Source organism: Mesorhizobium delmotii (assembly GCF_900149755.1).
Taxonomy (GTDB): domain Bacteria; phylum Pseudomonadota; class Alphaproteobacteria; order Rhizobiales; family Rhizobiaceae; genus Mesorhizobium; species Mesorhizobium delmotii.
Window position 1 is genome coordinate 335,361 of sequence record NZ_FUIG01000103.1, and the last position, 55,414, is coordinate 390,774.

General features: G+C 63.7%; 59 protein-coding genes (1 of these 59 running past the window's edge). 20 read left to right on the forward strand and 39 right to left on the reverse strand.

Annotated features, from left to right (window positions below; all coding sequences use genetic code 11):
- The 5 genes from gntR to BQ8482_RS37235 form a co-directional block, all read right to left on the reverse strand.
- Window positions 1-634 carry the 5' portion of an HTH-type transcriptional regulator GntR gene (gene gntR, locus BQ8482_RS37215; protein ID WP_123152035.1) on the reverse strand. The gene continues 395 nt to the left of window position 1, outside the view, so only the first 634 of its 1,029 coding nucleotides appear in the window; it begins with the start codon at window positions 632-634; the stop codon falls past the left edge of the window.
- 235 nt (window positions 635-869) lie between these two features.
- Window positions 870-1,091 (reverse strand): hypothetical protein, encoded by a 222-nt coding sequence (locus BQ8482_RS37220; RefSeq protein ID WP_027154326.1) that lies wholly within the window; start codon window positions 1,089-1,091, stop codon window positions 870-872.
- Between the two features lie 121 nt (window positions 1,092-1,212).
- Window positions 1,213-1,623, reverse strand: coding sequence for an SRPBCC family protein (locus BQ8482_RS37225; protein WP_123152036.1), 411 nt, complete (start codon window positions 1,621-1,623; stop codon window positions 1,213-1,215).
- On the reverse strand, window positions 1,620-1,943 hold the full coding sequence (locus BQ8482_RS37230) for an ArsR/SmtB family transcription factor (RefSeq protein ID WP_123152116.1): 324 nt from the start codon (window positions 1,941-1,943) through the stop codon (window positions 1,620-1,622). The genes BQ8482_RS37225 and BQ8482_RS37230 overlap by 4 nt, the downstream gene beginning before the upstream one ends.
- 155 nt (window positions 1,944-2,098) lie before the next feature.
- Window positions 2,099-3,271: an MFS transporter gene (locus BQ8482_RS37235; protein WP_123152117.1), complete on the reverse strand. Its 1,173-nt coding sequence runs from the start codon at window positions 3,269-3,271 to the stop codon at window positions 2,099-2,101.
- Between the two features lie 237 nt (window positions 3,272-3,508).
- On the opposite strand from BQ8482_RS37235, the gene BQ8482_RS37240 reads away from it, so the two are divergent.
- Window positions 3,509-3,796, forward strand: coding sequence for a DUF3175 domain-containing protein (locus tag BQ8482_RS37240; protein WP_123152037.1), 288 nt, complete (start codon window positions 3,509-3,511; stop codon window positions 3,794-3,796).
- Between the two features lie 10 nt (window positions 3,797-3,806).
- Here BQ8482_RS37240 and BQ8482_RS37245 read toward each other — a convergent pair whose 3' ends face one another.
- Both BQ8482_RS37245 and BQ8482_RS37250 read right to left on the reverse strand, forming a co-directional pair.
- Window positions 3,807-4,583 (reverse strand): FadR/GntR family transcriptional regulator, encoded by a 777-nt coding sequence (locus BQ8482_RS37245; protein WP_123152038.1) that lies wholly within the window; start codon window positions 4,581-4,583, stop codon window positions 3,807-3,809.
- 102 nt (window positions 4,584-4,685) lie between these two features.
- Window positions 4,686-5,582 (reverse strand): NAD-dependent epimerase/dehydratase family protein, encoded by an 897-nt coding sequence (locus BQ8482_RS37250; protein ID WP_123152039.1) that lies wholly within the window; start codon window positions 5,580-5,582, stop codon window positions 4,686-4,688.
- Window positions 5,583-5,737: 155 nt separating this feature from the next.
- Between BQ8482_RS37250 and BQ8482_RS37255 the strand changes: the two genes are divergently transcribed.
- Window positions 5,738-6,670: an NAD(P)-dependent oxidoreductase gene (locus BQ8482_RS37255; protein ID WP_123152040.1), complete on the forward strand. Its 933-nt coding sequence runs from the start codon at window positions 5,738-5,740 to the stop codon at window positions 6,668-6,670.
- 357 nt (window positions 6,671-7,027) lie between these two features.
- On the opposite strand, the gene BQ8482_RS37260 is transcribed toward BQ8482_RS37255, so the two are convergent.
- The 4 genes from BQ8482_RS37260 to BQ8482_RS37275 form a co-directional block, all read right to left on the reverse strand.
- Window positions 7,028-9,490, reverse strand: a complete 2,463-nt coding sequence (locus BQ8482_RS37260) for a PAS-domain containing protein (RefSeq protein WP_123152041.1) — start codon at window positions 9,488-9,490, stop codon at window positions 7,028-7,030.
- Window positions 9,491-9,571: 81 nt separating this feature from the next.
- Entirely contained in the window at window positions 9,572-10,666 is a 1,095-nt protein-coding gene (locus tag BQ8482_RS37265) for a branched-chain amino acid ABC transporter substrate-binding protein (RefSeq protein ID WP_123152042.1), read from the reverse strand.
- Window positions 10,667-11,033: 367 nt separating this feature from the next.
- Window positions 11,034-11,849 (reverse strand): FadR/GntR family transcriptional regulator, encoded by an 816-nt coding sequence (locus BQ8482_RS37270; RefSeq protein ID WP_123152043.1) that lies wholly within the window; start codon window positions 11,847-11,849, stop codon window positions 11,034-11,036.
- A gap of 134 nt (window positions 11,850-11,983) precedes the next feature.
- Window positions 11,984-12,973: a sugar-binding protein gene (locus tag BQ8482_RS37275; RefSeq protein WP_123152044.1), complete on the reverse strand. Its 990-nt coding sequence runs from the start codon at window positions 12,971-12,973 to the stop codon at window positions 11,984-11,986.
- 425 nt (window positions 12,974-13,398) lie between these two features.
- Here BQ8482_RS37275 and BQ8482_RS37280 point away from each other — a divergent pair, with 425 nt between their 5' ends.
- From BQ8482_RS37280 to BQ8482_RS37330, 11 genes are all read left to right on the forward strand, one after another.
- A complete protein-coding gene (locus tag BQ8482_RS37280) occupies window positions 13,399-14,139 on the forward strand; it encodes an ATP-binding cassette domain-containing protein (RefSeq protein WP_123152118.1) in 741 nt (246 codons plus the stop codon).
- Between the two features lie 40 nt (window positions 14,140-14,179).
- Complete coding sequence (locus BQ8482_RS37285) at window positions 14,180-15,178, forward strand: ABC transporter permease (protein ID WP_123152045.1); 999 nt, start codon at window positions 14,180-14,182, stop codon at window positions 15,176-15,178.
- A gap of 175 nt (window positions 15,179-15,353) precedes the next feature.
- Window positions 15,354-16,181: an AraC family transcriptional regulator gene (locus tag BQ8482_RS37290; RefSeq protein WP_123152046.1), complete on the forward strand. Its 828-nt coding sequence runs from the start codon at window positions 15,354-15,356 to the stop codon at window positions 16,179-16,181.
- A gap of 102 nt (window positions 16,182-16,283) precedes the next feature.
- Window positions 16,284-16,727, forward strand: a complete 444-nt coding sequence (locus tag BQ8482_RS37295; protein ID WP_123152047.1) for an SRPBCC family protein — start codon at window positions 16,284-16,286, stop codon at window positions 16,725-16,727.
- Window positions 16,728-16,743: 16 nt separating this feature from the next.
- Complete coding sequence (locus BQ8482_RS37300) at window positions 16,744-17,538, forward strand: FAD binding domain-containing protein (protein ID WP_123152048.1); 795 nt, start codon at window positions 16,744-16,746, stop codon at window positions 17,536-17,538.
- A 50-nt stretch (window positions 17,539-17,588) separates the two neighbouring features.
- Window positions 17,589-18,071, forward strand: a complete 483-nt coding sequence (locus tag BQ8482_RS37305; RefSeq protein WP_123152049.1) for a (2Fe-2S)-binding protein — start codon at window positions 17,589-17,591, stop codon at window positions 18,069-18,071.
- Window positions 18,072-18,085: 14 nt separating this feature from the next.
- Window positions 18,086-19,453: a xanthine dehydrogenase family protein molybdopterin-binding subunit gene (locus BQ8482_RS40235; RefSeq protein ID WP_123152050.1), complete on the forward strand. Its 1,368-nt coding sequence runs from the start codon at window positions 18,086-18,088 to the stop codon at window positions 19,451-19,453.
- Window position 19,454: 1 nt separating this feature from the next.
- Window positions 19,455-20,465 carry a xanthine dehydrogenase family protein molybdopterin-binding subunit gene (locus BQ8482_RS40240; RefSeq protein WP_123152051.1) on the forward strand — a complete coding sequence of 337 codons (1,011 nt, stop codon included), beginning with the start codon at window positions 19,455-19,457 and terminating at the stop codon, window positions 20,463-20,465.
- 9 nt (window positions 20,466-20,474) lie between these two features.
- Window positions 20,475-21,356, forward strand: coding sequence for an AAA family ATPase (locus tag BQ8482_RS37320; RefSeq protein ID WP_123152119.1), 882 nt, complete (start codon window positions 20,475-20,477; stop codon window positions 21,354-21,356).
- 53 nt (window positions 21,357-21,409) lie between these two features.
- Window positions 21,410-22,486, forward strand: coding sequence for a vWA domain-containing protein (locus BQ8482_RS37325; RefSeq protein WP_208867968.1), 1,077 nt, complete (start codon window positions 21,410-21,412; stop codon window positions 22,484-22,486).
- Complete coding sequence (locus BQ8482_RS37330; protein WP_165848867.1) at window positions 22,486-23,373, forward strand: amidohydrolase family protein; 888 nt, start codon at window positions 22,486-22,488, stop codon at window positions 23,371-23,373. The genes BQ8482_RS37325 and BQ8482_RS37330 overlap by 1 nt, the downstream gene beginning before the upstream one ends.
- A 207-nt stretch (window positions 23,374-23,580) precedes the next feature.
- On the opposite strand, the gene BQ8482_RS37335 is transcribed toward BQ8482_RS37330, so the two are convergent.
- Complete coding sequence (locus BQ8482_RS37335; protein WP_123152054.1) at window positions 23,581-25,023, reverse strand: DHA2 family efflux MFS transporter permease subunit; 1,443 nt, start codon at window positions 25,021-25,023, stop codon at window positions 23,581-23,583.
- A 243-nt stretch (window positions 25,024-25,266) separates the two neighbouring features.
- Between BQ8482_RS37335 and BQ8482_RS37340 the strand changes: the two genes are divergently transcribed.
- Window positions 25,267-26,268 carry an ornithine cyclodeaminase family protein gene (locus BQ8482_RS37340; protein ID WP_123152120.1) on the forward strand — a complete coding sequence of 334 codons (1,002 nt, stop codon included), beginning with the start codon at window positions 25,267-25,269 and terminating at the stop codon, window positions 26,266-26,268.
- On the forward strand, window positions 26,265-27,746 hold the full coding sequence (locus BQ8482_RS37345) for an HAL/PAL/TAL family ammonia-lyase (protein WP_123152055.1): 1,482 nt from the start codon (window positions 26,265-26,267) through the stop codon (window positions 27,744-27,746). Before BQ8482_RS37340 ends, BQ8482_RS37345 begins: the two co-directional genes overlap by 4 nt.
- Before the next feature lie 19 nt (window positions 27,747-27,765).
- On the opposite strand, the gene BQ8482_RS37350 is transcribed toward BQ8482_RS37345, so the two are convergent.
- The 14 genes from BQ8482_RS37350 to BQ8482_RS37415 form a co-directional block, all read right to left on the reverse strand.
- On the reverse strand, window positions 27,766-28,569 hold the full coding sequence (locus BQ8482_RS37350; RefSeq protein ID WP_123152056.1) for a 3-methyl-2-oxobutanoate hydroxymethyltransferase: 804 nt from the start codon (window positions 28,567-28,569) through the stop codon (window positions 27,766-27,768).
- A 96-nt stretch (window positions 28,570-28,665) separates the two neighbouring features.
- Window positions 28,666-28,977, reverse strand: a complete 312-nt coding sequence (locus tag BQ8482_RS37355) for a MocE family 2Fe-2S type ferredoxin (protein ID WP_123152057.1) — start codon at window positions 28,975-28,977, stop codon at window positions 28,666-28,668.
- 52 nt (window positions 28,978-29,029) lie between these two features.
- Complete coding sequence (locus tag BQ8482_RS37360) at window positions 29,030-30,118, reverse strand: fatty acid desaturase family protein (protein WP_123152058.1); 1,089 nt, start codon at window positions 30,116-30,118, stop codon at window positions 29,030-29,032.
- Window positions 30,119-30,209: 91 nt separating this feature from the next.
- Window positions 30,210-31,391 (reverse strand): aldose 1-epimerase family protein, encoded by a 1,182-nt coding sequence (locus BQ8482_RS37365; RefSeq protein ID WP_123152059.1) that lies wholly within the window; start codon window positions 31,389-31,391, stop codon window positions 30,210-30,212.
- A gap of 16 nt (window positions 31,392-31,407) precedes the next feature.
- Window positions 31,408-32,190 (reverse strand): ATP-binding cassette domain-containing protein, encoded by a 783-nt coding sequence (locus BQ8482_RS37370; protein ID WP_165848868.1) that lies wholly within the window; start codon window positions 32,188-32,190, stop codon window positions 31,408-31,410.
- The gene (locus BQ8482_RS37375; protein WP_095493127.1) at window positions 32,187-33,206 is read right to left on the reverse strand and encodes an ABC transporter permease; all 1,020 of its coding nucleotides are present in this window, start codon (window positions 33,204-33,206) and stop codon (window positions 32,187-32,189) included. The genes BQ8482_RS37370 and BQ8482_RS37375 overlap by 4 nt, the downstream gene beginning before the upstream one ends.
- A 46-nt stretch (window positions 33,207-33,252) precedes the next feature.
- Window positions 33,253-34,188, reverse strand: a complete 936-nt coding sequence (locus BQ8482_RS37380; protein ID WP_123152061.1) for a sugar ABC transporter substrate-binding protein — start codon at window positions 34,186-34,188, stop codon at window positions 33,253-33,255.
- 62 nt (window positions 34,189-34,250) lie between these two features.
- Window positions 34,251-35,165 (reverse strand): sugar phosphate isomerase/epimerase family protein, encoded by a 915-nt coding sequence (locus BQ8482_RS37385; RefSeq protein WP_123152062.1) that lies wholly within the window; start codon window positions 35,163-35,165, stop codon window positions 34,251-34,253.
- Between the two features lie 26 nt (window positions 35,166-35,191).
- Window positions 35,192-36,304, reverse strand: coding sequence for a Gfo/Idh/MocA family protein (locus tag BQ8482_RS37390; protein WP_244603138.1), 1,113 nt, complete (start codon window positions 36,302-36,304; stop codon window positions 35,192-35,194).
- 35 nt (window positions 36,305-36,339) lie between these two features.
- Window positions 36,340-37,419, reverse strand: a complete 1,080-nt coding sequence (locus tag BQ8482_RS37395; RefSeq protein WP_123152063.1) for an ABC transporter ATP-binding protein — start codon at window positions 37,417-37,419, stop codon at window positions 36,340-36,342.
- A gap of 4 nt (window positions 37,420-37,423) precedes the next feature.
- On the reverse strand, window positions 37,424-38,509 hold the full coding sequence (locus BQ8482_RS37400; protein WP_123152064.1) for an ABC transporter ATP-binding protein: 1,086 nt from the start codon (window positions 38,507-38,509) through the stop codon (window positions 37,424-37,426).
- Window positions 38,506-39,465 carry a carbohydrate ABC transporter permease gene (locus BQ8482_RS37405; protein ID WP_123152065.1) on the reverse strand — a complete coding sequence of 320 codons (960 nt, stop codon included), beginning with the start codon at window positions 39,463-39,465 and terminating at the stop codon, window positions 38,506-38,508. Before BQ8482_RS37405 ends, BQ8482_RS37400 begins: the two co-directional genes overlap by 4 nt.
- Window positions 39,462-40,322, reverse strand: coding sequence for a carbohydrate ABC transporter permease (locus BQ8482_RS37410; RefSeq protein WP_123152066.1), 861 nt, complete (start codon window positions 40,320-40,322; stop codon window positions 39,462-39,464). Before BQ8482_RS37410 ends, BQ8482_RS37405 begins: the two co-directional genes overlap by 4 nt.
- Before the next feature lie 78 nt (window positions 40,323-40,400).
- The gene (locus BQ8482_RS37415) at window positions 40,401-42,014 is read right to left on the reverse strand and encodes an extracellular solute-binding protein (RefSeq protein ID WP_123152067.1); all 1,614 of its coding nucleotides are present in this window, start codon (window positions 42,012-42,014) and stop codon (window positions 40,401-40,403) included.
- 371 nt (window positions 42,015-42,385) lie between these two features.
- On the opposite strand from BQ8482_RS37415, the gene BQ8482_RS37420 reads away from it, so the two are divergent.
- A complete protein-coding gene (locus BQ8482_RS37420) occupies window positions 42,386-43,417 on the forward strand; it encodes a LacI family DNA-binding transcriptional regulator (protein ID WP_123152068.1) in 1,032 nt (343 codons plus the stop codon).
- 135 nt (window positions 43,418-43,552) lie between these two features.
- Window positions 43,553-43,708 carry an SIP domain-containing protein gene (locus BQ8482_RS37425; protein WP_244603139.1) on the forward strand — a complete coding sequence of 52 codons (156 nt, stop codon included), beginning with the start codon at window positions 43,553-43,555 and terminating at the stop codon, window positions 43,706-43,708.
- On the opposite strand, the gene BQ8482_RS37430 is transcribed toward BQ8482_RS37425, so the two are convergent.
- From BQ8482_RS37430 to BQ8482_RS37470, 9 genes are all read right to left on the reverse strand, one after another.
- Window positions 43,705-44,142 (reverse strand): aconitase X swivel domain-containing protein, encoded by a 438-nt coding sequence (locus tag BQ8482_RS37430; RefSeq protein ID WP_123152069.1) that lies wholly within the window; start codon window positions 44,140-44,142, stop codon window positions 43,705-43,707. The two genes, BQ8482_RS37425 and BQ8482_RS37430, sit on opposite strands and share 4 nt — an antisense overlap.
- Entirely contained in the window at window positions 44,139-45,386 is a 1,248-nt protein-coding gene (locus tag BQ8482_RS37435; RefSeq protein ID WP_123152122.1) for an aconitase X, read from the reverse strand. Before BQ8482_RS37435 ends, BQ8482_RS37430 begins: the two co-directional genes overlap by 4 nt.
- A 100-nt stretch (window positions 45,387-45,486) precedes the next feature.
- Complete coding sequence (locus tag BQ8482_RS37440) at window positions 45,487-46,551, reverse strand: ABC transporter ATP-binding protein (RefSeq protein ID WP_123152070.1); 1,065 nt, start codon at window positions 46,549-46,551, stop codon at window positions 45,487-45,489.
- Entirely contained in the window at window positions 46,551-47,339 is a 789-nt protein-coding gene (locus tag BQ8482_RS37445; RefSeq protein WP_123152071.1) for an ABC transporter permease, read from the reverse strand. The genes BQ8482_RS37440 and BQ8482_RS37445 overlap by 1 nt, the downstream gene beginning before the upstream one ends.
- Window positions 47,339-48,208 (reverse strand): ABC transporter permease, encoded by an 870-nt coding sequence (locus tag BQ8482_RS37450; protein ID WP_123152072.1) that lies wholly within the window; start codon window positions 48,206-48,208, stop codon window positions 47,339-47,341. The genes BQ8482_RS37445 and BQ8482_RS37450 overlap by 1 nt, the downstream gene beginning before the upstream one ends.
- Window positions 48,209-48,249: 41 nt before the next feature.
- Window positions 48,250-49,311 (reverse strand): ABC transporter substrate-binding protein, encoded by a 1,062-nt coding sequence (locus tag BQ8482_RS37455; protein WP_123152073.1) that lies wholly within the window; start codon window positions 49,309-49,311, stop codon window positions 48,250-48,252.
- A 55-nt stretch (window positions 49,312-49,366) separates the two neighbouring features.
- A complete protein-coding gene (locus tag BQ8482_RS37460) occupies window positions 49,367-50,338 on the reverse strand; it encodes a PfkB family carbohydrate kinase (protein WP_123152074.1) in 972 nt (323 codons plus the stop codon).
- A complete protein-coding gene (locus tag BQ8482_RS37465; RefSeq protein ID WP_165848858.1) occupies window positions 50,335-51,369 on the reverse strand; it encodes an ADP-ribosylglycohydrolase family protein in 1,035 nt (344 codons plus the stop codon). Before BQ8482_RS37465 ends, BQ8482_RS37460 begins: the two co-directional genes overlap by 4 nt.
- Window positions 51,370-51,371: 2 nt before the next feature.
- Window positions 51,372-52,097, reverse strand: a complete 726-nt coding sequence (locus tag BQ8482_RS37470) for a GntR family transcriptional regulator (RefSeq protein ID WP_123152075.1) — start codon at window positions 52,095-52,097, stop codon at window positions 51,372-51,374.
- Between the two features lie 241 nt (window positions 52,098-52,338).
- On the opposite strand from BQ8482_RS37470, the gene BQ8482_RS37475 reads away from it, so the two are divergent.
- Window positions 52,339-52,671, forward strand: coding sequence for a hypothetical protein (locus BQ8482_RS37475; protein WP_123152076.1), 333 nt, complete (start codon window positions 52,339-52,341; stop codon window positions 52,669-52,671).
- A 73-nt stretch (window positions 52,672-52,744) separates the two neighbouring features.
- Here the strand turns inward: BQ8482_RS37475 and BQ8482_RS37480 are convergent, their stop codons facing one another.
- The 4 genes from BQ8482_RS37480 to BQ8482_RS37495 all read right to left on the reverse strand — a co-directional run bounded on the left by BQ8482_RS37480 (window position 52,745) and on the right by BQ8482_RS37495 (window position 54,414).
- The gene (locus BQ8482_RS37480; protein ID WP_123152124.1) at window positions 52,745-52,996 is read right to left on the reverse strand and encodes a DUF2934 domain-containing protein; all 252 of its coding nucleotides are present in this window, start codon (window positions 52,994-52,996) and stop codon (window positions 52,745-52,747) included.
- A 122-nt stretch (window positions 52,997-53,118) separates the two neighbouring features.
- Window positions 53,119-53,319 (reverse strand): hypothetical protein, encoded by a 201-nt coding sequence (locus tag BQ8482_RS37485; RefSeq protein WP_123152077.1) that lies wholly within the window; start codon window positions 53,317-53,319, stop codon window positions 53,119-53,121.
- Window positions 53,320-53,418: 99 nt separating this feature from the next.
- Window positions 53,419-53,724: a DUF1236 domain-containing protein gene (locus BQ8482_RS37490; RefSeq protein ID WP_123152125.1), complete on the reverse strand. Its 306-nt coding sequence runs from the start codon at window positions 53,722-53,724 to the stop codon at window positions 53,419-53,421.
- Between the two features lie 357 nt (window positions 53,725-54,081).
- Complete coding sequence (locus BQ8482_RS37495; RefSeq protein ID WP_123152078.1) at window positions 54,082-54,414, reverse strand: hypothetical protein; 333 nt, start codon at window positions 54,412-54,414, stop codon at window positions 54,082-54,084.
- Window positions 54,415-54,640: 226 nt separating this feature from the next.
- Here BQ8482_RS37495 and BQ8482_RS38570 point away from each other — a divergent pair, with 226 nt between their 5' ends.
- Both BQ8482_RS38570 and BQ8482_RS37500 read left to right on the forward strand, forming a co-directional pair.
- Window positions 54,641-54,787 carry a hypothetical protein gene (locus tag BQ8482_RS38570; protein ID WP_165848859.1) on the forward strand — a complete coding sequence of 49 codons (147 nt, stop codon included), beginning with the start codon at window positions 54,641-54,643 and terminating at the stop codon, window positions 54,785-54,787.
- A gap of 253 nt (window positions 54,788-55,040) precedes the next feature.
- Window positions 55,041-55,328, forward strand: coding sequence for a GIY-YIG nuclease family protein (locus tag BQ8482_RS37500; protein WP_123152079.1), 288 nt, complete (start codon window positions 55,041-55,043; stop codon window positions 55,326-55,328).
- The last annotated feature ends 86 nt before the right edge of the window (window positions 55,329-55,414 follow it).

Sequence of the window (55,414 nt, forward strand, 5' to 3'; positions counted from 1 at the left end):
TCGCCGCGCGATAGCCGGCCAGCCGACGCTGCGAGCGTGGGTCCATGCGCGCGCCGATGAAGCCGATGCGGCGATAGCCCGTTTCAATCATGTGCTCCGTCGCCGCCTTGCCGCCGTCGAAATGCGAGAAGCCGACCATCATGTCGACCGGATCGGGCCCGGTCTCCATGACCTGCACCACCGGACAGCCGGCCGTCTCGAGCAGTCTTCGCGACGTTGGCGTCTGGTCGATGCCCGCCACGATCAGCGCCGCCGGGCGCTGCGGGCCGAACACCTGCAGCAGCCGTTCCTCCTCGAGGCCGGAATAATGGGTATTGCCGAGCTGAATGCGGTAGGAGCTGTCGGACAGGCTGTCATAGATGCCGCGCAGCACTTCGGCAAAGACGCTGTTGGTGAGCGACGGCACCAGCACGCCAAAGACCTCGGCGCGCGCCGAAGCCAATGCTCGCGCATTCGGGTCGGGCAGATAGCCGAGTTCATCGACGGCCGCCTGGATCTGGCGGCGCAGATCCTCCGAAACACGCCCCGGCTCGCGCAAGGCGCGGGAAACCGTGATGGCGCCGACACCGGCCTTACGCGCGACATCGGCAATCGTCGGACGGCCGCCGCCGCGGCGCGAGCGCGGTTTGGTCATAGCCTTGTCCCGAACGCGGCGCCTTCGCCGAAGCGCGGCCGCGAAATGCTGTTCAGCGTCTTTGCCACTGTCGCCATGCCAACCCGACTTGCCGCACCCGTCTGGCGTCGCGCAGCCTTACCCCATTGTCAAGCGAACTGGCCAGGACAGCTACCCGAACTCGGGTAGCGCCACAGTTTGAATTTCGGCTGTGGGTGGGTTCGCGGGCGTCTTGTCGTCCACCGTGCTCAGGCTTCTACGCCGTGCGTCGTCCGCTGCGCCACCTCGTGGCATAGGGCAACGCGAATAAGTAGAGACCGCTGAGCATAAGCAAGCCGAGCGGGATCAGCGGCATGAGGTACACCCAGTAGGCGGGCTCGACACCTACGCCCAAGGTGATGAAGATGGCAGCGACGACCGCCGTAAAAATGATCGACAGCCAGCGGTGGAATTGCCGAATCCACGTGTTCCAGTTCATGAGCACCTCCTCTGAAGACGAGCTGAAGCGGATCGGGCGACCCGGCGGCAGCCTTCCTTGCTGCAAGCTTGTTTGATTTGAAGACGTCTTGTTGGCCATTGCCCGTTGGCGCCGGCACGCCTTACTCTATCCGCGCCAGGACTTGCTCCAGGTTAGTAAAGAACCGCTGCCATCCATATTGGGCACCCTGGTAGTACTGCTGCTGATCCGGCCGGAAGCCCAACTGCTCCATGCGCAGATGAGTCCCCGTGTTCGTAGGGGTGAGCGTCCAGGTGACGACACTTTTGAGATCCTTGGTATCCCACGTGTAAGACAGCGTCTTGTTGGGCTCGACTGCCTGGACCTGACAGTCGACCACCCCCCAGTCCGCGCTGAGATTGAAACGGTGCCCCTGGTATGGCTTGAAATCGTTCTTCATCAGCCACTCCTCGATCAGGTGTGATTGGGTGAGCGCGCGCCAGATCTTTTCCGGCGGAAAAGCGACCTCCCGTTCGACAACGACGGCGCGCGTTTCGGTCTCAGTATTGGTCATTGGTCCATCCTTTTGAGCAAATCTTCGAGGTTGTCGAACCGGCTTTGCCAGAACCCAGCCATTTGGTTCGTCCAGTCGATCAGCGGCGCCAAGGCACCGAGCTCCGCGCTATAGTGCGTCTTGCGGCCTTCATGACGGTCGCGCACCAACCCGGCCTGCTTCAGAACCCCAAGATGCTTTGACACGGCCGGTTGCGAGACCCCGGCCCGAGCGGTCAGGGCCGCGACGGTCTGGTCTCCGTCGCGACACAGCCGCTCGAAGATGGCCCGTCGCGTCGGATCGGCAAGCGTTTTAAAGAGGATCTCGTGGGGCTGTGGCATCGTAATCGATAACTCGCTGGCTATTTGATCAATCAATAACCGCCGAGATATGTGTAAGTCAAGCAGGAACGTGGCCCGGCGATGGCGGACTGTCAGCGACTAGTCAGCGAACTATGGTTATTCCAACGGCATCGACTGGCCAGTCGGGTCAGTGCTCAAGCTATAGCCGCAGCGCTGCGCCGCGCTTTCCACAGCAGCAGCACCATGGCGGCTATGTTCAGCAGGTTCCAGGCGATGCCGTTGAGGAACGCGGCGGCGTAGGAGCCGGTCAGATCATAGATCCAGCCCGACATCCAGCCGCCGATCGCCATGCCGAAGATGGTTGCCATGATTACGATGCCGACGCGCTGGCCAGCCTCCTTGGCGGGCATATATTCGCGCACGATGATGGCATAGCAAGGCACGATGCCGCCCTGCGACAGGCCGAAGACCAGCGAGACGACGTAAAGCGACGCGAGCCCGTCGAAGGGGATGTAGAACAACAGCGACAGGGCTTGCAGCACCGAGCCGATCAGCAGGGTTTTCACGCCGCCGATGCGATCGGCAAGGAAGCCGGACGCCAGCCGGCTGACGACGCCCGCCGCCATCATGATCGACAGCATGTCGGCGCCTCGCGCCACGCCGTAGCCGAGATCCATGCAATAGGCGACGATATGGACCTGCGGCATCGACATCGCCACGCAGCAGCCAAGGCCGGCGACGACGAGCAACACCTGCAGCGCTGCCGGTGACAGCGAGATCGGCTGGACCGGCCGGCTGCCGGGTGAACCGGGAGCGGCGGCATGTGGTGCGCCGCGCCTGAGCAGCAGGATCAGCGGCAGCATGGTCGCGAGGCAGACGACGCCGATCGCGGCATAGGTGAAGCGCCAGCCCTCGCTCTGCATGACGTAGGGCATTGCCAACGGCCAGATCACCCCGGCGAGATAGCTGCCGGCGGCGGCAGCCGTCACCGCGACGCCGCGGCGGCGGTTGAACCAGTGCGAGATGTCGGCGATCAGCGGCCCGAAAATCGCCGACGTGCCGACGCCGATCAAAAGCCCCTGGACAAGGGTGAACTGCAGGATCGAAGTGGTCAGCGACGCCAGCAGGAACCCGGTACCGAGCGTCACCGAGGCAATGAGCGCCGGGATCCAGTAGCCGATGCGGTCGATGGCGCGGCCGACCAGCACATTGCCGACGGCGAAGCCGATCATGGTCGCGGTATAGGGCGTCGAAGCGGCGGCGCGATCGACGCCGAATTCAGCCTGCATGGCGGGCAGCACCACGACCACCGCCCACATGCCGACGCCGCCGATCGTCGCCAGCAGCACGGAAATGCCGAGCCGCATCCAGGCATAGGCGCTGTCGATGCCGCGGCTGCTTGCCTGGCTGGAGACGGTTGTGGTCAAGGCGTTTCCTGTCCGCGATTCTGCAAAATCGACCGGTTCGACACCACTATCGGTGCATTGGCGGCGCCGTGCAGCGCCACGACAGGCAAATCCGTGGCTCCAGGGATTCGAGCTGCGGTGGAACAGTGGCTGCCGTCCCGGAGTTTTCTATCAACGCACCAATGGAAGGAGTTTGTCATGACCGCGAAAAGGAAATGGTCGGCCGAGGTCACCGAGCACAGCGACGCGCTGGACCTCGAGGAACATATCTTCGAATCCCACGATCCCAAGAAGATCGCAGCCTCGCTGAAGCGATCGGCCGAACACAGCGAGCGGCGCAAGGCCGAGCCGTTCCAGTCCGCCATGTCGATGCTGAATTTCTACATCAACCGTGCCGGCAAAAACCTGCCGGCCGAGCAGAAGAAAGTGCTGGAGGACGCCAAGGACGAGCTGCGCGCCGCGTTCGGGCGCCCGAAACAAGATTAGAGGATCGACTTTACCTCGACTTGATGACGCCGTCGGTGTTGGCCAGGAGCTTGCGGACCGCGTTGCGCGCCGCATCCGGCCGCTGCAGGCGGATGTTCTTTTCGATCGCTTCGTGCAGCTTCTGCGCGTGCTGCAAATCGTCCAGTTCCCGCGTCGTATACGCGAACAGATGATCGAACGCCGATTCGATCAGCACGCCGAGCGGCACCAGAAGATCGTTGCCGGATGCACGCAGGATGGCCAGATGAAACCGCGTATCGGCGCGCGTGCGCTCCTGCAGCGTCGTCGCCTCCCCCATATCCCGGCAGGCCTGGCTGATCTCGGCCATCTGCTCGTCTGTGCGCCGCATGGCGGCAAAGGCGGTCGCTTCCGGCTCGATGATGTGGCGGAACTCCTGCACCGTTTTCAGGAACACCTCGCGGTCGGGCGATGTCGCGTACCAGGCGAGCACGTCGCGATCGAGCAGGTTCCAGCGCTCTTTCGGCTCGACCCAGCTGCCGATCTTCGGGCGCGAGGCCAGCAGGCTCTTGGCCATTAGCATCTTGATCGCTTCGCGCACCGCCGAGCGGCTGACGTCGAAGGTCTCCGACCATTTGGCTTCATTGGGCAGGATGGTTCCCGGCGGATAGTCGCCGCGCACGATCCTGAGACCGATTTCATTGGCCAGCGACGCATGCACGCTCGACCCAGGCATACGCGCCGCGTCGGCGCGACGCACGACTGCCGCGCGCTCGGCGGACGCCGCCTTGGCCGGTGTTTTTCTCTTATTCGGCTTGCCGTCCCGCATGCGTTCACAAAGTCCGGATTCCGAAAGCTGTCAAGCACGGGAAAAGCCTCGGGCTGCAAAGCCTGCTTCTGTGCACAGATCAGCCCGGATGCATCGACCCCATCATGTCGTTTTGACGTATTTCCGCCAGCTGTGTTCCGGGCGGAATCCGAGCATATCCCGCGCCTTGCGGTTGGAGAGCAGCGTTTCGTATTCACCAAGTTCGCCCTTGACCGGCACGCCGGTATAAAACCGCTTCAGCAATTCGGCCGTCGGCAGGTCGGACGAGGTGTCGTCATTGGCGGCGTTGAACACCTGATAGCCGAGCCCGTCCTTCTCGATGGCGCGCAACGTGATCTGGCCGAGGTCGCGCGCGTCGACATAACTCCAGGCGATCCGCTTGCGGAAACCCGGATCGGCGAACCATTTCGGAAACAGCGAATATTCATGCGGCTCGATGACGTTGCCGATGCGCAAAGCGTAGATGTCGATGCCGCTGCGCAGCGCGAAGGCGCGCGCCGTCTTCTCGTTGACGATCTTCGACAGCGCGTAGCTATCCATCGGATCGACATCGTACTCCTCGTCGAGCGGGAAATGTGTCGGGTCGCGCGGCTCGTTGGCGAAGACCAGCCCATAGGTCGTCTCGCTGGAAGCGATCACCACCTTGCGGATGCCGAGCTTCACCGCCGCCTCGATGACATTGTAGGTGCCGAGCGCGTTGATGCGGAACACCTCGTTGTCGGGCGTGATCATGATGCGCGGGATCGCCGCGAAATGCACCACTGCATCGACTGGCTGCGCGCGCAGCGACGGGTCGAATTCATGCAGGCCCATATAGCTCGACAGCGCATTGAACACCTGCCCGCTGTCGGTGATATCGGTGATCAAGGTGCGCACCTTGGGGTTGTCGAGCGGCTTGGTGTCGATGTTGAGCACCTGACAGCCCTGCTCGACCAGATACTGCACGACGTGACGCCCGGCCTTGCCGCTGCCGCCGGTGAACATGATCCGCTTCGTCATTTTGCTCTCCACATTCCCTAAGATTCATGTGTATTGTCAGACAATATGGCATTCCGCAATCGCCTGCCAACCGCCTGCGGCGAAAACCCGCTTCAACAATTCGCCTGCCAAAGTGCAGCGCCGTCATCGATATCAGCAACACAGGACGACACGACATGAACACGACCGCCGCGAGCGAGAAGATCGGCTTCATCGGACTTGGCTTGATGGGCCACGGGATCGCGAAGAATATCGTCGATAAGGGCTATTCCCTGACGTTTCTCGGCCGCAAGAACCGCGCGCCGGCGCAAGACCTGCTTGGCCGGGGTGCGGAGGAAGCCGCGACCTCGCGCGACGTGGCAGTGGCATCTGATATCGTCTTCATCTGCGTCACCGGCTCGCGCGAGGTCGAAGCTATCATCCGCGGGCCCGGCGGCCTCAAGGAAGGCCTGAAGAAGGGTTCGGTGGTCGTTGATTGCTCGACCTCGGATCCGACCTCGACGGTAACGCTTGCCGCCGAACTTAAGGCGCTCGGCGTCGACTATGTCGATGCCCCGCTGAGCCGCACGCCGAAGGAGGCGTGGGAAGGCACGCTCGACGCCATGGTCGGCGCATCCGACGCGGTCTTTGCCCGGCTGAAGCCGGTGCTCGACACCTGGGCCGGACGTATCGTCCATATCGGCGACACCGGCGACGGCCACCGCATGAAGCTGCTCAACAATTTCATTTCGCTGGGCTATGCGGCGATCTATTCCGAGGCGCTGGCGCTGGCGCAGAAGGTCGGCATCTCGCCGCCGCGCTTCGACAGCGTCATCCGCAACGGCCGCATGGATTGCGGCTTCTACCAGACCTTTATGCGCTGGACGCTGGAAGGCGACCGCGACGCGCACAAATTCACCATCGCCAACGCCTTCAAAGACCTCACCTATCTCGAATCGATGGCGGGTGCCGCCGGCATCGCCAACCCGCTCGGTAATGCCACCAAGAACGCCTTCGCCGGCGCATTCGCCGCCGGGCCGGCCGATCAGTATGTGCCGATGCTGGCCACGCATATCGGCAAGGTCAACGGCGTCGACCTGACGCCGCCTACAGCGCCACGCGTCCGATAGGACGCGCAATGAAGGCTGCAGAGCCGACATGGAATTTCATGAGCCCAAAGCCTGATTCATTGCAATAGAACCAGGCGCTATGCTCCTGTTTGATCATCATCTTCCGAACCGAACCTTTAGGACTACCATCTAGGGGCAAACCCAACCAGCCAGCGCAAATGGCCAAGATGGGTAGAATGTTGCCATTCGTCTCGCCGATGAGAACGAGCAAGTGGCGCCAATTGCCGACCTTGCCAGCGACGCCGGGAAGGTCAAGTCTCGGCCCCAAGGGAGGCGCTGGCGAAGGAACCATCCCTGCGTTGGTCGACAAGGTGAGCGCTGTAGAAGGCGACGAACCGGGTGCGGGCGCGAGCCCCACTACCCAAGCTTGTGACAAAGTCGATCGAGCACGTCTCGAAGCGCATTAGCGGCTTGGTCACGCTCGTCAGCAGACATCAGCTCGGGTTCAGCCTCCAGCCTGAGATGCGGCAGCACGGTTCGAACGGCGCTGCGGGCGGCGACCATATTGGCCTTCAGATCGATGACGCGATAGGTGGCGACCGGATAGGCGATCCCCTTGACGTGGATGTGCCCCAGTTCGTCGCAGTCGATCATGTCCTTCACTTGCGCAAACGTCTCATAGGAAATGAGCACGGCGCCCGGCGGCGCCTCCTGCTCGAGGCGTGAGGCGAGGTTCACGGCGCCGCCGATGATCGTGTAGTCCATCCGGTCTTCGCTGCCGAAGTTGCCGACGGTGCAGTAGTCGGTATGGATGCCGATGCGGCAGCGCAGCGGCGTTTCGATGCCGATGTCACGCCAGATTTCGGCAAGGTCGGTCATCCGCTTCTGCATGGCGAGGGCCATCTCGACGCAGGCGAGCGCGTCCTCCTTGACACCGCGAGTCTCCGGATCGCCGAAAAACATCAAGATCGCGTCACCGACATACTTATCGATCGTTGCGCCGTGATCCGAAGCAATTTTCGACATTTCCGTCAGATAGTGGTTGAGGAGCTGGGTGAGATCCTCGGACTCCATCTTGTCAGTGGTCTCGGTAAAGCCAGCGATGTCTGAGAAGCATATGGTCAGCTTCTTGCGCTGGCTGGCGATCCTGACGTCCTGACGGCCGGAAAATATCGATTTGTACACCTGCGGCGCGAGATACTTGGCCAGCTTGTTGGAAAGCGCCTCGAGAGCCGCGGATTTCTCGGCGAGGTTCTCCTCCCGTTGCTTCAGCTCCGTGATGTCCGAGTAGACGGCGACCGTTCCGCCGCCGGTGATCCGCCGCTCGCCTATCATGATCCATCGTCCATCGCCGCGCCGCTGCACCCAGGGGTCGCCAGGGTTGCGGTGCCGGGAGAGCCGCTCGGCGACCCATTCCTCGACCCGCCCCTCAGCATCCTTGATGTAGCCGCGCTCAGCAGACCGGCGGATGATGTGCTCGAATATCGTGCCGGGCGTCATTTCCTCCAGGCCGGCGTAGAGCAGTTCGCGATAGCGGCTGTTGCTGAGGACGAGCCGGTCCTGCCCGTCGTAGAGAGCGAATCCCTCGGAGATGCTCTCGATGGCATCGACGAGCCGCTGGCGCGCCTCGGCGACCTCGCGCAGGTTCTTTTCCTCGACCTCGACCGCGGTGTCCCGGAACAGCCTGAGCGCCTCGGCCATGCGGCCGATTTCGTCTCGGCCGGCGGCAGGTAGGGGCGCTCGAAGGTTGCCGCCAGCGATCGCGAACATGCCTTGGCTCACCGCCCCCAGCCGGGCGAGAAGGCTTCGGTCAACATAGAGCCAGACCACCAGAACCGAACTCAGAAGGCTGAGGAAGGCGGAGCCAAGGACAACTCCGGTGCCGTAGCGCTGGACGACCGCGGCTTCGAGACCGGACGCGGTGATCTCGCGGTCCGCCGCGGCGACCAGCCGATCAACGGCAGCGGTGAGGCTGCGCGACAGCCGATTGTTTTCGCCGAGAAGCTTTTCGCCCTGCGCCAGGACGGCTAGCTCGTCCTGGCGGGCCTTGGGGATGCTCTTTTCGCCATCGATCAGCGCCTTAAACTCGTCCACCCGTTGTCGAAAGCGGACCTGCAGCTTCTCGGCGATCTCGGCGGAGATCGTTTCCAGAGCGGCAAGGGACCGGCGCAGCGGAAACAGGATCAACGCCAGATCGCCCGGCGTCGACGCGTCCGCCGTCCTGACCAGAGCGTCGTTGACCGCCGACATCTCCTGGTGCGCCCTCTGTTGGGGGATGTAGGCTGCAATCGCCTGGACGAGATCGGCCATGACCGCCGCGCTTCGATCCGGCGCGAGCGATGCGTCGGCCGCGGCCCGCCACTGCGCGAGCCTGGAATTCATCACTAGGATGCCGGGGGCCACGAGACGCTGGCCTGCAATTGTCGTCGCCGACAAGCGGCGCAACAGCTCTTCCTTGCGCGCGACCACGGCGAGGCGCGTGGCAACAAGGTCGTCGAGAGCGTCGAGGTTGCGCCTGAGACCGAACACCGCAGCCTCGATCTCAGCCACCGCTGGCGTTCCAAGCGCGGCACCCTTGAGCGCGGCCAGCAGCTCCTCGAGGCGCGTCATCTCGACCCCGATCGCGGCCGAGACTTCGTTGTGCCGGGCTTTGCTAGTTGACGTCAGCACGGCCGGCGCAATGGCCGCGACCCGCTCGGCTTGGCGCGACAGCTGGAGGGAGGCAAGCGCCGACGGCACTCGATCCCTGGTGATGCGGTCGACGACGTCGCCGACCTGGAGAAAGGCATACAGGGCAGCCGCTGTTGCCAGCACTGCGAAGGCGCTGATCCCGAAAAAAGCCAGCAGCAGGCGGCCGCGTATGCCGAGGCGTTCAAGCATCGCGGCAACGCTTTGATCCGAATGAACCCGCTAACGTGGTCTGCATCAGATATCTCAAGCGGCGCGCCGTCGAATTGGCCCTTACTCGACCGGCACGTACTCTCCACTTCGCCAGACGTACCATACCCAGTTCTGGGTCGAGAGATCGCCCTTGTCGTCGAAATCGATCGAGCCCAGGACAGTGTCGAACTCCTGCCCGCGCAGGGTCGCGATGACCGTCGCCAGCTCCAGCGAACCTGCCTTCTCGACCGCCTGCGCCCAGACCTGGACGGCAGCGTAGCTCAGCAGCGTGTAGCCTGCGGGCTCGAAGTTTTCGGCACGGAATCGCTCCACTACCGGGGCCGCTTCGGGGTTTCGCCGTGGGTCCGCGGAGAACGTGAAGAGGGTCCCCTCGGCCGCGGGGCCGGCGATCAGGGCAAATTCCTCGGTCGCCAGGGCATCGCCGGAGATGATCTGAACCGCGTAGCCGCGGTCGCGTGCGGCGCGAACAATCAGCGCAACCTCGGCATGATACCCACCGACATACAGCACGGCGATGCCAGCGGCCTGTAGTGCAGCGACCTCGGCCGAATAGTCGTCCTTGCCTGGGGTGTACGCGTCGTAGACAGCTTCGGTCACGCCCCGCTTGTTCAGCTGCTTTCTGGTCTCATCGGCGAGACCTTTCCCATATGTCGTGGTGTCGTGAAGGATCGCGACCTTCTTTTCGCCCCAGCGATCGGCTAGGTGGTTGCCGGCCACGATACCTTGCGTATCGTCGCGACCAATGACGCGGAAGACGTTGGCCCGACCCTGTTCGGTCAGCTGCGGATTGGTCGATCCCGGCGAAATCTGCAGAACTCCCGCCGCCTCGTACACTTTCGATGCCGGGATCGAGGCTCCGGAGCAGTAATGACCGATGACGAGCACCACGCCATCAGCGACCAGCTTCCGGGCTGCCACCACCGCCTGCTCGGGATCGCAGAAATCGTCGACCGCGATTAACCCCACCTGCTGGCCGAGAACGCCGCCCGCCGCATTGAAGTCGGCAACAGCCATCTCTGCCCCACGCTGCCCCTGCTCACCAATCCAGGCGAGCCGTCCCGTCATCGCGGCCGAAACCCCGACCAATACCTCCGCCCGCGCGGGGCAGATGAACAACGCCGCGAGCGCCACAAAAGCCACTGTGATGATACGCATGGATGACACCCCAAGCGTGTAGTTTACGCCAATCCCGTCAACGCCGACAGTCCTTTCCGCGAACGTGGATATCTTGGCTGTTCCTACAGCGCACTCGTCTCGTCTTTGATTAGGCTTATACCTGGATTTGCCGTATCCCTGCGCGGGTTAGTTGACGGCTAAAGCGCTCGCGCTTGCCGAGGTTCTCAACAAAATCGGGCCTAAGCGGTTGTTGCCATCGCGTGCTACGAAGTGGATTGCCCCCTTTGCAGACGTTCCGGCCCGACCTACGAAGGTCGCTTTCGGGTCATGGGCGGGAATTCGGCCGAGCGCGAACGAGTTTCCGCTTAGAGCCGAACTTTGCCGTTCAGAGCGATTGCGTTTGACCTTATCGCCGCGACCGCCCGATAACGTCGTCGGTGTTGGCGAGCAGCCTGTGCACGGCATTCCTTGCAGCCGCCGGACGCCTGAGACGGATGTTCTTTTCGATCGCCTCGTGCAGTGACTGCGCCCGCCGCTGGTCGCTGGTCTCGCGGGTGACAAAGACGAACAGATGGTCGAGCGCGGATTCGATCAACACGCCGAGCGGCACCAGGAGGTCGTTGCCCGACGCTCGCAGGATGGCGAGATGAAATCGCGTATCGGCGCGGGTGCGCTCCGGCAGCGTCGCCGCCTCGCCCATCTCCCGGCAGGCCTGGCTGATCTCAGCCATCTGCTCGTCGCTGTGCCGGATCGCCGCAAAGGCGCTGGCTTCCGGCTCGATGATGTGGCGGAATTCCTGGACGGTGCGCAGGAACATTTCGCGATCGGGCGCCGTGGCGTACCAGGCCAGCACGTCGCGATCGAGCAGGTTCCAGCGCTCCTTCGGCTCGACCCAGCTGCCGATCTTGGGGCGTGAGGCCAGCAGGCTCTTGGCCATCAGCATCTTGATCGCCTCACGCACCGCCGAGCGGCTGACGTCGAAGGTTTCCGACCATTTGGCTTCGTTGGGCAGGATGGTTCCCGGCGGATAGTCGCCGCGCACGATCCTGAGGCCGATCTCGTTGGCCAGCGACGCATGCACGCTCGATCCGGGGATCAGCGCCGCATCGGCACGGCGGGCGCCGGTTGGACGGGCGGCCGGTGCCTTGACCTTGGCCCGTGCCTTGACCTTGGCCCGTGCCTTGACCGTGGTAAGTCGCTTTTTCAATCTTGCGTCCGACATCCATGTTCCCCGGCACAGGCTGAACTCAAGGCGCGGCAAAGCGGGAGCCTATCGCCCCGGCAATGTCACCTCGCACGTTTTTCATGAACCGGTGTGACGGGGCGCCCGTCGATCGGACGCCCCGAACTGCGAACCTACTTCTGGATGCAGGTATCGACCGTATCCTTGGTGCACTCGTCGAGACCGGTGAAGACCGGATCGGCGACGGGCTTGCCTTCGATCAGGTCGATCATCACCGAGGGCGCCTTGTAGCCCATCTCGAACGGCCGCTGGCCGACCAGCGCGGTCACCAGACCCTCCTTGGCAATGGCCACCTCGTCACCGATCGTATCGGCGGCGCCGATGACGAACTCGTTGCTGGCGATCTTGTCGGCCATCGGCTTGAACAGGTCGCGATAGGGCTGCGGCGCGCCGAACAGCGGCCAGCCGCCCATGATGCCGAAGGCGTCGAGATCGGGATTGGCGGCGAGGATATCGGTCATCGCCTGCACGCCCTTGGCGCCATCGTCATTGGTGAACACCGGGCAGCCGGCAACCTCGGTCCAGCCGCCCTCGCCGGCGAGCGCCGGGAGATCCTTCTGGCCTGAAAGCGCGTCGCGCATGCCCTGGGCGCGGCGCAGGATGTTGTCGGCCGCCGGATTGCCCTCAATGGTGCAGATCTTGCCACCCTCCGGCTTGCCCTTCTTGATGTACTCGCCGATCTTGTAGCCCATCAGGTAGTTGTCGGTGCCAAGATAGGTCTTGCGCAGCGCCGCATCTTCCTTGCTGAGGTCAGCATCGAGCGTCATGATCGGGATCGACGGATTGGCGCTTTTGATGGTCTGCGCAATCAGCGGCGCGTTGGACGGCGAAATCGCCATCGCCACCGTGTCCGGCTTGCTCAGCATGTCCTGGACGATCTGGGCTTCGCCGGCCTCGTCCGAAGTCGATGCTGGACCGGTGTAGAAGCATTCATATTCCGAGCTGGCGTTTTCCGAGTTCCATTTCTCGCAACCCTGGTGGATGGCCTCGAAGAACGGATTGTCGAGCCCCTTCACCACGATGACGAGCTGTTTCTTGGCCAAAGCCGGCCCGGCGCCCAACGCCAACACGGCGACGGCAGCGAGCAATAGTGATTTCCTCATTTCAGTCCTCCCTTGAAACAGACGGACACGGCGTGCCCGCCACACAGACCAGCCCGGATGCGCGATGACAGAGGTTCGTTTCGCGAGCGCTCGTGTCGTCAAGCCGGGCCGATAAGCATTTCCAGATGCGGTCGCGGACCAGCGCGATACGGACGCTGCCAGATCCTCGACCGATAAACCTCCGCCGATTCCGCCCGGCGAGCCGGGACAGGAGATCGGCATAATCTCCTCGACGCTTAGCTAATATCGGCTTGCGACCAACGTCAATTGCTATTTGTCCTACAAAACGGATTTTTCGAAACAAGCCGCTGTTGACGGCAAGGGGCCTTGTGCGTAAATGGCGAAAGCGCGGTTCCCGGGAGGAGCTGGGAAGAGCGAGGCCGGCGGCAGAACCGCAGGCCGGAAAGCACGGAGGAAGCAGTCTGGTGTCGGTTCTCGAACTCGCCAACATCTCAAAACATTTCGGCGCCATCCAGGCTGTCAACGACGTTTCGCTGTCGCTCGAGGCCGGACAGGTGGTCGGGCTGATGGGCGACAACGGCGCCGGCAAGTCGACGCTGGTCAAGATGATCGCCGGCAATTTCCGCCCGAGCCATGGCACGATGCAGATGGACGGCAAGGAGCTGATCCTGCACAAGCCGGTGGAGGCGCGCCAGCACGGCATCGAGATCGTCCACCAGGACCTGGCGCTGTGCAACAATCTGACGGCCGCCGCCAACGTCTATCTCGGTCGCGAGTTGCGCCGCGGCGTCGGGCCGTTTCGCATCCTCGACTATGCCGCGATGTACAAGCGTGCCGGCCAGATCTTTGCCGTGCTGAAATCCGAAACCCGCCCGCGCGATCTGGTCAAGCAGATGTCGGGCGGCCAGCGGCAAGCGGTGGCGATCGCCCGCACCATGCTTTCGCAAGCCAAGATCGTGCTGATGGACGAGCCGACGGCGGCGATCTCGGTCCGGCAGGTAGCCGAGGTGCTGAACCTGATCCGCCATTTGCGCGACCAGGGCATTGCGGTCGTGCTGATCAGTCACCGCATGCCCGATGTCTTTGACGTTGCCGACCGCGTCATCGTCATGCGACGCGGCCGCAAGGTCGCCGACAAGACGATCGCGTCGAGTTCGCCCGAGGAAGTCACCGGGCTCATCACCGGCGCCATCGAACAGGTTTGATGCCAGCCGGTTTCACCACGCAAGCAGATAAAGGTCGACGATGGCAGTAACTCTTGACCAGACGATCGCGCAGAAACAGCACACTTTGCTGACCAGGGTGTTTGCCAGCCAGACCTTCTGGGTGGTGATCGCGGTCATCCTCGCCTGCCTGTTCCTGTCCGTGGCCACCGATTCCTTCGCCACGACGAAGAACCTCTATAACATTACCCGCAACGTCACCTTCGTCGCCATCGTCGCGCTCGGCATGACCTTCGTCATCATCACCGGCGGCATCGACCTGTCGGTCGGCTCGGTGCTTTGCCTGTGTTCGATGGTGCTGGCCGTGACCATGCATGCCGGCTACGGCATCGAGATCGGCATTGCCGCTGCGATCGCGACGGCGCTGATCATCGGCGCCTTCAACGGTGTTTTGATCGCCTATCTCGGCTTTCCGCCCTTCGTGGTGACGCTCGGCATGCTGTCGATAGCCCGCAGCCTGGCCATGGTCGCCTCCAACAACACCGTCGTCTTCCAGTTCGGGCCGGATCACGACAAGCTGCTGGCGCTGGGCGGCGGCGCCTTTGTGTTCGGCATCGCCAATCCGGTGCTCTACACCATCCTTCTGGCGCTGATCACCGGCTTTGTCCTGCGCTGGACGAAATTCGGCCGGCACATCTTCGCCATCGGCGGCAACGAGCATGCGGCGACGCTGACCGGCGTTCCGGTGCGCCAGATCAAGGTCGCGGTCTACATGATCTCGGCGCTGGCGGCGGGCCTTGCCGGCATCATCCAGACCGGCTGGCTGGGCGCCGTCACCACCAATCTCGGTAATGGCATGGAGCTCCAGGTCATCGCCGCCACTGTCATCGGCGGCGCCAACCTGGCCGGCGGCATGGGCACGGCCTTTGGCGCCGTCGTCGGGGCGGCGCTGATCGAAGTGATCCGCAACAGTCTCGGCCTGCTCGGCATCAACGCCTTCTGGCAGGGGGTGTTCATCGGCGGCGCCATTCTGCTGGCCGTCCTGTTCGACCGGCTCCGCAATTTCAGGCGCAACGAATAGGCCGCAGGTCACGAGCGCTATTCGTTTCCCTTGCTATCGCTCAGTCTGAAAATCGGCCGGTACGGCCCATGACGGTCCCCAGGCGTGCGCATGTGCCTTGACGCAGGCCCGGACTGAGCCGCACTATCCCCATTGCAGGCGAAGGGAGGCCAGTCGCCTGCGGGAGGATATACCCATGACGGAAGCGATCAGGCTCTACTGGGGCCGGTTCGGACATGTTTCTGTCCTGAACGTCGCCAGCGACTTCGTCACACATGCCCATGTTGAGGCGCATATCATCATCTGGCTGGAAGGCACGGCCGGCGAGATGACCATCGGCCGCGAGACGGTGCGGCTTGGGCCGGGCACCGCCGCCGGCATCAATTCCTTCCAGCCGCACAGCCACGCTTTGTCCCGCGACGGCCGGCCCGGCCTGTTCCTCGCCTTCTACATCGATCCGGACTGGGCGCGACGGCGCCGCGACCTGCCGTCCGCCGCGCCGCTATTTTCAGCACCGGCGATCGTGCTGGAGCCGTGGCTGCACAAGGCGGCGGCCAACCTTCTCGATCATCTCAGCGACAATGAGAGCATCGACGACATCGCCAATTACGAGATCGAGCGCTTCATCGACAGCGTGCTCGACGCCGCCGACGCCTCGGCGCCGCAAGTGGCACGCGCCCGCGTCCACACCATGCAGGATTTCCGTGTCCGCAAGGCGATCCAGCTGATGAAGGCCAATGTCTGCGAGCGCATCTGCTTCGACGATGTGGCGCGCAGCGTCGGCCTGTCGCGGCCGCATTTCTTCGCGCTGTTCAAGGAACAGACCAATCTGACGCCCAACGTCTACTGGAACACGCTGCGCATGGAGGAAGCAGTGCGGCAGTTGCAATGGTCACAGGAGCCGCTGATCTCGGTCGCCTGCAATCTCGGCTTCACCACGCAGGGCAATTTCTCGCGCTTCTTCCGCGACCATGTCGGCGTTCCGCCGACACTCTATCGCGAGGCGGCGCGGGCCATTTCCTGAACATTTTCAGACTTATTGATAGGCGTTCAAGACGCATTGATAAGCGCCGCCGGGCTCGCCGCCCTACCCTCGCGACACAGATATTTGCAAGGGAACGATCATATGGCGAAAGTCACCATCTCCAGCGTCATCGACGCACCGGTCGAAAAGGTCTGGGCGCGCATTCGCGACTTCAACGGTCTGCCGAGCTGGCACCCGCGGATGGTCGAAAGCCATATCGAGGACGGCAAGGATGCCGGCACGATCGGCTGCGTGCGCAATTTCGAGCTCGCCAGCGGCGCCCGCATCCGCGAAAAACTGCTCGACTTCTCCGACGACAATTTCCTCGTTAGCTACTCCATCCTGGAGACGCCCCAACCGCTCACCAACCACAAGGCGACGCTGCAGCTGCGGCGGGTGACCGATGGCGACCGCACGTATGCCGAATGGACCGCCAGCTTCGACGCTGCTCCCGAGGAAGCCGACAAGCTGGCCGAAGGCATGGGCGCCAACGTCTTCCAGGGCGGTTTCAACGCTTTGAAAAGTCATTTCGCTGGCCAAAGCTGAGCCAAGGGAGCGTTCCATGGCGCTTGCACTGCAGACTTTCTCGACGGTCAAGGACGCCAATGCGGCGCTGAAAGCCGCCGGCACCCGCTATCTCGGCGGCGGCACGCTGGCCGTGCGCGCCGCCAATGAAGGCGATGTCTCGGTCTCCAGTCTTATCAGGTCGACCGAGCCGGCGCTGTCGGCCATCACTGTTTCCGGCGGCAAGGTCCGCATCGGCGCTTCGGTGACCATGGCGGCGATCGCCCGTCACCCGGCCCTCTCTTCCCTTGCCCGCGCCGCGCGCGCCGTCGGCGGCCCGGCGATCCGCAATATGGCGACGGTCGGCGGCAATCTCTTCGCCCCGGCGCCCTATGGCGATTTCACCGTGGCGCTGCTGGCGCTGTACGCAACAGTCAGCATCGATGGCGGCGAGATGCCGATCGAAACCTTCCTGGCAAAGCGCGAAAGCAATCACGCCATCGTCACTTCGGTCGGCTTCAGCTTGTCAGTGGAAGGCGGCTTTCGCTTCCTGAAAGTGTCGCGGATCAAGCCGAAGGGCGTCTCGGTGCTGAGCATCGCCGCCGTGCTGGAACAGGCGCCGGACGGCACCGTGTCTTCGGCGCGGATCGCGCTTGGCTGCATGGCCGACCGTCCGATGCGCGCGACGGCGGCGGAGAAGGCGCTGCTCGGCAGAATACTCACCAGCGACGGCATCGCGCCGGCGCTGGCCGTTGCGAGCGACGGCACCGCGCCGATCACCGATCCGATCGCCAGTGCCTGGTATCGCAACGAAGTCCTGCCGGTCCATCTCGGCCGGCTTTTGCTCGCCTGAAAGTCAATGGCGGGTAAGTCCGCCTGGCTGCGGCGCAAGGAGTAGAAAAGATGGCAAAGGTCCCGGTTCAGTTCACGCTCAACGGCGCGGAGAAGGCCGAATTCATCGACAGCGGCACGACGCTGCTTCATGCGCTGCGCGACAAGATCGGCGACACCTCGCCGAAGGGCGGCTGCCATCAGGGCACATGCGGCGCCTGCTCGGTCATCATCGACGGCGAGCTGCGGCTTTCCTGCCTGACGCTGGCCGAGACCTGCAGCGGCGCCGCCATCACCACGACGTCAGGTCTTTCGGAAGGCGGCGTGCTGCACCCTTTGCAGCGCGCCTTCCTCGACGTCTTCGCCACGCAATGCGGCTTCTGCACGCCGGGCATGATCATGGCCGCCAAGGTGCTGCTCGACCACACGCCGAACCCCAGCCGCGACGAGGTGGTCGAAGCTCTGTCGGGCAATATCTGCCGCTGCACCGGCTACGAGCCGATCATCCAGGCGGTGCTGACCGCCGCGCGGTCCAATTCGCAGAATGCGGCCTGACGGGAGTCAAAAAGATGGAACTCCGCAAGAGCTATTTCGCCGACCAGCGCAAGGACGATCTGCACGAGATCGGCCAACCGCGGCCGCGTTCGGATTCACCCGGTCACGTCACCGGCAAGACCACTTATTTCGCCGACCGCAATTTCCCCGGCATGCTGCATCTGAAGATGGTGCGCAGCCCGCACCATCACGCCCGCATCCGCAGCATCGACACTTCCGAGGCCGAAAAGCATCCGGGCGTGGTGAAAATTCTGACCGCCAAGGACGTGCCGCACAATGTCTACACCATCCTGATCCTGATCCAGATCGGGCCGGAGGACGAGACGGTGCTGGCCGACGGCAAGGTGCGCTGGAAGGGCGAGGCGGTGGTGGCGGTGCTGGCCGAGACCGAGCGTGCCGCGCAGGAGGCGGCGGCCAAGGTCAAGGTCGATTACGAGGTGCTGCCGGCGGTCTTCGACATGGAGGAAGCGCTGAAGCCCGGCGCGCCGATAGTCAACGAATATCACGGCCGGAACTACTATCTCTATGACAGCGGTGAATGCCGCAAGGTGCGCTTCGGCGATGTCGAGGCCGGCTTCGCCAGCGCCGATCACGTGCTCGAACAGACCTACCAATCGTCGCCGATCGAGCATGCGCCGACCGAGACGACCGGCTGCATCGTCGCCCCTGAGGGCAACGATCGCTTCACCTGCTACACCAACACGCAGGCGATGTTCTTCACGCTCGATAATGCCTCGATCATCCTGCAGATGCCCGGCAACAGACTGCATTTCGTCGGCGGTACAGTCGGCGGCGGTTTTGGCGGCAAGGTCGACGTCATTGTCGAGCCGATTGCGATCCTCGGCGCCAAGCTGACCGGGCGTCCGGTCTCCTTCATCTACAGCCGCGCGGAGGAGATGCAGATCTCCTCGCCGCGCGCGGCGGAAAAGGTCGTCATCAAGGACGGCGTCATGAAGGACGGTCGCATCGTCGCCCGCAAGGTCACCGGTTATACCGATGCCGGCGCCTATTCGCGCCACTCGCCCTATGGCGCGCAGAAGGGCGCGGGCCACTATCCCGGCCCCTACACGATCCCGAATGTCTGGATCGACACCTACTGCGTCTACACCAACCGCACCCCCTCCTCCGCCATGCGCGGCTTCGGTGTCACCATCGGCGATTTCGCGCTGGAAGTGCAGATGGACAAGCTTGCCCGGCTGATCGGCATGGACCCGCTCGAATTCCGCTTCATCAACGCCTACCGCGACGGCGACATGAAGGCGCACCGCCAGCCGACCGAAGGCGCGGCTCTGATCGAGTGCATGCAGGAAGCCTCGCGCGCCGCCAACTGGCCGGTGGCGGAGAAGTTCATGGCGATGTCGTCCTACGCGAAGGGAGCTTGAGATGGCGATCAGGCGCGGACGCGGCGTCGCCGCGATCAATTATCCGACCGGCATGAATCTCGGCGGCGACCCGACCCAGGCGCTGGTCCATTCGACGCCGACCGGCAATTTCATGGTGACGCTGTCGAGTGTCGATCTCGGCCAGGGCATGAAGCAGATCATGGCGCAGATCTGCGCCGAGACGATCGGCGTGCCGACCGACCGCGTCGTCGTCGACACCGCCGACACCGACACCGGCCCACACTGCATGGGCACCTTCGCCTCGCGCGGCACGCATCGCGCCGGCAACGCTGTCATCCAAGCGGCGAGGGAAGCCCGCCAGGTGATGCTGGAAGTGGCGGCCGAGGAGCTGGAAGTGAATGCCTCGGACCTCGAGACCGACGGCCAGGGCAACATCCTGGTCAAGGGCGCCCCGCAAAAATCGATCTCGATCTTCGATGTCGCGCTGTCGGCGCATTTCAAGCGCGGCCGCTCGATTTCCGGCCGCGGCATGTTTTTGATCCCGCGCTCATATCCCGAGAAAGAAACCGGCGCGATGAAACCGTCGACCTGCTATGCGCACGCCTGCACCGTGGCCGAGGTCGAGGTCGATGACGAAACCGGCGAGGTCACCGTGCTGACGGTGAAGAATGTCTTCGAGATTGGCCGCGCGCTGAACCCGAAAATGGTCGAGCAGCAGCTCGTCGGCGGCTCGTGGATGGGCATCAGCCACGCACTCTACGAGACGACCGAACCATATTACCCGAACCGCGATCATGGCGGCACCGATTTCAACCAATATCTGATGCCGGGTCCTGGCGATCTTGCGCAAACCGAGATCATCGTGCTGGAACGGCCTTCGGCCGACGGACCCTATGGCGCCAAAGGACCAGGCGAAATGTGCGCCAACCCGCAGATCCCGGCAGTCGCCAATGCCGTCTTCAACGCGGTCGGCGTGCGCATCGACACGCTGCCGATCACGCCGGAGCGCATTCTGCGGGCGCTGAAAGCGCAAGCCGGCGCGCCGAACTGAGTGCTGGAAATGCCCAAGAGAAGCGCCGAGACTGTCGCGACCTCGCCGGAGGCGGTGGCATCCCGCCTCGCCGCCTCGCGCTACCTGGCCGATGAGAGCCTGGCCACCGCCATCTTTCTGGCGATCAGGCTGGGCAAGCCGCTTCTACTCGAAGGCGCGCCCGGCGTCGGCAAGACCGAAGCAGCGAAGGCGATAGCTGAACTGCTCGGGCGCGATCTGGTGCGGCTGCAATGCTATGAAGGCATCGACGCAGCACACGCGCTCTACGAATGGAACTACCAGCGCCAGTTGCTCGCCATCCGCCACGCCGGCGAGCACGAGATCGACATCTATGACGACCGTTTCCTGATCGCGCGGCCGCTGCTGCAGGTGCTGAAGGCGCCGGAAAAGCGCGTGCTGCTGGTCGACGAGATCGACCGTTCGGATCATGAGTTCGAAGCGCTGCTCCTGGAGTTCCTGTCCGATTTCCAGATCAGCATTCCCGAGCGCGGCACTATTCGCACCAAATCGCAGCCGATCGTCATCCTGACCTCGAACCGCACCCGCGAACTGGCCGAGGCGCTGCGGCGCCGCTGCGTCTACCACTGGATTACCTACCCCGACGCCGAGCGCGAGGCCGCCATCATCATGCTGCGCGCCGGTGACGTCGCCGAGGCGACCGCGCGCGCCGTGGCTTCCGCCGTGCGCGACATCCGCGCTCGGCCACTGGCCAAGCCGCCGGGCATCGCCGAAGCGGTCGAATGGGCGAACGCCGCGACGATCCTCGAAAAAGGCGGCAGCCCGTGGCCGGAAGCTTTTCGCCGCGCCATCGGAGTGCTGATCAAGGACGAGGAAGACCTGTCCTACATCGCCCCCGAGCTTGGCCGGATCGTCGAGGAGGCGCTGGCGTGAGCGCCGCGGCCTTACCCCGGGCGGCTGCACCCTTGCTCGGCTTCGGCCGGCTGCTGCGCCGCTATGGCTTCCCTGTGGCGCCCGAGCAGGTGTCAGGCTTCATGCAGGCGGTGACGCTGCTTGGCCCGCGGTCGATGGCCGATATCCACGAAGCGGCCCTTGCCACGCTGGCGCCGCCGCCCGACCGCCGCGACGAATTCGAGGCGCATTTCCACAGCCATTTCTACGGCAACACCGCGGCCGTGGTCGAAGGCGAGGCCGACGAGGAAACCCGCGTCAAAGACGACGGCGGCGCCAGCGATGAAGAGATCGAGGTGGCGCGCCAGGAGAAAGGCGGCGAGCTGTCGTCCGGCGCCGAACAGCTGAGCGCCCGCGACTTCCAGCGTGACGGCGACGGGCTTGCCGCCTTCCGCCGCAAGCTCGCTACCGCCCTGCCCGTCCGTCGCTCCTTCCGCACCGTGCGAACGCACGCGCGCGGCAAGCTCGATATGCGCCGTTCGCTCCGCGAAATCGTCAGTGCCGACGGCGACGTGCCGTCGCCGCTGCTGCGCCGCCGGCAAATGGTGCGGCGCAAGCTTTTGTTGCTGATCGACGTGTCGGGCTCGATGAAGCTCTACACATCGGACTATCTCAAAATGGCGCATGCGGCGGTGCAAGGCGCGGACCGGGCCGAAATTTTCACCTTCGGCACGCGGCTGACCCGCATTACCACAGCGCTGCGCATTCGCGACCGCGACCAGGCGCTGGCCCGGGTGGCCGCGCAGGTCGATGACTGGGACGGCGGCACCCGTATGGGGCCGGCGCTGCTCGCCTTCCTGTCGGTGCCGCGCTTCTCCGCCTTCGCGCGCGGCGCTGCGGTTGTCATCCTGTCGGATGCGCTGGAGCGCGGCGGCCATGCCGAGCTTGAGATGGCGATGCGCCGGCTGAGCGCCCGCGCTTTCCGGCTGTCGCTGGCGACACCGCTGGCCGGCGACCCGCGTTTCCAGCCGGCCACGGCAGCGCTTCGCGCCATGCTGCCGGTGCTCGACGATCTGGTCGATGGTTCTTCGATCTCGGGTCTTAGCGATTTCATCCTGTCGCTCGCCCGCCCCGCTCCGGCGGCCGCAGCAATCTGGAAGAGGGTTTCATGATGAAAAAGGCGATCGACGCGCATTTCCACATCTGGCGCCAAGAAGACCAGCCGTGGCTGCGCGGGCCGATGGTGCCGCGCATCTTCGGCCCTTACGAGCCGATCCGCCGCGACTACCCTATCGAGGAGTTCCTCGCCGATCAGCAAGGCTCTGGCGTCGAGAAGGCGGTCTACGTCCAGACCAACTGGGCGAAGGAGGATTTCGAGACCGAAGTCACCTTCCTGCAGAAGACGGCCAACGAGACCGGCTGGCCGCATGCCATCGTCGGCTATGCCGACATGACGGTGGACGATATCAGGCCCCAGATCGACCGGCTGATCAAGTACCCTCTGCTGCGCGGCGTGCGCATGCAGCTGCACTGGCACGAAACGCCGGCCTTCCGCTTCGCCGCCTCCCCCGATCAGGTCATCGACCCGAAGGTGCGGGCCAACGTAGCGCGACTGAAGGACTACGGCCTGTCGTTCGACCTGCAGCTTTTCCCGGCTCAGATGAAGGACGGGCTGACGCTTGTCGGCGAAAATCCCGAGACCAATTTCATCCTCACCCATGCCGGCATGCTGACCGACATGTCGGAGGAAACCACGCAAGTCTGGAAAGCCGGTCTGCGCACTCTGTCGGCGGCGCCCAATCTCTATGCCAAGCTCTCCGGGCTCGGCACCTTCGTCCACCGCAACGACCCGGCGCTGATCGCCTACATCGTCGACAACGCGATCGACATCCTCGGTAGCGACCATTTGATGTTCGGCTCGAACTTCCCGATCGAGAAACTGTGGACCAGCCACGCCGAGCTGATCAAGGCGCACCGCGACGCGGTGGCGAAGCATGGCGCGGCCGCCGAGGCGGGCATTTTTTGGAACACGGCGGAGCGCGTGTATCGGCCGGTGTGACGCGCTGACCTCCCCTCCCTTGTGGGAGAAGGTGGCCTCGCGAAGCGAGGTCGGATGAGGGGTGCTGGAAGGATCGTTGCATAGAAGATGTAAGCGCTTCAAATCGTTTTATATTTGCGCGCCGCGTTTCTTCCAGCACCCCTCATCCGTCTCGGCGCTACGCGCCGATCCACCTTCTCCCACAAGGGGAGAAGGTCAAGCCCGACCTCAGTTCCGCGGAAAGTGGCCCGAAACCTCGGCGCCCGCCGTCGGCGGCAGCGCCAAGAAGCGGAACGAGGCCGCGAGCCCGATAGCGCCGATCGCCAGGAAGGCGAGGCGGAAGTCAAAGAGGTCGAGCACCGGCCCGCTTCTCGCGATCTGCGACAAGTTGAGCAGCGCCGCGGCGACCGCTACGCCGAACAGCATCGCCACTTGCTGCAGCATGCTGGACAACGTCGCTGCCGAGCTCCGCTGCGGTGAGGCCACATCGGCGAAGGCCAGCGTGTTGAGCGCGGTGAACTGCATCGAACGCGACAGCCCGGCAATCAGCATCAGCGCCACCACCAGCGCTTGCGGGGTCTGCGGCGATATCGCCGCACAGGCCATGATCGACAGCGATGCGATCACCCCGTTGACGACCAGCACCGAACGGAAACCGAAGCGCTTCAGCGTCGGTGTCGTCACCGTCTTCATGCCGAGATTGCCCAGAAAATAGGCCAGGATCAGCATGCCGGCATCGACGGGTCTCAGGCCGAAGCCGACCTGGAACAGCAGCGGCAGCAGGAACGGCGTGGCGTTGATGGCGACCCGGAAAATGGTGCCGGCCGACAGCGTCGAGATGGCGAAAGTCTGTACCTTGAATGCCGTGAGTTCGAGCAGCGGATTTTTTGCGCGCGCCAGATGCCGCACGGCCAGCCAGCCGACCAAGGTGCCGGCGACAAGCAGCGCTACGGTCGGCATGGCGCCGTCTTCCGGATGGGCGATGCGCTCGAGGCCGTAGAGCATTGAGGCGAGCCCGACCGAGGTCAGAAGGAAGCCCGGCCAGTCGAGCGGCCTGGTTTCGGAGTCGCGGTCGCCGGGAATGAAGCGGGCGACTAGCGCTAGTCCCGCTGCGCCGAGCGGAATGTTGATGAAGAAATTCCAGTGCCAGGAGAGATACGTGGTGATAAAGCCGCCAAGCACCGGCCCGATCACCGGCGCGAACAGCGCCGGCCAGGTGATCAGCGCGGTGGCGCTGAGCAGCTCGGACTTCGAGGCGTTGCGCAGCACCAGGATTCGGCCGACCGGCGTCATCAGCGCACTACCCAGGCCCTGCACGGCACGCGCGGCGACGAACTGAGTCAGGTTCTGCGAGATGCCGCAGGCGATCGAGGCCAGCGTGAACAGCGCGATCGCCACAAGGAAGATGCTGCGCGCGCCAAAGCGGTCGGCAAGCCAGCCCGACAGCGGCACGAACACCGCCATGGTCAGCATATAGACGGTGATGCCGATGCTCATCGCCACCGCCGGCACGCCAAAGGATTCTCCCATCTGCGGCAGCGATGTCGAGATGATCGTCGAATCCAGAAGCTGCATGAAGAAGGCGACGGCGACGATCAGCGCCACGCGCCGCGCCTGCCGCGCCGCCGTCGCAGTCTCGGCCAAGGCTTTGTTTTCGGGAATGGCGGTCATGCGCAGAACTGTACGAAAGTTTTTCCCGCGCCACTGGGAACCAGGCAATTGTCCGGCAAATCGATGACGCACCGGTTTGAACAGCATTTGAGCGGCGCCGTCCAGATATGGACCAACAAACTTTCGTGTCGTATCGCGACCTGTTATGCGATGACTGAAACTCGCCATCGAACTTTGACGCTTCGCGATTTCGTTTCGTCTCTTCTGACTAGGAACGCCCTCTTCATCAGGACCAATCTGCGCATGAAGCCCATCTACATCGATTATCTCAACGCCCTCGACATCGAAGCGCTTGACATGACCGATGCCGAAATCATCGAAGCGGTCGAGGCCGGCCTGATGGCGCAGGGCAACGGCCAGACGGTGATCGAGCCGCGCGTCCATCTCGAGCCGGACCCGTCCTTCAACGGCCATTTCAATGTCCTGCGCGGCTACGTCGCGCCGCTCGATGCGGCCGGCGTCAAGATTGTCGGTGACTATGTCGACAATTACCTGCACGGCCTGCCATCAGAATTCGGAATCCTCAACCTCTTCGATCCGCGCACCGGCACGCCGCGCGCCATTCTCGACGCCACTGGGATCACCGACATGCGCACCGGTGCCGTCACTGCCATCGGCGCAAAACATCTGGCGAAAAAAACGTCGAAGATCCTCGGCCATATCGGCGCGCGCGGCACCGCCTACTGGAACGTGCGCCTGCTCGACCACCTTTTCGACTTTGACGAGATCCGCGTGCATTCGCGCCGGCCGGAAAGCCGCGACGGCTTTGCCGCCAAGCTGTCCGCCGATCTCGGCAAGAAGGTCACGGCGGTCACCGACTGGCGCGCTTGCGTCGAGGGCGCCGACATCATCGTCGAGGCCTCGCGGCTGCCGGAACCGCAGCCGCTGCTGATGACCGAATGGATCAGGCCCGGCGCGCTGGTGATGCCCTACGGGACGATGAGCGCGGTGGAGCTGTCGTTGACCGACATCATGCAAAAGATCGTCGTCGACGACTGGGGCCAGTGCAAGGGCGGCAAATTCGGCTCGCTGCGCGCCCATGTCGAGACCGGACGCCTGAGCGAACAGACGCTGCACGCCGAACTTGGCCAGATCGCCGCCGGTCTAAAGCCAGGACGCCAGAGCGACGACGAGACGATCCTGTTCTGGCATCGCGGCCTGTCGCTCTCCGATATCGCGCTGGGCAAGGCGATGCTGGCCAAGGCGCAGGCGCAAGGCATCGGCCAGCGGCTGCGCTTCGCATGAGTGCGCTCGTCCTCACCGGGGCCGGCATTCACGTCGAGGATGTCGCGGCGGTTGCCCGCGACGGACGCAAGGTGGAAGTAGCCCCCGCGGTCATGGAGAGGCTGGACAGGGCGCGAAAAGTGCTCGACCGCGCCGCCGCTTCTGGTCAGCCAATCTATGGGGTCAACACCGGGCTTGGCGCCAATCTCGGCACGTCGGTCAGCGGCGACGCCAGCGCCTTCCAGCGCCAGTTGCTGGACGGCCGCAGCGGCGCCGTGGGTGACGTGCTGCCGCAAGACATCGTGCGCGCGACGATGCTTGCCCGCGTGGCGATGTTTTCGGCCGGCGGTTCGGGCATTTCATCGGAGGTTTTCGTCGCGCTCACCGACGCGCTCAATGCCGGCGTGCATCCGGTGATGCCGTCGCTGGGCTCGATCGGCGACAGCGATCTGGTGCTGATGGCAACGCTCGGCCGCATGCTGATCGGCGATGGCGAAGCCGACTTTCAGGGCCGGCGCATGCCGGCGGCCAAGGGGCTGGCAATGGCGCGCCTCGCCCCCGTCAGCCTCGCCCCCAAGGACGGGCTGTCGCTGATAAGCGCCTCGGCGGTGTCCGCCGGCAGCGGCGCGCTGGCGGTAGTCGACGCACTGTCCGCCTTCGCACAACAACAGCAGGCGGGCGCGCTGACCATGGAAGGCATCGGTGCCAACCAGACGATCCTCGATCCGCGCTTGCAGTCGGCGCGACCGGCCGCCGGCCAGCAGCAGGCGGCAAAAGGCTTGCGCGATCTGCTGGCACGCGACAAGGCGCAGACGCCGACGACTTTGCAGGATCCGTTGTCGATCCGCTGCATGCCGTCGATCCATGGCGCGCTGTTGCAGGCAATCGATCAGGCCAGGCAAGCCGTCGAGATCGAGCTTAACGCCGCCGCCGACAATCCGCTGGTGCTGGGCGACGACGACATGGTGCTGTCGACCGGCAATTTCCACACCCCGTCGCTGTCGCTGGCCTTCGAGACGCTTGGCCTTGCCATCGCTCAATGTGCGGCTGCCTGTGCTGCCCGCTTCATCCAGCTCACCGGCTCAGGCCGCAACGGCCTGCCCAAATATCTGTCGCCGGCCGGCGGCGCTTCGGCCGGCTTCGTGCCGCTGCAAAAGACAGTGAGCGCGATTCTCGCCGCCATCCGCCACAAGGCAAACCCGGTGATGCTCGACTTCCTAGCCGTCTCGGAAGGCGTCGAGGACCATGCGACCCAGGCACCACTGGCCGTCTCGAAATGCGCCGACATGATCGAGCTGTGGCAGCGGCTGATTGCCTTCGAGCTGATAGCGGCCGCACAGGCCGTCGACCTGCGCGATGGGCTGACGCTGGCGCCGGCGACCGCCGCGATTCATGCCGCGGTGCGCGCGCTCGTCCTGCCGCTCAGGGAGGACAGGCCCCAGGGCATCGACGCCGAGGCGCTCTACGCCGCACTCGCTGGTGGAAGCTGGCAGGCCTAGCTAGTTTGCGCCGCCCTGCTCAAGCCGCGCTGTCGACCCTTTTCATGAACAGACCGAGTTGGTCCGGGTCCATATGCACCACATGCTTGTCTTCGGGATAGGCCAGGCTGTTCACGTCGGCGACATATTCGGAAAAGGCGGCAACGCGTTCCGCCTGCAGGCGGTCATATTCGGCGGCAAAATTGCGGTAGACCTTGGAATGGCGGGGCATGTGGCCGCGGTTCTGGCCAAGGATATCGTCGGCGAATAGATATTGCGCATCGCAGCCGGTGCCGGCTCCCATCGACAGCATGATCAGCGAGGTGCGCTCCGAAATCGCCTTGGCCACCTCGACCGGCACCACTTCGATCTCGGCGCCGGCCGCGCCGGCCGCCTCGTACTGCTTGACCGCCTCGAAAATCTGCATGGCGCTGTCGGCGGTCTTGCCGACGGCCTTGAAGCCGCCGGTCCAGGTGGCGCGCGACGGGATCAGTCCGACATGGCCGATCACCGGGATATTGTCATCGGCCAGCCGTTTGACAGTTGCAAAGCCGGCACTGCAATAGACCGCGTCGGCACTCGCCTTGTAGAGCCGGAACGCCCAGCGCACGAAATCGTCAGCTGTGCCGATCTCGTAGAAATTGTCGCCCGGCATGGTGAACAGGCTGGGTGCGGCATCGCGATATTGCGGGTTGAGCACCAGCTCCGGCGGCACCGAGACGATGTCGACCCCGGCTCTTTCGGCGGCCTCGGCCTCGTCCATCGTCAGCACGCGCAGCATGGTCAGTTGCCGCTTGCCCTTTATGGCGCGCAGATCGGCGATCGTGGGTCTTTTACGGCTCATCGATTTGGTCCCCTTTGTTACGTGTACGGCAGGCCAGTCAGGATTCAATTTGCATGATATTTCCGAAAACCGGGTCCCACTTTTCGGGATCATGCTCTAGACCTGGATCATCACCTTGCCAGCTTCGACCTTGACCGGATAGGTCTGCAGATTGACGCAGACGGGAGCCCCCTTGGCCTGCCCGGTCTTGTAATTGAAGCGGCCATTGTGCTTGGGGCATTCGATGATGTCATCCATGACAAGCCCGTCGGCCAGATGGGCCTTCTCATGCGTGCAAAACCCGTCTGTGGCGAAGAATTCGTCATCCGGGGAGCGGTAGATCGCGAAGGTGCGGCCGCTATGGTCGAAGCGGATGACATCCTCTCCTTCGACATCGTCCACGGCGCACGCCTCGACCCATTCGGCCATCTCTATCTCCTGAAATCTCTGGTCCGCGCAACAGGCAAGCCGCGGCGAAAACCTATTCCGCCGCCGCCGACATGTTCACTTCGTGGAACTCGCCACGGTAGGGCCGCGCCGTCGGCGGCAGCTCGCGCTTGAGGAAGTAGTCCTCATATTTGAGCTGCTTGAGCAGGACCGGCCAGACCTCGCGATAGGCATGCCACATCGACGGGTTCGGCTCCGGCAAATCGTGCTTGATCAGCTCGTGCAGCCTGGGCAGCGCATGATAGGGCACCATCGGGAACATGTGATGCTCGACGTGGTAGTTCATGTTCCAGTAGATGAACCGGCTGATCGGATTCATGTAGACGGTCCGGCTGTTGAGCCGATGATCGACCACATTGTCGGCGAGACCGATGTGCTGCAGCAGGCCGGTCAGCACCATGTGCCAGGTGCCGTAGAGGCGCGGCACGCCTATGAGCACCAGCGGCACCCAGGACCGCATAGTTAGGGCGAGCGCAATCGTGGCGATGTAGATGGCGACGTGCCAGCGCGCGGCGATGACGGCCTTGTGCTGTTCCATCTCGGGGACGTAGCTTTTCTCGTCGGGCGTGAGCTTGCCGAATGCTTGGCGTACCAGCGCCGGAAGCGAATAGCGAAAATCGAGGATACCGGTGAAAGCGAGCGCCGCACGCAAAAGGTCCGGCGGGCGCATCACGGCGATCTCGGCATCGCGTCCGACGATGATGGTGTCGGTGTGATGCCTGGCATGGCTCCAGCGCCAGGTCACCGGATTGCGCATCAGCATGAAGCTGGCGATCTGGTAGACTACATCGTTCATCCAGCGCGTCCGGAAGGCCGTGCCATGGCCGCATTCGTGCCAGCGCGAGTCGCTGGAAGAGCCGTAGAGCAGGCCATAGACGAAGAAGAACGGCACGCACCACCAGGTGCCCCAGAAGTAGATGCCGCCGGCGGCGGAAGCCAGGATGGCGAAGATCCAGATGATCGTATCGCGGATCGCCGGACCGTCGGAACGCTGCATCAATTCCTTCATCGCTTTGCGGGAGACGTCGGTGTGGTACCATTCGGCCGAGGCCAGCCCCGTCTCGATCGCCCTGCGCGTGCTTTCGCCGACCAGGCTGTAGTCGCGCTTCATTGTGCCAGCCATTATTGTGACCTCCAAATCCTGACGGGCCGCGAGCCCTCCCCGCTCCGACCGGAATCAACATCCCAACTGGTGCTTCGCATCGTCCTCGCCATCACGACCTGCCCCCGAGAACCGGAAAATTGCCTGACGGCTGCGGATAATCCTGCTGCGGCTGCCTGGCGATCGCCGCGATCCGGCTTTCAGCAGCCGAGATATCGCCGGCGCCGTCGAGAACCCGGAACACCGCATTGTAGGAGCGGCTCTCGCCATGCTCCAGCCAGATCATCTCGCCGCGTTCGCGCGCGGCCAGATTGCCGAGCACGTGATGCGTCGACGGCTCTATGCCCAGCGCATACTGTCCCGCCTGGAAATTCTGCCATTCATAGGCGCAAGGCAACTGGTCTTTGCGCGTGACGACTTCCAGGCCAAGGCCAAGACGGTCGTTGACCACCGCCACCGGCACGTCTCCGTCGGCGTCGGCGCCGAGCTCGTGCTGCCAGACCTGCTCCTTAAAACCCAATTGCGGCGCCGGCACTGTGCGATAGCCGACCTTTTGCGCCTCGTAGCGCTCGCCGGCATGGCCCGCCCAGACAACGTCGCGAATCGGCGCCAGATAGCGCGAGCCTTCGTCGAGCACCGGGTGGCTGACATTGATGTGGTAGAAATACATATGCGGCGCCCGGTTGAAGCCGTGATTGACGACCCGGTCCGAAAGCCGGATCTCGTTGCCGCCGACATCGGCCTCGATCCGCCGCAACAGATGCAGATCCTCGCCGAATACAGTCGACTGCTGCACGATGGCCTCGGCCCACAGCACGCAACGGTCGCCGTCCCAGGCCTCTCCATAACCGGTCAATCGCGCCGGAATGGTGCTGACGCGGCCATGCAGCGAATGACGTACTGTCTTCTTCGGCGGATAATTGTAGCTGTCAGCCGGTACCTCGTCCATGAACAGGATATGGTCAAGTCCGCAAGTGAGAAGCAGGCCTGAAAAGGATCGCGCCCAGGCCAACCCCTCCTCGCCTTCGTATTCGTGCAGGCCGGGATGACGAAAGCCGCTCGGCGAATGCCAGCCGATCGCCTGGCCCTTGAAGTCGCAATCGGCGATATCAAGCGCCCGGTCGACCAGCGCGGTGAAACGCAGGCCGGAGCCGGTGCGGAACTCGAGCATCCGTATGCCGCGCTCCACCCCGTCGCCAAGCGTCATCAACCGCACACCGGCGAACTGCGACAGCATGCCGGACCGCTCCGAGACCTGCCGGCGCGAAAGCGTCTTGCCGTAAAGCTCTACCATGTGACGGCCAGTTCCTTCACTTTGCTCTCGTCTCCTTGAGCAGCGCCGACATGTCGGCGCCGGTGATGATGCTCTCCACCGTCAGCAGGTCGGTATCGGCGACCGTCTGCTCGGCGACGATCTCGCCGCGGCGCATGACGATGATGCGGTCGGCGACCTGAAAGACGTGATGGATGTTGTGGGTGATCAAAATCACCGAATGGCCGGCGGCGCGCACCTCCTTGACGAAGCGCAGCACGCCGTGTGTTTCCTCGACGCCGAGATTGTTGGTCGGCTCGTCGAGGATGATGACCTTGGCGGCGAACTGCATGGCACGCGAAATGGCAATCGACTGGCGCTCACCGCCCGACAGCGTGCTGACCAGCGCATCGGCATCGAGCTTTTTCGAGATGCCGACCCGCTTCAAAAGTGCCGCGGCGGCATCGCGCAGCTTGGCGAGGTCGAGCGGCGCGAACACGCCCAGCCATTTCAAGTTGACCGGCTCGCGACCGAGAAAGAGATTGCGCGCGATGCTCAGGTCCGGCGCCAGCGACGTGTCCTGGTGGATGGTCTCGATGCCGAGATCCATCGCGTCGCGCGTCGAGCGGATCGAGACCTTCTGGCCGCGCACATAGATGTCGCCGCGGTCGACGGGAAACACGCCGGAGATCGCTTTGATCAACGTGGATTTGCCGGCGCCGTTGTCGCCCAACAAGGCCACCACCTCGCCCTCGTTGAGTGCGAATGACGCGTTCTTCAGCGCACGCACGCTGCCGAAGGATTTTTGCAGGTTCTGCAGCCGAAGCACTTCCATGGTCAGCTCCTGGCGGCGTTCTTCTGCAGCAAAGCGTGCAGGATGAGCATGGCAAGGATGATGACGCCGACGAAGATGTTGTAGGCGAGCCCCGGGACGCCGATCAGCACGATACCGTTGCGGATGCTGCGCAGCATCAGCGCGCCGACGATCGTGCCCAGGATCGTGCCGCGCCCGCCTGTCAGCGCCGTGCCGCCGACCACCACCATGGCGATCACTTCGAGCTCGTAGCCGGTACCGGCCACCGGCGAGGCGGCCGAGATGCGGAACGCACTGATCATGCCGGCGAGACCCGCCAGCACTGAGGTCAGGATGAACAGCCAGATTTTGACCGCATCGGCCGGCACGCCGCGCGCCACGGCGGCGTTACGGTTCGAACCGATCGCGCTGATCCAGTTGCCGAGCTTGGCGTAGTGCAGCACGTAGATCGCCAGCAACGACAGGGCGATGAACCACCACAAGGACGTATAGAAACGGAACGTTCCGATATTGAAGCTGCCGGCCAGCAGCGTCACGAAAAAGCCTGGCTGGTCCCAGGATTTTAGCGGAAAGCCTTGCGTGATGTAGAGCGCAGCACCCCGCACGACGAGCAGCATCGACAGCGTCACCAGGAAGGAGGAGATGCCAATCTTGGTGACGATCAGCCCGTTGATGGCGCCGATCGCCACGCACAGCAACAGCCCGGCAAGCAGCGCCACACCGATATCAACCTGGCCGCTCTGCACCAGCAGCATGACGATGACCGGCGCCAGCCCGAAAACGGCGCCGACCGAAAGGTCGAACTCGCCTGCTGTCAAAAGCAGCGTCATGCCGAGCGCGATGATGCCGAGTTCGGGCAGGAAGGCCATCATGTTGGAGATGTTGAGCGGCGACAGGAAGTTGGCGTCGGCGATGGCGAATACCGCCAGCAGCACCATGAGGATAACGAGCGAGGAGAATTGCGGTGAGCGAATCAGGCTCGACCTGCGTTTCACGTCAGGCATTTCCTCTTCTGCGGCAATTGTCATGACGGATCGGACCATACTTCAAGGCGGCGCCCGCCGCCTGCGCGGCGGGCGTCAGTTTCCATCACTTGTCGTAGAGTTTCAGGATCGGCTCGACGCTTGTCGCGTCGTAGAGGCTGAAGGTGTGAATGTCGTAGCCGATCGGTTCACCCGCGGCGGCAAGCCCGAGCAGCGCTACCGGCATGAAGCCCTGCGCCGACGGGAACTGCCAGGCAGCCGCGTTGACGAAGCCGGCCTTGACGGCTTCGGCGGTTTCCCTGGAATTGCCCCAGCCGACGACCGGGATCTTGCCGGCCGGCACGCCCGCGCCGTCGAACACCCGCTTGATGCTGGCCGCCACGGAATCGCCGAGCGCGATGATCGCCGGCGGATTGTTGGCCACCATGTAGTCGGTCATCTTGGCAATGATTCCTGCCGGATCGGTGCCGCAATCGACCACGTCATATTTGATGCCGAGCGGATCGAAGACGCTGGCGATGCCTTCGGTCTCGAGCTGCTGGTAGCTGGCTCCAGGCACTTCCACCGGCAGGAACACCTTGTCGCCCTGCTTCACCATCTTGTGGTCGACCAGGTACTTGGCCCAGATGGCACCGGCCTCCTTGAGATCGGCGCCGACATAGGCCTGCCGCCCGGTTGCCGGATCGTCGGTGTTGAAGAACACGATCGGGATGCCGGCAGCCTTGGCTGCCTTCACCTCTTCCGTCCACAGCCCGGGCTGGGCCGAGGTGGTGGCGATACCGTCCGGCTTGGCGGCGAGTGCTGAGCTGAAAGCTTCCTTCTGCGCCGCCATGTCGCCGCCGCTGAACGAGATCTTGCAGGTCACCTTGAGCTGGTCGCAGGCCTTGGTGGCACCGGCATTCCAGTCAAGCCAGAATGCATCCGACGGGCCGCCATGCGACAGCAAATAGAACGTCTTCTCCTGCGCCAATGCCTGCGAGCTGAATGCGAGACCGGCGAGCACCGTCGCGGCCGCCGCCAGTTTCAATCCGAATTTCAACATTTCTCTTCCTCCATTATATCTCCTCCCGGCGGAAAGCGCCGCCGGGCGACGCAGGACTCCTGTCAGAGCCCGTTGGCGCGGAACTTGCCGTCGAGGAATTTCTTGGCCCGCGGCACGTCGTCTTCCGACAGATGCTCGATGATGACCGGGATGTTCGGGTGCTTTTCGGCAAGCCGCTGCAGATAGAGATCGTAGTTCAGCGAACCGAGACCGGGCGCCGGCAACTCGATCTCGCCAACGCCGCGGAAAGTATGGCTCTCCAGCGCGTCCTCGTCGCCGATGTCGGCGTGCTTCTCCGACTTGTCGCCGCCCGAGCGCTTGACGTCCTTGGCGTGGGCTATTTTGATCTTATCGGTCAGCGTGTCGAAGACCTGATTGAGGATCTGGTCCATCCTGTCGATGTTGTGCGTCTCGAAATAGTTGGTCGGGTCCATCAAAAGGCCGAGGCCGGGATGGTCGACCTGCGCGATCATCTTCACCGTTTCCTCGACCGACCCCACGACATTGTTGACATAGGTTTCGAGCAGGAAGACCGCGCCGTGGTCGTAGGCCGTCTGGGCAAGGTCTGATATGACCTTGCGGCATTCCTCGAAACCTTCCTCGGTTTTGTTCTTGGGATGATGCACCCAGTCGGATTCGGTGTTGTAGGTGCCGGTTTCCGAGATCACGTAAGGCGAGCCGAAATCGCGCGCATTGCGGATGATCTCCTTGAGATAGCCGACGCGCTTCTCGCGCTCGGCCATGTCCGGATGGATGATGTTGGTGTAGCCCGACACGCAACACACCGGCAGATTGTGATCGCGGAAGGTGTCGCGAACAGTCCTGGCTTTTTCCTTGGTGATCTGCCCGGCCGACAGGTCGATATCCCTAAAATGCAGGTCGAGCTGCACCGTGTTGAAATCGAGCGCGCGGATCTTCTGCGCGGTTTCCTTGAGACCGTACGGGAAATAGCCCGTGAAGATACCTGCCTGCATCATGATGTGAAGTCCTCCCTGTAAGCGATTCAGTTGATTGAGTTTGTCGAGATTTCGGAAAGCTTGACCGTGCGACCCTCATCGATCGAGCGATAGCCCGCCTCGATCAGCGCCATGGTCTTGACGTTGTCGGCGACGGAAAGTGCGGGCGGCTCACCCGTCTTCACCGCGTGCTGGAGCTGCTCCATCACGCCGATGAAGGCATGCGGGAACCACATTGTCTCCCAGCTGGGTGTCACCCATTCGCCGCCGGTGGTCTCGGTCGAGGCATAGGTCAGCGTCGAGGCAGAACCCGTCGGCCAGCCGATCGTGCCCTTGGCGACGCCCTTTGTGCCGTCGACGCGCCAGTTGATGTGCTGGTCGTCCTTGTAGCCGTCCTGGCGTGGACCGGACCAGACGTCCTCCAGCGATACGGCGAGCACCCCGGACGGGAACCGCATCGTCGAGACCGTGATGCCGTCGGAATGGTCGAAACGCGTGCGCGGATCCTTACGCGTCAGCGTCGTAATCTCGTCGGGATCGCCGAACAGGAAGCGCAGCACGTCGAGATGGTGGACGCTCATATTGGCAAGCGTCAGCCGGTCATAGTCCTCGAGAAATGTCTGCCAGTGCGGGATCGCATGCATGTCGATCTGCGCGAAGACGATGTCGCCGAGCGCGCCGCTGTCCATGATCTGCTTCAGCACGCGCATCGACTGGTCGTAGCGCATGTTCTGGTTGACCGAGAGGATCTTGCCGGCCCTGGCCGCCTCGTCGCGCAACTCGATCGCATCCTTGAGCGACAGCGCCAGCGGCTTCTGCGCCAGGATCGCCTTGATGTGCGTCTGCTTCAGCGCATGGCGGATCAGCGCCGGCTGCTGGTCGGGCGGAAAGGCAAGGTCGATGATCTCGACATTTTCGTCCTCGATAAGCTGTTCCGGCGTATCGTGGACGGTCGGGATCTCCCAGCGCCTGGCGACCTTCTCGGCGCTGGCCTTGGTCCGCGAGGCGATCGCCACCACCGGAAAACCGGCTTCCTTGTAGGCGGCAAGATGGCATTCGGCCATGATCATGCCGGCGCCGACGCAGCCGATCCTGAATTCCCTGGTGCGGACTTTAACGTCCGGCTCGAAGCCGTTGCCCGCTATTTCTTCGCTTGCCATATGTTCCTCCCGAAGGTCGTTCCTTGCAGCCCCCGTCATCTTGCCAGCGCTCCCCCGCTTTGCCCGAAATAATGCACCCTGCCCGGCTCGCAGGATATCGCCACAATGGCATCCGGCCTGATGTCCGGCTGGCCGCGCAGCAGCGCCCTCAGGCGCGCCTGCCCGGCAGCGAGTGTCACGACGGTATAGCCGCCGAGCGGCTCGACCTCGAACACTCGCGCCGGGCGGCCCGCGCGCCCATCCGATGTTCCATCCCGATCCAGCCAGGGCCGGACCTTGATGTCTTCAGGCCTGAGCCCGATCTCGACGGCATCGGCCGGCGCGGCCTTATCTGCGATGCGGATCGTGCCTTCGGCTGCCTCGACGCCGCCCTCGCCGCGTAGCAACTTCAAGATGTTCATCATCGGCGAACCGAGCAGCCGCGCCACATAGGTGCTGGCTGGGCGGTCATAGATCTCGGCCGGCGCGCCGATCTGCCTGATCTTGCCATTCTCCAGGATGGCAATGCGGTCGGCGACCGACATCGCCTCTTCCTGGTCATGCGTGACATAGATCAGCGTCTTGCCGAGCTCACGCTGGATACGTTTCAGCTCGACGCGCGTCTCCTCGCGCAGCCTGGCGTCGAGCGCCGAGATTGGATCGTCCATTAGATAGGCATTGGGGTCGCGCACCAGCGCCCGAGCGATCGCCACGCGCTGCCGCTCGCCGCCCGAAAGCTGCGCCGGCGGCTTATGCAGGATGTGGCCGATATGCAGCTTGGCCGCGACGTCTGCGACACGCTTTTCGATTTCGGCCTCGGCGACCCGGCGTTCGACCAGGGGAAAGCGGACATTGTCGCGCGCGCTCATATGCGGAAACAGCGCCAGGTTCTGGAACACCATGGCGACATTGCGTTCGGCCGGCGACACCGTGTTGACCGGCCTGCCGCCGATCAGGATTTCGCCGGCGTCCGGCGTCTCCAGCCCGAGCACCAGACGCAGCACCGTCGACTTGCCCGATAGCGGCGGGCCGAAGAAGCAGAAGAACTCATTGTCGTTGACAGTGAACGAGGCGTCGTCGACGGCGAGCGTGTCGCCATAGCGTTTCGTCACATTGCGGAAGACGATATCGGCCATGGTCTCAGCCCGCCTTCATGGCAAGGCCGGTGGCGGCGTCGAACACACGCACGGACGCCTGGGCCGGCGCGACAACCGCTGTCTGCCCGATCGCCAGCCCGACGTCATTGTCGAACACCGCCTTCACCGTGCTCTCGCCCTGGCCGAAATGGACGATGGTGCGCGCGCCGATGCGCTCGACGAACGTTACCGGCATCGACAGGCCGCGGTCTGAGAGAATCACCTGCTCAGGCCGAAAGCCGTAGAGCACATCTTCGCGCGCGGCCCTCACCGCCGGGGCGAGATTGTCCGGCAGCGGCGGCGTGACACCGATCGGCCCGAGATCGATGACCAGGCCACGGTCGCTTTCCGCCGGCCTGCCCTTGAGCAGGTTCATGCCCGGCGCACCGATGAAGCGGGCGACAAAGACATTGGCCGGATCGTTGTAGACCTCGAGCGGCGTGCCGACCTGCTGCAGCACGCCATGGTCCATCACCGCGATGCGATCAGCCATGGTCATCGCTTCGAGTTGGTCGTGGGTGACATAGACCATGGTCTGCCGGAACTGACGCTGCAGCTGTTTCAATTCGGTCCGCATGACAGCCCGGAAGGCGGCGTCGACATTGGACAGCGGCTCGTCCAGCAGGAAAATCGCCGGCTCCATGATCGCCGAACGGCCGATCGCCACGCGCTGCAATATGTTGACCGACAGCCTGTCGGCCTTGCGGTCGAGCAGCGGAGTCAGTTGCAGCATCTCGGCGATCGCGCCCACGCGGCGGTCGATCTCGGCCCTCGGCGCGCCGCGCATTTTTGGGCCGTAGGCGAGGTTCTGCCGCACGCTCATATGGGTGAAGATCGCATAGTTCTGGAAGACGAAGCCGACGCCGCGCCGTCCCATCGGCACGCCGGCCATGTCGCGCTCGCCGAACAGGATCCTGCCGCTGGTCGGCTCTTCCATGCCGGCGATCATGTTCATCGTCGTCGACTTGCCGCAGCCCGACGGCCCAAGCAGCGCCATGAACTCGCCGTCGGCGATGGCAAGATCCATAGTCTTCAGCGCTGTGAAATCGCCAAATTTCTTGGCCAGGTTCTGCAGATGGATCGCGCTCATGCCGGCACCTCCCGCGCCCGGGCCATGCGCTTCATGGCAAACACCGCGGCGATGGACAGCACGATCAAGATGGCCAGCGCGATCGCCGCGACATAGCCCCAGATCAGGTCCTGGGTGGTGAGCTTGTAGATGTAGACGGAAATGGTCTCGGTGGCGACGCCGGGACCGCCGCCCGTCATGATGTAGAGCGTGTCGAAGATCTTGAAGTTCTCGATGACCCTGATTGCCAGTGCGATGATGATGATCGTCTTCATCTTCGGCAGCACGATGGTGACGAAGCGCTGCCAGGGATTGGCGCCAAGCAGCGTCGCCGCTTTGATCTGGTCCTCGGGCACGCCGACCAGGCCGGCAAGCAGGATGAGGAACATCAGCGGCGTCCATTGCCAGATGTCGGCGAGCATGACGGCGATGAGCGCCAGCGTCGGGTCCGACAGCCAGGCGATGGTGACGGGAAAGCCTGATAGCGCCGACAGGATGTCGTTGACCGGTCCGCCTGACTGGAACAGCATGAAGAACATGTAGCCGGCCACCGCCGGCACCACCATCATCGGCATCAGCAGGATCGAATAGAAGATCCGCTTGCCCGGGAACTCGTCGGCAAACAGCGTGGCGAGTGCCAAGCCGAGCAGGAATTCCGCCGGCACGCAGACGATCATGACGATGGCCGTTCTCTTGAGCGCGCTCCAGAAGCGCGCGTCGGCGGCAAGGTCGGTGTAGTTGGCGAAGTTGTTCCACAGCGACCAGGCGCTCCACCAGCCGAGGCCGGACAGCGGCGACCAGTCGGTCAGGCTGATATAGAGCTGCATCAACAGCGGAAACACCGCGATGAACAGCACCAGGATCTGCGCCGGCAGTGTCAGCCGGAAACCGAGCTTTACCCCTTCGTCCCGAAGGGTCGGCTTTGCCTGGACGGTTTTCATCACGTCCTCCGGAATCGTGGCAGTGACCGCGCTCATTGCTTGAGCGCCCCGAAGGTCAGCCCGCGCACCAGATGGCGCTGGATCGCGATGCCCATGATGACAGGCGGCACCGCCGCGATCAGGCCGAGTGCCGCCTTGGCACCGTAGAGCTGGCCGGTCATCGAAGACGACAGCGAGGCCATGTAGACCGGCACCGTCACCCATTCGCGTGTCGTCAAAAGCAGCGCGATCAGATAGTCCGACCAGTTGAGGATGAAGACGAACAGCGCGGCACTGGCCAGCGGCGCGCGCATCATCGGCAGCGTGATGCGGGTGAAGACGCGCAATCGCGAGCAGCCCTCGACCAGCGCCGCTTCCTCGATCTCGCGCGGCATGTCGTCGAAGAACGTCTTCATCAGCCAGAACGCAAAGGGCAGCGTGACGATGCCGTAGATCAGCGACAGCCCCCACCAGCTGTCGGTAAAGTTGAGAAAGGCCCACATGATCATCACCGGGGTCATCACCGCCATCGGCGGAAACAGGCGGAGCTGGATCAGCGCCAGCGGCAGGTTCTGGCCCGAGCCGAAGCGCGACAGCCCGTAGGCCGCCGCGGTGCCCGCCGACATGGCGATCGCCGTTCCGAACACCGCCGACAGCAGCGATGACAGGATCGGTTTTAGGGCGGTACGGTCGAGCGCGACGATCAGGTTGTTGGTCGATTCACCGAAGACGAAGCGGAAATTGCTGAGCGTCGGGTTCTTCGGCCACCAGGTTAGGTCGGCGCCGGTCGCCGACCATTCGGCGATCGGCTTGAAGGCCATCGAGACCATCCACAGGATCGGCACCAGCGTCACCGCCATAGCAGCAAGGATCGCGGCATAGCGGAATATTTCGAAAGGAACGGAACGCTTCATTTTGCAGCTTTGCTGGTAGCATCGTTTGCGGAGGGGAAGAGCAAACTCCTCCCCTCCATTCGTATGCTGGGAGGAGGATCAGCTGATCGGATCGAGAACGGTGGGCCAGGCCTCCTTGTTGGTCTTGATGGCTTCGAGAAGCTTCTCCTCGCCGGTGCGCCGGGCGATCTTCTTCCATTCGGCCTCGGTGTCGACCATCGCCTGCTCGGCGGTCTTGGCCTTGGTCAGCGCGGCAACGAGGTTCTCGTCCAGCGCATTGTGGAAGGCGGTGGCGCCGGGATAGTTGATGGTCGGCACGGTGCGGGCGACCGTCTCGCGCACCACATCCATGTGATAGGCGTGATAGGTCTGGCGGACCAGCGGGTCGGAGAAATCCGACAGCCGGAACGGATCGAAATAGCCGCCCGGATTGGCGGTCATCCAAGCATAGATGCGGCTCGATCCGAGCCACTGCAGGAACAGGTAGCAGGCCTCCGGATTCTTGGCCTGCGAGGAGACCGAAGCCGATAAATTGAGCCACAGCACCGAACGGCTGATCAGCTTGCCGTCGATCTCGCGGCCCGGCGGCAGCATCGAGCCGATCTTGCCGGTGACCTGCGAATCCTTATTGCCGGCATTGTCGAGGAATTTCGGCAGGTTGGAGAAAGCGCAGGTCATGGCAGCGCCGCCCTTGGCGAAATTGCCGTACTGCTCCGGCCAGCCCCACGAGATCGCATCCGGCGAATGATGGGCCAGCGATGCGATGTACTCGTTGGTAGCAGCTATGCCTTGCTCCGAATTGATCAGCGGCTTGCCGGTGTCGTCGAACAGGAACTGATTGGGCGAAGCCATTGAGACATAACGCTGATACCAGTTGGTGTAGCCCCAGCCCTGGTTGCGCAGATCGGTTGAGCCGAACAGGCCCTTGTCGGGGCGCTGGAAGAAGGCCGCGATCTCGTCATGCTGCTTCCAGGTCCTTGGCGGCGCCAGTTCGTAGCCATGCTTGTCGGAGAAGGCTTTCTTCTCGGCCGCGTCGCCGAACAGATCGGTGCGATAGACCCAGGTCTGGAAATCGCCATCCAGCGACACGCCATAGGTCGAGCCGCGATACTGGTTGAGCAACGAGACGCCCTTGGCGCCGTTGACATAGCCGCGCTCGGGATCGTCCCATTCCGGCTTGTACTGGGCGACGAAGTCGTCGAGCTTCAGGATGCCGCCGGTTTCGGCTAGGTCGCCGAGACGGTTCCATTCGACCGCGTAGATGTCATAGGCTCCACCCTTGGTGGAGATGTCCTGCATCGTCTTGGTGAATTCCTGGCCGTTCGGCACGCCGACGATCTCGAGCGGAATGCCGGTTTCCTTCTCCCACAGATCCTTGATCGAGGGCGCGCCGGTGGGAAACGGCTGCGTCAACTGCCCGATCGAGCCGTCGGACAGGCCGAGCACGATCTTGGCCGGCGCCTTGCCGGCACCCTTCATCGCCTTGGCCGCCTCGATGGCGCGGCCTTCCGGCGTGTCGGGACCATACTGATAGCGCTCCGAACCGTCGAAGCCCGTCGGGCCGCCGATCATGCCCGGCGCCAGCGCGTCGGCCGCATAGGCGCGGCTGGGACGGATGAATTTCGGTGCGATACCTGCGGCGGCAACAAGCACGGCCGCCTTTCCACCGGACGCCAGCAAACGGCGCCGCGACATGCGGATCATATCAGACATTGGAAGTCCTCCCTCGAGGGCCTTGTTCCTCCACGGCCCTCATGATGGATATTGACGGCACTATGGGGAGGCTGTCAACATCATAAATAATCAAAACACGTCATAACATCGCAAATGAGGGAGAGGATGCAGTCCAGCGAGGTCAGCCCACGGCACCTAGTGCTTGAATTTGAGGGAACCGAGCGCCGCGCCGATCCTTTTCGGCCCGGCTCGACGATTTGGTGTAGCGCGCCGGCTTGCGCATCGGCTAAGGCCGGATACATCATTTCCCATCAGAATCGCGGATGACAATGAAATCGTCGTCCGCCATCCGATCCGCTAGTCCGCGATTTTGATGCGCCTGTAGCGCACCAGCAATGAGGTGATCGACTGTGCGGTCCACTCTGACAGACATAGCCCGGGAAGCCGGCGTTTCAGCCGCGACGGTCGACCGTGTGCTCAACAACCGCGCCGGGGTCAGGGCGCGCACCCGCGAGGTCGTGCTGGAAACGGCGCAGCGGCTAGGCTACATCGCTGAAAATTCGAACGGCCCGATCCCGCGCAATGCACCGCGCGGCGATGTCATACGGCTCGACTTCGCCCTGCCCGCCGGCACCAATTCCTTCATCAAGATGCTGCACCGGCACATCGAGGCGCAGGCGCAGTCAAGACCGGACCTCGATGTGCGCGTTGCCACGATCGAAGGCTTCAATCCCGACCGGCTTGCCCGCCTGCTGCAGGAATTGCGCGGTCAGACGCAAGGCGTCGGCGTCATCGCGCTCGACCATCCGACGGTCCGCGAGGCGATCCGCTCGCTATCGGCCAGCGGCGTCAAGGTCGTCACCATCGCATCCGATATCCTGCACGTGCCGAGGGTCGCCTATATCGGCATCGACAACCGCGCCGCCGGCCGGCTTGCCGGCTACCTGCTCAACCGCTTCATGGCCGCCGATCGTCCGGGCAAGGTCGCGCTGTTCGCCGGCTCGCTCTCCTATCGCGGCCATGAGGAGCGCGAGATGGGCTTCCGCCACATCCTGACGGAAGACTCGCCCAATCTGCAGATCGTTGAGATGCGCGAGATGCTCGACGACCGGGAAAAGGCCTATTTGGAGGCCTCCGCTCTGCTGGACCGGCACCCGGACCTGGCCGCGATCTACAATGTCGGCGCCGGCAACACCGGCATCGCTCGCGCACTCAAGGAGCGAGGCCGGGCGCTGTCGACCGTGTTTCTCGGCCACGAAGTGACGGAAGGCACCAAGGACCTTTTACTCGACGGCACACTCGACGCGGTCATCGACCAGAACCCGCGCGTCGAGGCCCGCGAGGCGCTCAACACCTTGAGCCACGCGATCAGGGACTTGCCCTACGAGTTGCACCAGCCGAGGCTGCAGGTAATCTTCAGGGAAAGCATCCCGGAGATCTGAACGGAAGCTCCCGGGATTAAGAGAGGCCGCGCCAGCAAGCGCGGGCTGTGGCGCTGCGGCGATCAGGCTAATCTTGAGCTCGATGCCGTGCGGGCTATTGTCTTCGGGGACGAGGAGGACCGGGATCGCCTCCGCATGCCAAACGGTTCGGCATTCGGCTGGTTCGCGGCGGAAGCGGCTGCCGCGAGGATCGTTTGCGAGCACTGGCGCGACACGCTCGGGCTTGGCCGCGACGAGGCGCTCGCTGCGGCCTATTGGCGGCGGGGCGCGGCGGGACCGATGGCCGGCTAGAGCTTGCTCACCATCGCTTGCGCATTCTCGCCCAGGCCGATCGCGATCCGGTCGCCGGAGGCAATGCCTGATATGTCGCAGACGACCAGCGGCATGCTGATGTCGTAGAGGAACTCGGCGACGATGGCGCCGACGGCAAGGATCGGGTCCGGCCGCTGCAGCAGGATGCCGGCCGGCGCGGTGCCCCTGCGGATCGCCTCTGCCAGAACCGACGACGAGGACGACGACCCCCGCCCGGATGCCATCACCAGGATCTTGCCGGCGACGTTGCCGCCCACGTCCGAATGCGAACGGTCGATGATGTCGCCAGTTTCTGCATCGACGCCGCCCCAGAAGCTGAGCGCTTGCGGCAGCACCAGCGCAAATCCTTGCGCCTCGCCGGCAAGCTGGAACGTGCCAACTCTCTTCAAGACCGACTTTTCCAGCCCTTTCATGGCGCGCTCCGCACGACATGCCCGGCCGCTGCCGAGCGGACGCAATCTTCCATATCGCCGAACACCACTGACACGCCGATATTGCCGGGCGCGTAATGTGCCCATTTGCCGGAATTGGTCATCACCACGCCGTCGAGACGCTCGAGGATGGTGGTGACATAGGTGCAGGTATCGGTCACCGGAATGAGGCTGAACTTTTGCGCATCGTCCAGCTCGCCCTCATCCTGCAATCTCTTCAACGTGGCGCGTCCGGTGTTGACATAGATCGGAACGCCCCTGCCCGGCGCGACCTCGCGCAGCAGCGGCAGCAGGCGCATCCACTCGTCATGGGAAAAATGCGGCGTGCCGAGCGACACGGCTGCAAGCGGCGCGCCGTCGGGGACGCTCGACAGCCTGGCCAGCGCATGGTCGATGTCGGCGCGAGAGATCCGGATCGTCGTCTCCGGCGCCATGCCGCGAATTGCCTCGTCGAGCGTCTTTGCTTCCGGCGTGATGCCCACCGCATGAAACAGAGCCACGGCGCCCGCCGTTGCCGCCGCCGTACCCAGCGCCTTCAGCTGGTCCTCGTCGCGCGGCTGCGGCAGGCCCGATATCACAGGAATGCGGTCGCCACTCGCCTGCCCGATGATCAGCCCCACGCCAACGAACAGGGCATCGGTAGGCTCGAAACAACCGGTCAGCTCGAACAGGATCTGGCCGCGTCGATTATCGCTCAAATGCAGGCCCCAGGCCGGCGCGCGCCCGGTCATCGCGCAGCACAAATCGATGAAATCGCCATAGCGGTTGGTCCGCGCGCCGATCACCGAATTGGCGAAGACGATCGCGTTGGACTCGCCCCAGGCGATCTGCTCGCCGAAAGCCGGGCGGAACCGGGTCTGATAGGGCGCGCAGGTGAAGGTCGCCTGGCAGCCGAGCTCCAGATGCGCCTTCATCAGTCGCCGCGCCGGCACTTCTTCGGCTGCCGGCATCTTCACCAGCCCGGGATGGATGAGGTCGAACGAGCCGACATTGAGTGTTGTCGGCACCCGAACGCGGCCGCCGCCCTCGACCAGCCTTTCGACGAAATCGAGGCTGGCTTGGCCGTGATAGAGGCAGCCATCGATATGGGCTCCTGCAATGTCCAACAGCTTGCGCGCGCCGACTGCGTTGGAAAAGGCGACCAGTATCTTCATCGCTGCGGCCACGGCCGGGCCCTGCTCGCCATCGAGCATGGACTGATCCTCGGTCGTCAATTCCAGCATCATCGGCATGCTCCGGCGCCCCACTATGCCCGACAGATGGAGGGACAGCACCCCCCTCTGCCCAGCAGGACAGAGGGGGGTGGGAAGGATCGCCAGCTTTTAATCAGCCCGTGGCGATCAGCACCGTGCTCTCCGGCGACCAGCGCAGCACCACTTTTTGCCCCTCCGCCAACCTTTCAATGCCGGTGTTCTGCACGATGACCTTGAGCGTCTGCCCGCCGCGATCGACGAAATAAGTGCTGTTGTTGCCGGCGAAGATACGCTTGGAAACCTGCCCCCGGAGCATATTGGCGTTCGGATCAGACGTCCCTGAATCGGTGGCGATGCGGATGCGTTCGGGCCGCACCGCGCAGCTGGCCTTGGCGCCGGCGGCAAGCGCCGCGCCTGCCCCGGCGGCGATCGCCGTGCCGTCGGGCAAGCGGATGCCAGTGCCGGTGGTCTCGCCGCGAAAGATGTTGGCGTCGCCGAGGAAGGTGGCGGCGAACTCGCTCTTCGGGCTGTCGTAGATCTCCTCCGGCGGTCCTTCCTGCACCAGCCGACCGTCGCGCAGGATGCCGATGCGGTCGCTCATCGTCAGCGCTTCTTCCTGGTCGTGGGTGACGAAGATGGTGGTGATGCCGATCTCGCGCTGGATGCGTTTCAGCTCGATCTGCATGTCGACCCGCAGCGCTTTGTCGAGCGCGCCCAGCGGCTCGTCGAGCAAAAGCACGCGCGGCTTGGTGACGATGGCGCGCGCCAGCGCGACGCGCTGGCGCTGGCCGCCGGACAGCTGATGCGGCCGGCGGCCGCCGAGCTTGCCGAGCTGCACCAGGTCAAGCGCATGCTGCACCTCGCTGGCTATCGTTGCCTTGGCTTCGCCACGCACCGACAGGCCGAAGGCGACATTGTCACCCACGCTCATATTGGGAAACAGCGCATAGTTCTGGAACACCATGCCGATGCGCCGCTTCTCGACCGGCACCCGCTCGACGCTCTCGCCGCCGATGGCGATGCGGCCGGAGTCGGGAAAATCGAAACCGGCAATCTGCCGCAGCAGCGTGGTCTTGCCGCTGCCCGACGGCCCAAGCAGTGCATAGAAACCACCGTCGGCGAAATCGATGGACACGTCGTCCAGCGCCTTGTGCGCGCCGAAGCTGCGCGACAAATTCGACACCTGCACGCCGGCCATTATTTCTCTCCGCCGAATTTGAAGAACCGTGCCGTAAGCAGCATCAGCGCCATTGAGACGACGATGATGATCGTCGAGACGGCATTGATCTCCGGCGTAAAACCTTTGCGGATCGCGGCGTAGATTTCGACCGGCAACGTCGTCTGGCCCGGCGTCGACAGGAAGTAGGAGACCACGAACTGGTCGAACGACACGGCAAAGGCGAACAGCCCGCCGGCGATGACGCCCGGCATGATCCAGGGGAGCGTCACGCGCGAAGTCACCTGCCACTGGTTGGCGCCGAGCGAACGCGCCGCCTCTTCCAGCTCCGGCGCAAATGTCTGCAGCCGGGCCGAGACGACGACGATGACATAGGGCAGCGCCAGCGCGACATGGCCGAGCAGGATCGCAAACAGGCCACGCCCGATGCCGACGCCGAAGAAGAAGATCAGCATCGCTGTGCCGGTGATCAGCCACGGAATGGCGATCGGTGGAAACAGCAGCGCTTGCAGGACTTTCTTGCCGCGGAATTCATAGCGGTAGAGCGCCAGCGATGCCGCCGAGCCGAGCACCGTGGAGATGATGGTGGTGATGATGGCGATCTCTATGCTGTTCCAGGTGGCCGAGATCAGTTGATCGTTCTGCCACAACGAAGCGTACCACTCCGTCGTCCATTCGAACGGCAATTGGTAGAAGGGCGAGACGTTGAACGACATCAGCGCCATGATGATAACAGGGAGGTAGAGGAAGGCGAGCAGCAGCCAGATGTAGAGGCGCCCACACCATTCCAGGATACGGGTCGTCGCCATCAAGCAGCCCTCTTGAGCACCGGCGACGCCAATGCCAGGATGACCAGGACGACGGCCAGCAGGATGAAGGAGAGCGCTGCACCCAGCGGCCAGTTGAAGACGGCGACGAACTGATCCTCGATGACCGTGCCGTAGAATGTGCCGGTGCGGCCACCGAGGATACGCGGTTCCATGAAGGAGCCGACGACGGGAACGAAGATCAGCGCCGCTCCGGCGACCAGCCCAGGCATGGACAGCGGGATGATCACCCGTTTCAGCATTTGCAGTCTTGAGGCGCCGAGCGAACGTCCTGCCTCGATCAGAGAATCGTCGATCGCCTGCAGCGTGAGATAACAGGTCAGCACCATGTAGGGCACGTAGGAGTGCACCAGCCCGATGATGACGGCCGGATAGGAATACATCAGGTCGATGTTGATCTTGAACGGCAGCACGGCGTTGAGCGCGGTGTCGAGAATGCCGCCTTCGCGCAGCACCATCGCCCAGGAGAAGATGCGCACCAGCCCGTTCGACCAGAACGGCAGGATGACGAGCAGGAAGATCGCCTCGCGGCTGCGTCCCTTCAGCACCTTGGCCAGCACATAGGCCGCGGGATAACCGATGACGACGCACCACAGCGTTACCTCGAGCCCGAGCCTGAGCGACGCCAGCAGCAGCGTCAAATACAGCCGCTCTGAGAAGAAGGTGGCGTAGTTGTCGAGCGTGAACGCCCACACCTTCCCCGCCAGGGGCAATTCGGTCATGAAGGAGAAGAAGACCATGGCCGACAGCGGCAAAAAGATCGCCACCGTCAGCCAGAGATAGGCAGGCAGGAGCAACGGCAACGCCGATCGCAATCCGCTCCTCGAACCGGTCGCGACCTGTCCAGCCATATGCTCCTCCCGAAAAGCTTGCCGTTACTTCACCCCGCCCGTTACTTCACATTGACCTTGATCTCCTGCCACAGCGCCAGATAGGCCTCGCGCTGCGCGTCGGTGATCGGCGCCTGGAATTGGATGCGCTTGGCGACATCAGGGTCGCCCATCACCTTGCGGTTGAACGCATCTTCGGGAAGGGCGGCAACCGCCTTGGTGTTGGCCGAGACCGGCGCGCCGACCTTGGTGACCCACTCGACGTAGAAGCCGGGATCGATCATGTAGTTGATGAAGGCCTCGGCGCCGGCGACGTTCTTGGCACCGACCGGAATGGAAAAAGCGTCGAGCCAGGCGACGGCGCCTTCCCTTGGGATGACCAGCGCGACCGGCAGCTTGAAATGCGTCTTGGCCCGGTCGGCCGAACCGCTCCAATAGGTGCCGATGTCGATCTGGTTGGAGGCAACCATCTGGTTCCAGTCGTTCTCCGAGCTCCAGAATGTCTTGATCTGCGGCATCAGCGAGGTCAGCTTCGCCTTGACCGCTTCCATATCCTTGATGTCGTTTATGTTCTGGCCGGTGGCGATGGCGCCGAACTGGACCGCTTCGACGGCATCGTCGCGAATGACCACGCGGCCCTTATGCGCCTCGTTCCACATCTCGGTGATGCTGGTCGGCGGCGTCTCGAAGGATTTCTCGTTGATGGCGAGCGCGGTCAGGCCCCATACCCATGGCACGCCATAGACCTTGCCATCGCGGGCGAGCATCGGCGAGCCTGCCTTGTCCGGGCTGATGTCGGCGTAGTTGGTGATCTTCGAGACGTCGATCGGCTGGATCAGTTTTTCCGCCATCGCCTGGTCGTTGAAGGCGGCGTTGATCATGACGACGTCGTAGAGGCCGGGATTGGTCCTGAGCTTGGTCAGCATTTCCTGTTCGGAATTGAAGAAATCGTTGACGACCTTGTTGCCGGTCGCCTTCTCGAAAGCGGCGATGGCCCAGGGCTCGTCGGCGCCGTAGCCCTTCCAGTTGAGCACATGCACCTCGTCGGCCCTGGCGGCCAGCGTGAGTGCCGAAGCGAAGACGGCGGTTGCCGTCACAAAAGCAGTCAATTTTGGCATGCGCATGTTCGTTCCTCTCATTGTTTGCCCGGTTGGCGAGCTTGTTGCGTCATTTAGGCTGTCATAAATGGGCCTTTTGCTTCCGGCCGTGCACGGATCGATCGTCATGGCTGAGGAATGTCTGGATCTCCTGGTCGGTCGGCGCCGACGACCCGCCATGGCGGGTGACCGAGAGCGCCGCCGCCGCATTGGCGTAACTTGCCGCTTCGAAGGGCGGCACGCCGCGCGACAGCGCGCTGACGAAGGCGCCGATATGCGTGTCGCCGGCGCCGTTGCTATCGACGGCGGCGACCTTGAAACCGGGCACGGCCTGCGCGGTGCCGTCAGCCAGCCGCACGAAGCAGCCTTTCGCCCCGGCGCGGATGATGACCGCCTCGGTGGTCGGGCAGTGATTGGAAAGAAGCCGGGCAGCAATGGCCTCGACAGCGCCGGGGCCGGCAATCTCGGCCGCTTCGGCGGTGTTGCAGCTCAGCCAGCTCGTGCGCGCCAGCACCCGGTCGAGAATGGCGCGCGGAATCTCCGATACGACAGGCGTCGGATCGAAGACGAAGGGAATTTCCGCCGGCAGCGTCTCGATCCAGTCGGCCAGCGCGTCGCGGCTCCCGACATAGCTCAGCGTATAGCCGGAGGCGAACACCCAATCCCCCGGCGCAACCCGGACGGGCGCCATCATGCCGAGGCTGAGCACGCTCTCGGCACCAGGCCATGACACGAAGGTGCGCTCGGCGTCGCCGCCGCTGATCATGGCGACGCAATTGCCGCTGTCCATCACGGGCGATGGCGGGGTCAGCGTTGCGATCCCTTCGGCGGCAAAAGCGGCGCGCAGGAAATCGCCATTCGGTCCGCTGCCGAGCTGGCCGCCGAAGACGACCTTCATGCCGGTGCGGCTGGCCGCGACCATCATGTTGAAGCCGCCGCCGGCGACCTGGGCAAAGCTCGATGCGGTCTTTTCGGTGCTGGGCGCCGGCAAGGCGTCGATGCGGTAGACATAGTCGACCACCGCGCTGCCGATATGGACGAGACGCCCGCTCATGCCGCCGCATCCTTGCCTGAACCGCGTTTCGCCATCCGCACCGCGACCAGATCGGCGGCGAGCGCGCGCACCTGCGCCATGTCGAGCCCTTTGAGCCGGGCGATGTGTTCCTGCGGCAATCGGGAAAAGCCGACGCAAGCGCCTGCCATGCCGGCGGCAATGGCGCCAATCGTGTCGGTGTCGCCGCCGAGATTGGCGCTGATGACGGCCGCCTGCCAGGGATCGCCACCGGCTATTTCCAGCACCGCGAAGGCCGCCGGAACCGATTCCTGGCTGGCGACGCCGGTGCCGACCAGGTCGATGATCAGCCGGATGCCGTCAGTGACAGCCTTGCCGCGGACGAGGCTCCTCGCCCAGTCGATCCGCGCGGCGATATCGCTACCGGTGACCCAGTGTCCGAGTGCCGCCCCTTGCCTTGCCGCCACAACCGCACGGTCCGAGGCCGCTCGCCAGTCGCCGCCGGCAACACCGCAGCTGACGGCGGCAGCGACGGCTGCCGCCGAGGCAATGGCGATCGAGGTGTTGTGCGTGGCGCGGCAGGATTCCGCCACCTTGGCGACCAGTGCGTCGAGCGGCTCCAGCGGCATCATGATGCCGACCGGCGCGATGCGCATCGCCGCGCCATTGGTGTCGCCGCTGCGTCCCGCTTCCGCGGCCGGCACGCCGCGATTGATGGCATCGATGGCACGCTTGGTCGACGGGCCGAGCAGGTCATAGCTGCCGCGCGCCTTGACCTCGCGCTCCCAGTCGAGCAGCGCGTTGACCCAGCGCGTGTGATCGAAGCTGTCGCCTGAAACAACCAGGACACGACCGAGCAGCAGCGCCTGTTCGGTGTCGTCGGTAACAGTGCCGGCGACCAGGCCCTTCGACACCGGATGATCGGCGAAGGGCGCGACGAAATCCTCGACGTGGCCGTAGAGCTCGGCGATGCGGGCCGGCGACAAAAGCTGCGTCGGCATGCCGAGCGCATCGCCCAGCGCACCGCCGATAAGCGCACCCATCGCCCGGTCGATCGCCTCGGCGCTGTCCATGCTCAGAACTCCAGGTGAAGGGCGAAATGCGCCGGATTGAGCAGGCTGGTGACATATTCGATGGCGCGGCCGTCGGCGGCGCGAGTCAGGCGCCGCGTGCGCAGGAACGGCGCGCCGGGCGCGCAGTCGAGAATGGCCGCGTCCTCGGCGCTCAGCATCTCGATATCGGCCCACTCCTCGCCGTGATTGGGGACGAGCCCCGCCCCGCGCAGCGTCTGGTGCAGCGAGCCCTCGCGCAGGCCGCGCAGCGGCACGTCCTCCAGTTCCGGCGACAGCGGCAAGCGGCTGCGCTCGATCGAGATTGCATGGCCGTCATCGGCGTTGGAGCGCACCCGGTCGACGGCGATGAAGAACGGGCTTTCGACGCCGAGCCTGGCAGCGAGCTCGGCATCCTGCATGACTTCGAGCCTGAGCGTGCGCGTGTCGGCATTGGCGCCGGCATTGGCCAGCGCCCGCGACCAGCCGACGGCGTCGTCGACCGGCATGCCGTCGAAGGTGACGAACGAGCCGATGCCGACCTTGGTGGTGATCAGCCCGCGGCTCGACAGTTCCTCGAGGCCCTTGCGGATGGTGTTGCGGCTGACGGAGAAGCGCTGGACGAGCTCGTTCTCGCTCTGCAGGCGGTCGCCGAAGCCGAGCACGCCGGAGCGTATCTCGTGTTCGAGGACGGTGGCGATCCGTTCGGGCTTGCCCGTTCCGGGAGACGACGGAGTCGTGCGACGCGCCATGGAATACCTGTTCAGTAGACCTGTATAGTCCTGTTCAATATCGTGACATTGCAGTCATGTCAACGGCTCGTGGCCAGCACGCTTTCGGGTCCCCGGCATTTGCCGGGCAAGATTGCGCTGCTGATCACGACGGTTCGTCGCAGGCTGGAATTTTATGGGAACCTTCACCAGCCCCGAGCGGTTTTTTCTGTAGTCGCGATGCGGCGACAACCGAAAAAATGGAGACAAATGGAGGCAAACCATGCTTACGAAGATTCTCGCGGCGTCCGTACTCGCCGCTGGTCTGGCCACGTCTGCGATGGCCCAGACTGCCGGCGACCCCGACGCTGAAATGGGTACCGGCAGCGACAGAAGCGTCGTAATCGACCCGGCCCCGATCGATCCGAACCTGGCCGATGAGCCGGATGCTGTCGATCGCGGGATTACCGGTAGCATTATTGCGGGCCCTGACGGCATGAATTCCAATGCCGATCGGAACTGCGCTATAGGCCCGCAGGGCGCGCTGCCTGATGCCACGCACAAGGCTCCCGGCACGGTCTCACCGACCGTCAACGACAGGCACTGCGGCATGTAGCCGAGATCGATTTCGGGAACTCACGCTTCGGCCGCGGGGCAGAGCTTCGTCCCGCGGCCGAAGCGTTATTGTTCTAGCTCGCTGAACCTTTGCGCGGCCGAGCAGTCTTTGGCTTGGTGTCCTTTGGCTTAGTGTCCTTGGGCTTGGCCTTGGCGGCCGCCGGCTCCTTCGGTCGAGCCGCCTTGGCTTTCGGCCTGCTCTCCTCACCGTCGACCTCGGCAGTGGCCTGGTCCCAGTGCTGCTGATGCGCGCCGTCGGGCCGGCCGGCCTGTTCCCAGATCGCGTGAGCCCGCCGGCGAATGCGTTCCTGCCTGTCATCCGTCACTGTTGCCTCCATCGGTTCGGTTCAAAGCCTTGGGCAACAGCTGTCTTAGCCCAAGTTCTCATCGGCGTCATGAGTTCGGATCGACGTCATGAGTTCGGATCAAAGTCTTGGGAGCTTCAGCCCTATTCGGACAGAACCGCGACACCGAGGAGTGCCGCCTTCTTGGTGATCAGCCCCGCCAGATCCGCGTCCGAGCGCTCCGTTCCAGTTTGCTCACGCACGGCTGCAATCAACTCCTTCATCGACAACAGGGCAGTGCCCCGTTCAGCAAGCAGCTTGTCGACAGATGCGGCCACATTGCGTGACTCGACATGCGGCAACATGGAAATGGCTCCTTCCCGCGACAAGACGATCAACAGCCGGCTGCCTGCCGGCGAGCCGCCGCTCCTCTCGCGTCTTCCCGAGAGAGCGGCGGGTGAAGGTCAGTCGATGACCTTCACGATCCTGCGGGTGCCGGGATCGACCAGCACGGTGCGATCGTCGACGACCACGTATCTGTATTTCACGTCGGGAACGTCGATCGGGTGAAGTTCAACCGTTTCGGGCACGGTGGAACCGATGTTGAGCTCCACTCCCAGAAGGCTGATCGACGCCAGCGGGTGCCTGTCCACATATTCGCGGATGACTGTCTGCTGCTCGGGCGTGACAATCACCTGGTCTGCTGTGGCCACGCCGACACCGGTGAGCAGAACCAGCCCGGCGGCGGCAGGAACAAGGTGGATCTTCATCGTCGTCTCCTGTTCTTGTTGGCGGACTTCGCCTTCCACGGGTGGCAACATTGGATCACAATCGGGACGGCGGGCCCTCTTTGGAAACGCTCACGCAACCTTCTTGTTCCGTGAGCGGCGGCTAATTGGCGCCGTATTGGCGCCGCTCTGGTGCGTTGCTGCAAACAGCCGCAGTGGCCCGCGTTCCTGTTACAGGCACGCGGGCCGATCGGTTTGCCCGATCAGCAGCGATACCGGAGGGGGTGATATCGACTGCTTCGAAAGGAACATTTAGCGAGAACTAATGTTCCGCCCCCCAGCAAAAAAGCCTGCCGGCGTCGGGCACGCGTCAAGTGCGTGGACGGCAAATGCTCCAACCTATTGCGTCGGCGGCTGCGCCGGCACCTCGCCGGGCTTGAGCACCGGTGTCCTGCCTTGGTCCGGCGGCGGTGCGGCCATGCCCTGATCGCCGGTCGGCGGCGGCAGCAGCACGCCGTTGCAGGGATCAAGCGTGTCGGTCAGGCTGTCGCCGGCACCGTTGTTGGCGGGCGGCTCCTGCTGCTGGCCGTTCTGCGGCTGGGCCTGGCAGGGGCCGGCAGGCGCCTGGTCTTGTGTCTGGTCATCCGTCTGGGCGGCAGCCGGCGCCGCCAACGCCAGTGCGCCGAGCACGCCGATGATCAACGCGCTCGGCAGGAATGCGAAAGGTTTCATGTCGAACTCCTTTCCCGCGAACCTCCTTGCCAAAGCAGGTGGGCGGCGATTGGTTCCCGCATGCGGCAAACGCGCGCCCGGCTCCATGCAGGTTCAATCGACCGGCACGACAGTTTTGGGCGGCAAGGGGGCGACTTCCGTTGAACACGCAAAAAACCGCCCCGTTTCCGGGGCGGGCGCAGCATGTTGGTGAATCGTTAATCAGCGGTTGCTACTATATTGGACCATGACGAAAAATCTCGGAAACGCCGAAAGGAATGCCCCAAAGGAACCGGCAAGGCGTTCCGTCTTCAGCCAGCTGGCGCCGGCCCTGTTTCCCCTGGTGATCGTCGCGCTTGGCTATCTGGTCGGCTGGCAATTCTTCGGCTTTTAGAGCATCGGCCGCCTCGGTGCCGCGCGAAAAGACGTCGCGCGAAGAGATCTTGGATCAGGCGCCGGCTGCTTCTAGCACCAATCTCCAACGCTGGCGATTAGCCATACGCTACTACACCTTCGTCATCCTAGGGCGAAGCAAGGAGCGAAGCGACGCGGCGCAGACCCTAGGATCCATGCCGTTACCCAAACCGAAGAATGCAGCGGCTCAGAACGGCACTTGTATCCGCAACGGTGGCAGTTACCCTTCAATCATGACCGGCTATGCCTATATGACCGCAAGCCAGAAGCGCGGCACGATCTACATCGGTGTCACCAATGATCTCGGCCGCCGCATGCCGGAGCACAAAACCGGCCAGGGCTCGCGCTTCACCAGCCGCTACGGCGTGCAGCGTCTGGTCTGGTACGAGGAGCATTTCGACATTCGCGACGCGATCCAGCGCGAAAAGTCGCTGAAGCGCTGGCCACGCCAGTGGAAGATCGAGTTGATCGAGAAGACCAATCCAGAGTGGTTCGAGCTTTTTCGCGGAACGGGGTGGTAGCGTTCGGTTCTGAGCCGCAGCATTCTTCGGCTGATGTCACGGCATGGATCCCAGGGTCTGCGCCGCGTCGCTTCGCTCCTTGCTCC

Coding starts and splice junctions, on each gene's coding strand:
- BQ8482_RS37495 (WP_123152078.1), bottom strand. CDS start 54,414: ATGAAACCTTTCGCATTCCTGCCGAGCGCGTTGATCATCGGCGTGCTC.
- BQ8482_RS37355 (WP_123152057.1), bottom strand. CDS start 28,977: ATGGCCGAATGGGTCGAGGCGTGCGCCGTGGACGATGTCGAAGGAGAG.
- BQ8482_RS37445 (WP_123152071.1), bottom strand. CDS start 47,339: ATGGCGACGACCCGTATCCTGGAATGGTGTGGGCGCCTCTACATCTGG.
- BQ8482_RS37245 (WP_123152038.1), bottom strand. CDS start 4,583: ATGCGGGACGGCAAGCCGAATAAGAGAAAAACACCGGCCAAGGCGGCG.
- BQ8482_RS37275 (WP_123152044.1), bottom strand. CDS start 12,973: ATGAGGAAATCACTATTGCTCGCTGCCGTCGCCGTGTTGGCGTTGGGC.
- BQ8482_RS37415 (WP_123152067.1), bottom strand. CDS start 42,014: ATGTCTGATATGATCCGCATGTCGCGGCGCCGTTTGCTGGCGTCCGGT.
- BQ8482_RS37285 (WP_123152045.1), top strand. CDS start 14,180: ATGGCAGTAACTCTTGACCAGACGATCGCGCAGAAACAGCACACTTTG.
- BQ8482_RS37460 (WP_123152074.1), bottom strand. CDS start 50,338: ATGAGCGGGCGTCTCGTCCATATCGGCAGCGCGGTGGTCGACTATGTC.
- BQ8482_RS37500 (WP_123152079.1), top strand. CDS start 55,041: ATGACCGGCTATGCCTATATGACCGCAAGCCAGAAGCGCGGCACGATC.
- BQ8482_RS37390 (WP_244603138.1), bottom strand. CDS start 36,304: ATGGCAAGCGAAGAAATAGCGGGCAACGGCTTCGAGCCGGACGTTAAA.
- BQ8482_RS37335 (WP_123152054.1), bottom strand. CDS start 25,023: ATGACCGCCATTCCCGAAAACAAAGCCTTGGCCGAGACTGCGACGGCG.
- BQ8482_RS37485 (WP_123152077.1), bottom strand. CDS start 53,319: ATGTTGCCGCATGTCGAGTCACGCAATGTGGCCGCATCTGTCGACAAG.
- BQ8482_RS37305 (WP_123152049.1), top strand. CDS start 17,589: ATGGCAAAGGTCCCGGTTCAGTTCACGCTCAACGGCGCGGAGAAGGCC.
- BQ8482_RS37465 (WP_165848858.1), bottom strand. CDS start 51,369: ATGGACAGCGCCGAGGCGATCGACCGGGCGATGGGTGCGCTTATCGGC.
- BQ8482_RS37320 (WP_123152119.1), top strand. CDS start 20,475: ATGCCCAAGAGAAGCGCCGAGACTGTCGCGACCTCGCCGGAGGCGGTG.
- BQ8482_RS37265 (WP_123152042.1), bottom strand. CDS start 10,666: ATGCGTATCATCACAGTGGCTTTTGTGGCGCTCGCGGCGTTGTTCATC.
- BQ8482_RS37220 (WP_027154326.1), bottom strand. CDS start 1,091: ATGAACTGGAACACGTGGATTCGGCAATTCCACCGCTGGCTGTCGATC.
- BQ8482_RS37410 (WP_123152066.1), bottom strand. CDS start 40,322: ATGAAGCGTTCCGTTCCTTTCGAAATATTCCGCTATGCCGCGATCCTT.
- BQ8482_RS37365 (WP_123152059.1), bottom strand. CDS start 31,391: ATGGTAGAGCTTTACGGCAAGACGCTTTCGCGCCGGCAGGTCTCGGAG.
- BQ8482_RS38570 (WP_165848859.1), top strand. CDS start 54,641: ATGACGAAAAATCTCGGAAACGCCGAAAGGAATGCCCCAAAGGAACCG.
- BQ8482_RS37330 (WP_165848867.1), top strand. CDS start 22,486: ATGAAAAAGGCGATCGACGCGCATTTCCACATCTGGCGCCAAGAAGAC.
- BQ8482_RS37350 (WP_123152056.1), bottom strand. CDS start 28,569: ATGAGCCGTAAAAGACCCACGATCGCCGATCTGCGCGCCATAAAGGGC.
- BQ8482_RS37360 (WP_123152058.1), bottom strand. CDS start 30,118: ATGGCTGGCACAATGAAGCGCGACTACAGCCTGGTCGGCGAAAGCACG.
- BQ8482_RS37430 (WP_123152069.1), bottom strand. CDS start 44,142: ATGAAAGGGCTGGAAAAGTCGGTCTTGAAGAGAGTTGGCACGTTCCAG.
- BQ8482_RS37455 (WP_123152073.1), bottom strand. CDS start 49,311: ATGCGCATGCCAAAATTGACTGCTTTTGTGACGGCAACCGCCGTCTTC.
- BQ8482_RS37235 (WP_123152117.1), bottom strand. CDS start 3,271: ATGCGGCTCGGCATTTCCGTGCTGCTGGCGACGATCGGCGGCGTCGGC.
- BQ8482_RS37470 (WP_123152075.1), bottom strand. CDS start 52,097: ATGGCGCGTCGCACGACTCCGTCGTCTCCCGGAACGGGCAAGCCCGAA.
- BQ8482_RS37240 (WP_123152037.1), top strand. CDS start 3,509: ATGACCGCGAAAAGGAAATGGTCGGCCGAGGTCACCGAGCACAGCGAC.
- BQ8482_RS37395 (WP_123152063.1), bottom strand. CDS start 37,419: ATGGCCGATATCGTCTTCCGCAATGTGACGAAACGCTATGGCGACACG.
- BQ8482_RS37270 (WP_123152043.1), bottom strand. CDS start 11,849: ATGTCGGACGCAAGATTGAAAAAGCGACTTACCACGGTCAAGGCACGG.
- BQ8482_RS37295 (WP_123152047.1), top strand. CDS start 16,284: ATGGCGAAAGTCACCATCTCCAGCGTCATCGACGCACCGGTCGAAAAG.
- BQ8482_RS37375 (WP_095493127.1), bottom strand. CDS start 33,206: ATGGTCCGATCCGTCATGACAATTGCCGCAGAAGAGGAAATGCCTGAC.
- BQ8482_RS37250 (WP_123152039.1), bottom strand. CDS start 5,582: ATGACGAAGCGGATCATGTTCACCGGCGGCAGCGGCAAGGCCGGGCGT.
- BQ8482_RS37400 (WP_123152064.1), bottom strand. CDS start 38,509: ATGAGCGCGATCCATCTGCAGAACCTGGCCAAGAAATTTGGCGATTTC.
- BQ8482_RS37435 (WP_123152122.1), bottom strand. CDS start 45,386: ATGATGCTGGAATTGACGACCGAGGATCAGTCCATGCTCGATGGCGAG.
- BQ8482_RS37345 (WP_123152055.1), top strand. CDS start 26,265: ATGAGTGCGCTCGTCCTCACCGGGGCCGGCATTCACGTCGAGGATGTC.
- BQ8482_RS37230 (WP_123152116.1), bottom strand. CDS start 1,943: ATGCCACAGCCCCACGAGATCCTCTTTAAAACGCTTGCCGATCCGACG.
- BQ8482_RS37300 (WP_123152048.1), top strand. CDS start 16,744: ATGGCGCTTGCACTGCAGACTTTCTCGACGGTCAAGGACGCCAATGCG.
- BQ8482_RS37425 (WP_244603139.1), top strand. CDS start 43,553: ATGCCAAACGGTTCGGCATTCGGCTGGTTCGCGGCGGAAGCGGCTGCC.
- BQ8482_RS37290 (WP_123152046.1), top strand. CDS start 15,354: ATGACGGAAGCGATCAGGCTCTACTGGGGCCGGTTCGGACATGTTTCT.
- BQ8482_RS37385 (WP_123152062.1), bottom strand. CDS start 35,165: ATGATGCAGGCAGGTATCTTCACGGGCTATTTCCCGTACGGTCTCAAG.
- BQ8482_RS37255 (WP_123152040.1), top strand. CDS start 5,738: ATGAACACGACCGCCGCGAGCGAGAAGATCGGCTTCATCGGACTTGGC.
- BQ8482_RS37380 (WP_123152061.1), bottom strand. CDS start 34,188: ATGTTGAAATTCGGATTGAAACTGGCGGCGGCCGCGACGGTGCTCGCC.
- BQ8482_RS37490 (WP_123152125.1), bottom strand. CDS start 53,724: ATGAAGATCCACCTTGTTCCTGCCGCCGCCGGGCTGGTTCTGCTCACC.
- BQ8482_RS37340 (WP_123152120.1), top strand. CDS start 25,267: ATGAAGCCCATCTACATCGATTATCTCAACGCCCTCGACATCGAAGCG.
- BQ8482_RS37260 (WP_123152041.1), bottom strand. CDS start 9,490: ATGCTTGAACGCCTCGGCATACGCGGCCGCCTGCTGCTGGCTTTTTTC.
- BQ8482_RS37440 (WP_123152070.1), bottom strand. CDS start 46,551: ATGGCCGGCGTGCAGGTGTCGAATTTGTCGCGCAGCTTCGGCGCGCAC.
- BQ8482_RS37475 (WP_123152076.1), top strand. CDS start 52,339: ATGCTTACGAAGATTCTCGCGGCGTCCGTACTCGCCGCTGGTCTGGCC.
- BQ8482_RS37405 (WP_123152065.1), bottom strand. CDS start 39,465: ATGAGCGCGGTCACTGCCACGATTCCGGAGGACGTGATGAAAACCGTC.
- BQ8482_RS37225 (WP_123152036.1), bottom strand. CDS start 1,623: ATGACCAATACTGAGACCGAAACGCGCGCCGTCGTTGTCGAACGGGAG.
- BQ8482_RS37450 (WP_123152072.1), bottom strand. CDS start 48,208: ATGGCTGGACAGGTCGCGACCGGTTCGAGGAGCGGATTGCGATCGGCG.
- BQ8482_RS40235 (WP_123152050.1), top strand. CDS start 18,086: ATGGAACTCCGCAAGAGCTATTTCGCCGACCAGCGCAAGGACGATCTG.
- BQ8482_RS40240 (WP_123152051.1), top strand. CDS start 19,455: ATGGCGATCAGGCGCGGACGCGGCGTCGCCGCGATCAATTATCCGACC.